General features: G+C 64.9%; 56 protein-coding genes and 3 pseudogenes. 32 read left to right on the top strand and 27 right to left on the bottom strand.

Annotated features, from left to right (window positions below; translation table 11 throughout):
- Positions 1–116: 116 nt before the first annotated feature.
- Positions 117–266: pseudogene (locus AC1AYR_RS09520) on the bottom strand (type II toxin-antitoxin system RelB/DinJ family antitoxin); the annotation flags it as partial.
- 300 nt (positions 267–566) lie between these two features.
- Between AC1AYR_RS09520 and AC1AYR_RS09515 the strand changes: the two are divergent.
- The 3 genes and pseudogenes from AC1AYR_RS09515 to AC1AYR_RS09505 all read left to right on the top strand — a co-directional run.
- Complete coding sequence (locus tag AC1AYR_RS09515) at positions 567–1,061, top strand: hypothetical protein (RefSeq protein WP_476512382.1); 495 nt, start codon at positions 567–569, stop codon at positions 1,059–1,061.
- 280 nt (positions 1,062–1,341) lie between these two features.
- Positions 1,342–1,917 (top strand): annotated as a pseudogene (locus AC1AYR_RS09510) (Abi family protein); the annotation flags it as partial.
- Between the two features lie 303 nt (positions 1,918–2,220).
- Positions 2,221–2,751 (top strand): annotated as a pseudogene (locus tag AC1AYR_RS09505) (Abi family protein); the annotation flags it as partial.
- Between the two features lie 126 nt (positions 2,752–2,877).
- Here the strand turns inward: AC1AYR_RS09505 and AC1AYR_RS09500 are convergent.
- The 7 genes from AC1AYR_RS09500 to ychF form a co-directional block, all read right to left on the bottom strand.
- Positions 2,878–2,955: a hypothetical protein gene (locus AC1AYR_RS09500; protein WP_476555168.1), complete on the bottom strand. Its 78-nt coding sequence runs from the start codon at positions 2,953–2,955 to the stop codon at positions 2,878–2,880.
- 28 nt (positions 2,956–2,983) lie between these two features.
- Positions 2,984–3,172 carry a DUF7724 family protein gene (locus AC1AYR_RS09495; RefSeq protein ID WP_476512383.1) on the bottom strand — a complete coding sequence of 63 codons (189 nt, stop codon included), beginning with the start codon at positions 3,170–3,172 and terminating at the stop codon, positions 2,984–2,986.
- 147 nt (positions 3,173–3,319) lie between these two features.
- On the bottom strand, positions 3,320–4,021 hold the full coding sequence (locus AC1AYR_RS09490; RefSeq protein WP_476512384.1) for a hypothetical protein: 702 nt from the start codon (positions 4,019–4,021) through the stop codon (positions 3,320–3,322).
- A 14-nt stretch (positions 4,022–4,035) separates the two neighbouring features.
- Positions 4,036–4,845 (bottom strand): hypothetical protein, encoded by an 810-nt coding sequence (locus tag AC1AYR_RS09485; protein WP_476512385.1) that lies wholly within the window; start codon positions 4,843–4,845, stop codon positions 4,036–4,038.
- Between the two features lie 5 nt (positions 4,846–4,850).
- The gene (locus tag AC1AYR_RS09480; protein WP_476555167.1) at positions 4,851–5,240 is read right to left on the bottom strand and encodes an ATP-binding cassette domain-containing protein; all 390 of its coding nucleotides are present in this window, start codon (positions 5,238–5,240) and stop codon (positions 4,851–4,853) included.
- Between the two features lie 109 nt (positions 5,241–5,349).
- Positions 5,350–6,600: a HipA family kinase gene (locus AC1AYR_RS09475; RefSeq protein WP_476555165.1), complete on the bottom strand. Its 1,251-nt coding sequence runs from the start codon at positions 6,598–6,600 to the stop codon at positions 5,350–5,352.
- A gap of 151 nt (positions 6,601–6,751) precedes the next feature.
- Entirely contained in the window at positions 6,752–7,846 is a 1,095-nt protein-coding gene (gene ychF / locus AC1AYR_RS09470; protein WP_476512387.1) for a redox-regulated ATPase YchF, read from the bottom strand.
- A 540-nt stretch (positions 7,847–8,386) separates the two neighbouring features.
- Here ychF and AC1AYR_RS09465 point away from each other — a divergent pair.
- The 7 genes from AC1AYR_RS09465 (at position 8,387) to AC1AYR_RS09435 (ending at position 13,195) form a co-directional block, all read left to right on the top strand.
- Complete coding sequence (locus AC1AYR_RS09465; protein WP_476512388.1) at positions 8,387–9,049, top strand: amino acid ABC transporter permease; 663 nt, start codon at positions 8,387–8,389, stop codon at positions 9,047–9,049.
- Positions 9,036–9,761: an amino acid ABC transporter permease gene (locus tag AC1AYR_RS09460; RefSeq protein WP_476512389.1), complete on the top strand. Its 726-nt coding sequence runs from the start codon at positions 9,036–9,038 to the stop codon at positions 9,759–9,761. The genes AC1AYR_RS09465 and AC1AYR_RS09460 overlap by 14 nt, the downstream gene beginning before the upstream one ends.
- Positions 9,754–10,548, top strand: coding sequence for an amino acid ABC transporter ATP-binding protein (locus AC1AYR_RS09455; protein WP_476512390.1), 795 nt, complete (start codon positions 9,754–9,756; stop codon positions 10,546–10,548). The genes AC1AYR_RS09460 and AC1AYR_RS09455 overlap by 8 nt, the downstream gene beginning before the upstream one ends.
- Before the next feature lie 64 nt (positions 10,549–10,612).
- Entirely contained in the window at positions 10,613–11,467 is an 855-nt protein-coding gene (locus AC1AYR_RS09450; protein WP_476512391.1) for a transporter substrate-binding domain-containing protein, read from the top strand.
- A 197-nt stretch (positions 11,468–11,664) separates the two neighbouring features.
- A complete protein-coding gene (dtd, locus tag AC1AYR_RS09445) occupies positions 11,665–12,150 on the top strand; it encodes a D-aminoacyl-tRNA deacylase (protein ID WP_476512392.1) in 486 nt (161 codons plus the stop codon).
- A gap of 58 nt (positions 12,151–12,208) precedes the next feature.
- Positions 12,209–12,511 carry a hypothetical protein gene (locus AC1AYR_RS09440; protein WP_476512393.1) on the top strand — a complete coding sequence of 101 codons (303 nt, stop codon included), beginning with the start codon at positions 12,209–12,211 and terminating at the stop codon, positions 12,509–12,511.
- Between the two features lie 120 nt (positions 12,512–12,631).
- A complete protein-coding gene (locus AC1AYR_RS09435) occupies positions 12,632–13,195 on the top strand; it encodes a helix-turn-helix transcriptional regulator (protein ID WP_476512394.1) in 564 nt (187 codons plus the stop codon).
- A gap of 36 nt (positions 13,196–13,231) precedes the next feature.
- Here the strand turns inward: AC1AYR_RS09435 and AC1AYR_RS09430 are convergent, their stop codons facing one another.
- From AC1AYR_RS09430 to AC1AYR_RS09420, 3 genes are all read right to left on the bottom strand, one after another.
- Positions 13,232–14,422, bottom strand: a complete 1,191-nt coding sequence (locus tag AC1AYR_RS09430; protein WP_476512395.1) for an SPFH domain-containing protein — start codon at positions 14,420–14,422, stop codon at positions 13,232–13,234.
- 124 nt (positions 14,423–14,546) lie between these two features.
- Positions 14,547–14,783 carry a hypothetical protein gene (locus AC1AYR_RS09425; protein WP_476512396.1) on the bottom strand — a complete coding sequence of 79 codons (237 nt, stop codon included), beginning with the start codon at positions 14,781–14,783 and terminating at the stop codon, positions 14,547–14,549.
- Positions 14,784–14,808: 25 nt separating this feature from the next.
- Entirely contained in the window at positions 14,809–16,320 is a 1,512-nt protein-coding gene (locus AC1AYR_RS09420; protein WP_476512397.1) for a DUF6591 domain-containing protein, read from the bottom strand.
- 308 nt (positions 16,321–16,628) lie between these two features.
- On the opposite strand from AC1AYR_RS09420, the gene AC1AYR_RS09415 reads away from it, so the two are divergent.
- From AC1AYR_RS09415 to AC1AYR_RS09385, 7 genes are all read left to right on the top strand, one after another.
- Positions 16,629–16,826 carry a hypothetical protein gene (locus tag AC1AYR_RS09415; RefSeq protein ID WP_476512398.1) on the top strand — a complete coding sequence of 66 codons (198 nt, stop codon included), beginning with the start codon at positions 16,629–16,631 and terminating at the stop codon, positions 16,824–16,826.
- 38 nt (positions 16,827–16,864) lie between these two features.
- Positions 16,865–17,308: a helix-turn-helix domain-containing protein gene (locus AC1AYR_RS09410; RefSeq protein WP_476512399.1), complete on the top strand. Its 444-nt coding sequence runs from the start codon at positions 16,865–16,867 to the stop codon at positions 17,306–17,308.
- Between the two features lie 22 nt (positions 17,309–17,330).
- Positions 17,331–18,989: a protein kinase domain-containing protein gene (locus AC1AYR_RS09405; RefSeq protein ID WP_476512400.1), complete on the top strand. Its 1,659-nt coding sequence runs from the start codon at positions 17,331–17,333 to the stop codon at positions 18,987–18,989.
- A 36-nt stretch (positions 18,990–19,025) separates the two neighbouring features.
- Positions 19,026–21,560, top strand: a complete 2,535-nt coding sequence (locus AC1AYR_RS09400) for an excinuclease ABC subunit UvrA (protein ID WP_476512433.1) — start codon at positions 19,026–19,028, stop codon at positions 21,558–21,560.
- Between the two features lie 142 nt (positions 21,561–21,702).
- Positions 21,703–22,761, top strand: coding sequence for an aldo/keto reductase (locus AC1AYR_RS09395; protein ID WP_476512401.1), 1,059 nt, complete (start codon positions 21,703–21,705; stop codon positions 22,759–22,761).
- Positions 22,762–22,828: 67 nt separating this feature from the next.
- Complete coding sequence (locus tag AC1AYR_RS09390) at positions 22,829–24,193, top strand: MATE family efflux transporter (protein ID WP_476512402.1); 1,365 nt, start codon at positions 22,829–22,831, stop codon at positions 24,191–24,193.
- A gap of 139 nt (positions 24,194–24,332) precedes the next feature.
- A complete protein-coding gene (locus tag AC1AYR_RS09385; protein WP_476512403.1) occupies positions 24,333–24,863 on the top strand; it encodes a PadR family transcriptional regulator in 531 nt (176 codons plus the stop codon).
- A gap of 124 nt (positions 24,864–24,987) precedes the next feature.
- Here the strand turns inward: AC1AYR_RS09385 and AC1AYR_RS09380 are convergent, their stop codons facing one another.
- The 3 genes from AC1AYR_RS09380 to AC1AYR_RS09370 all read right to left on the bottom strand — a co-directional run bounded on the left by AC1AYR_RS09380 (position 24,988) and on the right by AC1AYR_RS09370 (position 28,366).
- Positions 24,988–26,607 (bottom strand): PolC-type DNA polymerase III domain-containing protein, encoded by a 1,620-nt coding sequence (locus AC1AYR_RS09380; protein ID WP_476512404.1) that lies wholly within the window; start codon positions 26,605–26,607, stop codon positions 24,988–24,990.
- A gap of 161 nt (positions 26,608–26,768) precedes the next feature.
- Positions 26,769–27,569, bottom strand: a complete 801-nt coding sequence (locus tag AC1AYR_RS09375) for an ABC transporter permease (RefSeq protein WP_476512405.1) — start codon at positions 27,567–27,569, stop codon at positions 26,769–26,771.
- Positions 27,566–28,366: an ABC transporter ATP-binding protein gene (locus AC1AYR_RS09370; protein ID WP_476512406.1), complete on the bottom strand. Its 801-nt coding sequence runs from the start codon at positions 28,364–28,366 to the stop codon at positions 27,566–27,568. Before AC1AYR_RS09370 ends, AC1AYR_RS09375 begins: the two co-directional genes overlap by 4 nt.
- A 125-nt stretch (positions 28,367–28,491) precedes the next feature.
- Between AC1AYR_RS09370 and AC1AYR_RS09365 the strand changes: the two genes are divergently transcribed.
- Positions 28,492–29,259 carry a response regulator transcription factor gene (locus tag AC1AYR_RS09365; RefSeq protein WP_476512407.1) on the top strand — a complete coding sequence of 256 codons (768 nt, stop codon included), beginning with the start codon at positions 28,492–28,494 and terminating at the stop codon, positions 29,257–29,259.
- A 6-nt stretch (positions 29,260–29,265) separates the two neighbouring features.
- Positions 29,266–30,252, top strand: coding sequence for a sensor histidine kinase (locus AC1AYR_RS09360; RefSeq protein WP_476512408.1), 987 nt, complete (start codon positions 29,266–29,268; stop codon positions 30,250–30,252).
- A 202-nt stretch (positions 30,253–30,454) separates the two neighbouring features.
- On the opposite strand, the gene AC1AYR_RS09355 is transcribed toward AC1AYR_RS09360, so the two are convergent.
- Positions 30,455–31,384, bottom strand: a complete 930-nt coding sequence (locus AC1AYR_RS09355) for a LysR family transcriptional regulator (RefSeq protein ID WP_476512409.1) — start codon at positions 31,382–31,384, stop codon at positions 30,455–30,457.
- Positions 31,385–31,543: 159 nt separating this feature from the next.
- Here AC1AYR_RS09355 and AC1AYR_RS09350 point away from each other — a divergent pair, with 159 nt between their 5' ends.
- Complete coding sequence (locus AC1AYR_RS09350; RefSeq protein WP_476512410.1) at positions 31,544–32,923, top strand: MFS transporter; 1,380 nt, start codon at positions 31,544–31,546, stop codon at positions 32,921–32,923.
- 3 nt (positions 32,924–32,926) lie between these two features.
- Here AC1AYR_RS09350 and AC1AYR_RS09345 read toward each other — a convergent pair whose 3' ends face one another.
- Entirely contained in the window at positions 32,927–33,871 is a 945-nt protein-coding gene (locus AC1AYR_RS09345; protein ID WP_476512411.1) for a LysR family transcriptional regulator, read from the bottom strand.
- 184 nt (positions 33,872–34,055) lie between these two features.
- On the opposite strand from AC1AYR_RS09345, the gene AC1AYR_RS09340 reads away from it, so the two are divergent.
- The 6 genes from AC1AYR_RS09340 to AC1AYR_RS09315 all read left to right on the top strand — a co-directional run bounded on the left by AC1AYR_RS09340 (position 34,056) and on the right by AC1AYR_RS09315 (position 40,087).
- Positions 34,056–34,907, top strand: a complete 852-nt coding sequence (locus AC1AYR_RS09340; protein ID WP_476512412.1) for an SDR family oxidoreductase — start codon at positions 34,056–34,058, stop codon at positions 34,905–34,907.
- Positions 34,908–34,922: 15 nt separating this feature from the next.
- On the top strand, positions 34,923–35,468 hold the full coding sequence (locus AC1AYR_RS09335) for a flavodoxin (protein ID WP_476512413.1): 546 nt from the start codon (positions 34,923–34,925) through the stop codon (positions 35,466–35,468).
- Between the two features lie 88 nt (positions 35,469–35,556).
- The gene (locus AC1AYR_RS09330; RefSeq protein WP_476512434.1) at positions 35,557–36,612 is read left to right on the top strand and encodes a zinc-dependent alcohol dehydrogenase family protein; all 1,056 of its coding nucleotides are present in this window, start codon (positions 35,557–35,559) and stop codon (positions 36,610–36,612) included.
- A gap of 376 nt (positions 36,613–36,988) precedes the next feature.
- Positions 36,989–38,320 (top strand): MFS transporter, encoded by a 1,332-nt coding sequence (locus tag AC1AYR_RS09325; protein ID WP_476512435.1) that lies wholly within the window; start codon positions 36,989–36,991, stop codon positions 38,318–38,320.
- 33 nt (positions 38,321–38,353) lie between these two features.
- Positions 38,354–38,986, top strand: a complete 633-nt coding sequence (locus tag AC1AYR_RS09320; protein ID WP_476512414.1) for a GNAT family N-acetyltransferase — start codon at positions 38,354–38,356, stop codon at positions 38,984–38,986.
- A 135-nt stretch (positions 38,987–39,121) separates the two neighbouring features.
- Complete coding sequence (locus AC1AYR_RS09315) at positions 39,122–40,087, top strand: L-lactate dehydrogenase (protein WP_476512415.1); 966 nt, start codon at positions 39,122–39,124, stop codon at positions 40,085–40,087.
- A gap of 23 nt (positions 40,088–40,110) precedes the next feature.
- On the opposite strand, the gene AC1AYR_RS09310 is transcribed toward AC1AYR_RS09315, so the two are convergent.
- The 4 genes from AC1AYR_RS09310 to AC1AYR_RS09295 form a co-directional block, all read right to left on the bottom strand.
- Positions 40,111–40,290 carry a hypothetical protein gene (locus AC1AYR_RS09310; protein WP_476512416.1) on the bottom strand — a complete coding sequence of 60 codons (180 nt, stop codon included), beginning with the start codon at positions 40,288–40,290 and terminating at the stop codon, positions 40,111–40,113.
- Between the two features lie 63 nt (positions 40,291–40,353).
- On the bottom strand, positions 40,354–41,577 hold the full coding sequence (locus tag AC1AYR_RS09305; RefSeq protein ID WP_476512417.1) for a type II toxin-antitoxin system HipA family toxin: 1,224 nt from the start codon (positions 41,575–41,577) through the stop codon (positions 40,354–40,356).
- Positions 41,574–41,873, bottom strand: coding sequence for a helix-turn-helix domain-containing protein (locus AC1AYR_RS09300; protein ID WP_476512418.1), 300 nt, complete (start codon positions 41,871–41,873; stop codon positions 41,574–41,576). Before AC1AYR_RS09300 ends, AC1AYR_RS09305 begins: the two co-directional genes overlap by 4 nt.
- A 233-nt stretch (positions 41,874–42,106) precedes the next feature.
- Positions 42,107–42,631: an NAD(P)H-dependent oxidoreductase gene (locus AC1AYR_RS09295; protein ID WP_476512419.1), complete on the bottom strand. Its 525-nt coding sequence runs from the start codon at positions 42,629–42,631 to the stop codon at positions 42,107–42,109.
- Between the two features lie 283 nt (positions 42,632–42,914).
- Between AC1AYR_RS09295 and AC1AYR_RS09290 the strand changes: the two genes are divergently transcribed.
- Positions 42,915–44,243: an MFS transporter gene (locus AC1AYR_RS09290; RefSeq protein ID WP_476512436.1), complete on the top strand. Its 1,329-nt coding sequence runs from the start codon at positions 42,915–42,917 to the stop codon at positions 44,241–44,243.
- A 35-nt stretch (positions 44,244–44,278) separates the two neighbouring features.
- On the opposite strand, the gene AC1AYR_RS09285 is transcribed toward AC1AYR_RS09290, so the two are convergent.
- From AC1AYR_RS09285 to AC1AYR_RS09275, 3 genes are all read right to left on the bottom strand, one after another.
- Positions 44,279–44,857 carry a sugar O-acetyltransferase gene (locus AC1AYR_RS09285; RefSeq protein ID WP_476512420.1) on the bottom strand — a complete coding sequence of 193 codons (579 nt, stop codon included), beginning with the start codon at positions 44,855–44,857 and terminating at the stop codon, positions 44,279–44,281.
- A 157-nt stretch (positions 44,858–45,014) separates the two neighbouring features.
- Positions 45,015–45,542: an NAD(P)H-dependent oxidoreductase gene (locus AC1AYR_RS09280; protein ID WP_476512421.1), complete on the bottom strand. Its 528-nt coding sequence runs from the start codon at positions 45,540–45,542 to the stop codon at positions 45,015–45,017.
- Positions 45,543–45,974: 432 nt separating this feature from the next.
- Positions 45,975–46,856: a hypothetical protein gene (locus AC1AYR_RS09275; RefSeq protein ID WP_476512422.1), complete on the bottom strand. Its 882-nt coding sequence runs from the start codon at positions 46,854–46,856 to the stop codon at positions 45,975–45,977.
- Between the two features lie 82 nt (positions 46,857–46,938).
- Between AC1AYR_RS09275 and AC1AYR_RS09270 the strand changes: the two genes are divergently transcribed.
- Complete coding sequence (locus AC1AYR_RS09270) at positions 46,939–47,772, top strand: ion channel (RefSeq protein WP_476512423.1); 834 nt, start codon at positions 46,939–46,941, stop codon at positions 47,770–47,772.
- Here AC1AYR_RS09270 and AC1AYR_RS09265 read toward each other — a convergent pair.
- The gene (locus AC1AYR_RS09265; protein WP_476512424.1) at positions 47,692–48,594 is read right to left on the bottom strand and encodes a DUF3737 family protein; all 903 of its coding nucleotides are present in this window, start codon (positions 48,592–48,594) and stop codon (positions 47,692–47,694) included. The two genes, AC1AYR_RS09270 and AC1AYR_RS09265, sit on opposite strands and share 81 nt — an antisense overlap.
- A gap of 242 nt (positions 48,595–48,836) precedes the next feature.
- On the opposite strand from AC1AYR_RS09265, the gene AC1AYR_RS09260 reads away from it, so the two are divergent.
- Positions 48,837–49,880, top strand: a complete 1,044-nt coding sequence (locus tag AC1AYR_RS09260) for a zinc-dependent alcohol dehydrogenase family protein (protein WP_476512425.1) — start codon at positions 48,837–48,839, stop codon at positions 49,878–49,880.
- 154 nt (positions 49,881–50,034) lie between these two features.
- Here AC1AYR_RS09260 and AC1AYR_RS09255 read toward each other — a convergent pair whose 3' ends face one another.
- On the bottom strand, positions 50,035–50,622 hold the full coding sequence (locus AC1AYR_RS09255; protein ID WP_476512426.1) for a TetR/AcrR family transcriptional regulator: 588 nt from the start codon (positions 50,620–50,622) through the stop codon (positions 50,035–50,037).
- A 184-nt stretch (positions 50,623–50,806) separates the two neighbouring features.
- On the opposite strand from AC1AYR_RS09255, the gene AC1AYR_RS09250 reads away from it, so the two are divergent.
- On the top strand, positions 50,807–52,126 hold the full coding sequence (locus tag AC1AYR_RS09250; protein WP_476512427.1) for an ABC transporter permease: 1,320 nt from the start codon (positions 50,807–50,809) through the stop codon (positions 52,124–52,126).
- A 157-nt stretch (positions 52,127–52,283) separates the two neighbouring features.
- On the opposite strand, the gene AC1AYR_RS09245 is transcribed toward AC1AYR_RS09250, so the two are convergent.
- Complete coding sequence (locus AC1AYR_RS09245) at positions 52,284–52,418, bottom strand: hypothetical protein (RefSeq protein WP_476512428.1); 135 nt, start codon at positions 52,416–52,418, stop codon at positions 52,284–52,286.
- Between the two features lie 183 nt (positions 52,419–52,601).
- On the opposite strand from AC1AYR_RS09245, the gene AC1AYR_RS09240 reads away from it, so the two are divergent.
- Together AC1AYR_RS09240 and AC1AYR_RS09235 are read left to right on the top strand one after the other, a co-directional pair.
- Complete coding sequence (locus AC1AYR_RS09240) at positions 52,602–52,823, top strand: hypothetical protein (protein WP_476512429.1); 222 nt, start codon at positions 52,602–52,604, stop codon at positions 52,821–52,823.
- Positions 52,824–52,830: 7 nt separating this feature from the next.
- Entirely contained in the window at positions 52,831–52,974 is a 144-nt protein-coding gene (locus AC1AYR_RS09235; RefSeq protein ID WP_476555166.1) for a cyclophilin-like fold protein, read from the top strand.
- Here the strand turns inward: AC1AYR_RS09235 and AC1AYR_RS09230 are convergent.
- A partial coding sequence (locus AC1AYR_RS09230) for a transposase (RefSeq protein WP_476512430.1) occupies positions 52,954–53,176 on the bottom strand: 223 nt, incomplete at its 5' end. The two genes, AC1AYR_RS09235 and AC1AYR_RS09230, sit on opposite strands and share 21 nt — an antisense overlap.

Below are 53,176 nucleotides of genomic sequence, written 5' to 3'. Positions count from 1 at the left end.
CCTACGGCTTCCACCACGTGAACAACCTCATCGCCCTGATCATGCTCCGATGCGGAGGACTCGACATACACCTACCCCAACCAAGAACCTAACCCACGAAAACAGCAGAAGCCTCAAAGATTGAGCGGAATGCGCTTTTCCCGGACGATCTGCCTGTAGAACGCACGGGTGACCGCAGACAGGTCAAAACCAAAGTCTTCGGCGATGGTCGCGGCTTTCTGCTTGGTGTCCGCGTCCACGCGGACGGTGACCGATGCCATGTTCATCATAGCCCTCCAATCAATACGTTGTAAGACAATAGTATATAAATGTATGCTCATAGTCAACGGAAACGGAGTTGCTAGGTCATGCAATCGTGAAGATCATCAAGATCGGCTGGTTTGTCTTAAGCGTGCTCGGCGTGCGGCTTGAAGTCTTGCGCATTGCGCCCGACTCAACGGATCGTATGCTTAAAGGAAATCTGTCGTCTTTGGATGACAGCATGCTGTATTGTGCACGGTCACGGCTGAATCGTGACAAAATGAGAGAGACGACGTACGCGGGTCCGAGTTCAAGGAGGAACGATCATGGCCTTCGACTTCATGCGATTCCCCGAGAGCGGCGATGTGAGCGCGGGTGAAATGCGACTGCGTTTTTTCGCGGCTGCAGGCACCTTGGCGTTGTATTCCGTGGTGATTGCCGTCTGCAACCTCATCCGCTACGGATGGGATCTCGAACAGCTCTGGAACTTCGGGCCGCCGACGATACTGTATATACTGGGCGCCATTGTGCTCGTCGCGGGAGGATTCTCGTGTCATGACGCGACGCCCGAAGGTTCGGGGGAGAGCGTTCGCAGCGACCGTACGTCTGCGGATCGATCCGAATCCATTGCCGCTCAGGTCCTGTTCGTCGTCTGCGTCAATCTCTGGGCGAACATGTTCGTCATCGCTTCGGTGTTCGATTTCAAACCGTTGCGATATGTGGCATGCGGCCTGGCATTGGCCAGCTTGCTGCAGTTGGTGATTTCAGCCGCCGTCAAAGCCTGTCTCCGCAAACGGACGCAACGCGCACGTCCCGCATGAACCGCTTATGCTTACAGTCAACGAAACTGGATTTGAACTCGACCGCATCGTCAAGCGGCATGAGGGGAATGCTGGGAGCGATAAACGCTGAGTTTTCTCGCGTGCAATCGGTGCCAAGCGTTATGCTGTCTTCAACAGCAGCCTTCCACGCCTCCTTACAGTGCGCAACCCGGAGGGCTCTTTTCATTTTCCGGGAGGTGGCGGTGAAGCCGGCGAAGACCCTTGACGAGATGATCAGACTCATGGAGTCACGCGGACTAACCATACCGGATTATGCCGCAACGGCGGCGCATACTCGTATATGGACATCGATTCGTATGAGCCGGTCGTCAACCGCAGAGGCGTCGAACTAAGGTCATCGTTGGCGGCGAACATCCGCAAGTGGATGGACATGTCCAACGAGGTGTGCATCCGCCATTACCGCAGGACCGGCGAGCCGGTGCCGGTATGGGCGGCCGTGGAGACCATGCCGTTCGACACCGTGTCGCGCATGCTCGGCCTGCACAAGGACACGTCGGCGCTCAAGGAACTGTGCCGGTCGCTGGGAGTCCGCACCAATCTGCGCACCGCGTCCGAGATCATCCACGCGATGGTCTATCTGCGCAACCTGTGCTCCCACCACAGTCGCCTGTGGCATCGCGAGATGGTGATCGTGCCGCCCGTCACCCGCGACATGCGCCGACGATACCCGGACTTTGGCTACGAGCAGCGGTCGGTCGCGCAGGCATTGATCGCGTTGATGTATCTCGCGGATGAGATCAACGGCGACGACTCATACTCAAACGAACTCACCGGCTCCCTCTCCGAACACCACGAATACGCCGACGGCATACGCCATCCACTGCACTGGGAATAAACGCGGTTGCCAGCGCAATGTCCCATACCATTGCACAGCAGTGTCTGTATCGCAAAGGGCCTTGGAATCACTGGATTCCAAGGCCCTCGACACTACCCGACGATTACTTCTTAGATGTTGGGGAGAACTTGAATTCGACCGCATCATCAAACGGTATGAGCGAATACGGAGATGATCAACGACTGTTTCTCATCAAGAGGCGAGGTTCTCTGGGCTATCGTTTCACGAAAAGGAAAATCCCCGGGGTTTCATGATGTTTCACATGAGTGACGTTCCGGGGCATTCGTTAGTACTATAGCCACCATGAGCTTGGAAAGTCAACCCGTCGCGTTTGCCGATCTGCAACACTGGTTCTCGGAAGAACGTATGAGCACCTATGCGCGCTCGGCACGGCATACCGGCTGTGATGCAATCGACCTGTATGTATGGAATGGGCGGATCTCCAAGGCAATGCTCGAAGACATCGCACACGTGGAGGTGTTGCTGCGTAACTTCATGTCCATCCGTCTATCCAAGGACTGCGGCCATGACGACTGGTACAAGGACAATGCGAAGTTCCATTTCAGCTCATCCAAGACAAAACGCTTCGAAAACTCAGTAGTGGAGATCGAACGGCAAATACGATATGCCGGCAAGCCGGTGACACCCGGTCGCGTGATCGCCGATATGTCGCTCGGCTCATGGTGCTTCCTGCTCTCATCCAGACTGGAACAGACCGTATGGAAGGCATTGCGTGATCCGGCGAATGGCGGCATGCCGAATTATCCGTCTCGCAGGCGCGGCGTGTTCGAAACCCACGTCAAAATGATGCGTGACCTGCGCAACCGCCTGTCCCATCAAGAGCACATCGTGCTCGACGACCTCGCGGATGAGATTCATTATCTAGATGAGCAGTGCGCCAATCTCGACTGGATCGCCCGTGTCATCGATCCGAGGGCGGCTGATTGGATCCGTGGTCAATCACGGGTGCCCAAGTTGCGTGCCTTGCGCCCGATGTCCGTCATCGGTTCTGGTGAAAGCGTAGCCGTTCACGATCATTCCCGCGCCGCTGGCGATGGATGCGATATTAGGCATGAGCCACCTCGACCTTCCTGATCGGCCGGAGGAAACGGTCGGCGTCGATGTATCGTTCCAGCGAGTACGGCGCCCGGAAACGGATGCGGGCCTTCCCATACGCAAACACGGTAAAGCCGTTCTCCGCGCTCAGGTAGGCGGTCCCACCGGTCCGCCGCGAAGTGGCCTGTGTCGTTCCCAAACTCCGCTCCTTTCAGCTACGGTCACCGTTGCGTTCTGATTCGGTTATAGAAGGATGATGAGGCACCTCGATACGAGGGTGCCCAGACGCAACCGGATGAATGGGAGTGCATGCCGCGCCAAGTTAACGGGCCTGCGGAGCATTGCTTCAGCGAGTGGAGGCTGCGCCTGCGTTGGCCAATCGCAGTATCGTCGCGGTGTACCCCGTAAGCAGGAAAACGAATAGCCATCCGAATAGCACTAGCGGGCTTGGCAAGAACGTCATGCGACCGTCCGTCAATGCTTGGATCGCCGTCGAGTATGACAGCAAGTCAGCAATCGGGACGAGTGGAATGATGAATGGTTTGAGCAAGATGGGTGTCAGGAAATAGACGGATAGTCCGAGCAGCACGTTTCCGGCGATCAACGACAACGACAGTACGGCAATTCCATTCATTGCCGCCGATGCCGCGTATCGGAAGGTGAGGCCGGGACCGCCTCCGTTACCGTAAATGAGCATGTTCGCGGCTGTGTCCGTCACGGCCACAAACAGGACGACGGCGAGGATGATGATGGTCTTCGACGTCACGAGGGCGACTGCCATCCGGTGTCGGGAGCCGGCGATGATCGCCGCCATCGTGGATTCCCCCGAACCGAGTTCGATATTCGCCAGTACCGCGGCGACGATCACCGTCGCCTGCGAGGCGAACGTCATGCTGCTTGCGGCGTTCAATGGGTTGGTTCCTGAGACATCCAGACTGATCGGCATCACCGCGACCGTGTACACAAGAGCCACCCAGCATACGGCCAGTATGCACGCGGCCTGCAGGATGCGTGCCGTAACGTCCTTGTACAGCAGGGCGATGACCATGTGGGATTCCCTTCTCATGCTACCGGTTCCCGGAAGAGCCGAACACGTACAATCGCCGCACCGCACAGCGTCGCGACGAGCCAGCCTGCCATGACGATCACGGAAACGGACACGGGGATGTCTCCGGTCTCGGCAACACGTCCGAACGCGAAGCTCTTGCCGCCGATCATCGGCAGCAGCACGTCCGCGTGGACCACCTTCAGCACACCGGACAGCGAGGCGACGAGCAGCAGGAGTATGACGGCCAGCGCCGGCACGTCCCGTTTCGTGGCCATGGCCGCGATGTAGCCGACCAGTCCCATGACCACGGCGAACATCATGACCCTCAATGGGGTCGTGATGACGGTCGTGGTGAGGAACATGGGCCGCAGGGCGGGATGCAACGTCGCGACGAGTATCGCCGCGTTCAACAGTGACGACAGCAGCGAGACGCCGGCGCAGTAGATCACGGTCGCGCACACGTCCCCGATCGCGAACGGCCAGGGACGGTTGACCAGCAGTCGCAGTTGGCGTTCGTCGCCCGAGCGGAATCCGGCCGCGACGTCCAACGCCACGATGATCGGGATGAGGATGATCGATGTCTGGTAGGGCGATGCGAGCACGGCATCGGACACGATATGCGCCGGATCCGGGTCCAGGGAATCAGCCGATCGTATGACGCCGTCCGCGGTGACGGACACCGTCGAGGAGATCGTCTGCACGTCCAATACCGCGAACAACGCGGTGAGTGCCAGCACGGCGAACACCGACCAATGGAATTGCCGGTTCGCGCAGTACCGCACCAGCTGGCTGGATAGGTGGCGGGGCAAGGCGTTCGTTTTCATACCGGTCACTTCCGCACCACTTCGAAGTACGCCTGTTCCAGGCTGCCGTAGTCGTCGAGGAGCGTGTCGATGTTGTCGTCGAGGACCTTCCGTCCGTTCGACAGTCCCACGACGTGATCGGCCGCCAGTTCGAGCTCGGCCATGTAATGGCTGGACACGAGGACGGTCCTATGGCCAGAGGTGTAGTCCCTGATGAAGTCGCGCACCCATTTGATGCCTTCCGGGTCGAGGCCGTTCAACGGCTCGTCCAGAATGAGGTACGGGGCGTCGGTCAGTATCGCGGCGGCGATGCCCAGTCGTTGCCTCATCCCAAGCGAATAGGTCCTGTACATCCGGTTGCGTGCCTCGTACAGGCCCACGAGCCGCAGGCATTCATCGCACCGGGAGAACGGGATGCCGGCCCCCAGCGCGATCCAACGCAGGTGATTGAGTCCCGTCCGCGACGGATACGGCGCCAGTCCGTCGATGAACGAGCCGACGACCGTAAAACTTGAACCCGGTCAATCAGTCCGCTTTCAGTAGGTGTTCGTTGCGGATGACGGGTGCGTTTTCGACGGCGGGCCGTAGCGCGTCGAGCTGGTCGGCGAGCTTCGCCTCGTCGACCACGGGCAGGTCGAGCAATGCGCGGGCCGCGGTGTGCAGGTACGCGTTCAGCGCTTCGATGCGGCCGTCCTCAAGCGGATAGGTGGGATCGTTCTCCAAGGTGACGTCCAACGCACGGCGCAGCATCTCATGCTGATTGGCGCCCATGATGACCGCGCACTGGTCGAGGAACGTCATGCGCGAATTCGACGGCTGACGCTCGCGCAGCACCTTCGGCGTCCACGCGCCATGCTCCCAGTCGGCGCGCATGTCGTTCTTGAACAGCGACATGTTGTGATCGAACAACGGCGCCGGGCCGAGTATGCGGCCGGTACGGTTGTCGCGCAGGAACCCGTGGTTGTTCGCATGACGGTCCTGATTGACGATGAGCGCGTCGAACACGAGCATCGTACGCATCGCCTCGAACTCTTCAGCCGACACCATACGCGCGGCCGCGAGGATCTCCGGGAACGACGCCAGCTGGGTGGCCGCATAGAACGGCACGAACGACACGTCCTTCGAATTCATCGACGCGCACACCGAGGCCAGCTTGCCCTTCCACCGCGCGATACGGTAGTCGACCGCACGCACGCCCAGCTTGCGCGCCAATTGCGAGGCCAGATACTCGGAATACGGTTCCAGCCCGGCGTTCGCATACCCTTCCGAACCGGCCTTCCACAGTTCCAATCCATGTTCCGTATGCCGCCATGCCTTCGGGAACTGGCCGTCCGTCGTCCACTCGCTCGACAGGCCGATCGCATGCTTCTCACTCGAGGTATATCCGGTATAGGCGACGATGGCGAGCGTCTCGTCCAACGGATTGTCATACAGGTTGATGTCCGCGAACCTCAGATCTTCACCGTCCCGCTCCGCCCAGAACGAATCGTTGACCGACAGGCCCTTGCACAGGTCGATGATACCCAGCGTGTCCGCGACGTTCAGCCCGGCCTGCGCAAGGATCTGCGCGGCGAACTCGCGGTTCTTCGGAATCGTGCGCCGCTCCAGCCACGTCGTGAGCCTTGCATCATCCGGCTCCGGAGCCAACGGGAACGGCAGCAGCGTGCGCTTCGACTCATCGAACCAGCGGACATGCGCCTCGACCTTTCCGGCCAGCAACCCCTCGCCATACGCGGCATCGAACCCGAGCAGCGGCATGTCATAGAGACGCAACACATACCCCGTCATATCCGAACGCCTCCAATCACACCAAGCAAAAACAGATCACGCCACGCCATGACCCGTACAGCAGATATAAACTGTATCCAGTATAGAAGAGGGCCTCGGAATCACCGGATTCCAAGGCCCTCAACCCATCAACAGGTCACTACTTGCTCACATTAAATTTGAACTCGACGATGTCGCCGTCCTGCATGACGTAGTCGCGGCCTTCCTGGCGGAGCTTGCCCTCCTCCTTGATGGCGGTCATCGAGCCGTCGGCGGCGACGAAGTCGTCGTAGGAGACGATGTCGGCCTTGATGAAGCCCTTTTCGAAGTCGGTGTGGATCACGCCGGCGGCCTGCGGGGCGGTGAAGCCCTTGTGGATCTGCCAGGCGCGCACTTCCTTTTCACCCGCGGTCAGGAAGGTCTGCAGACCGAGCACGTCGAATCCGACGCGCGCCAGCTGGTCGAGACCGGATTCCTTGAGGCCAGCGTCCTCGAGCATCTCGCGGGCGTCCGCCTCGTCAAGCTCGGTCAGGTCGGCCTCGAACTGGGCGTTGAGGAACACGGCCGGCGCGGGGGACACGGAGGCGGCGAGCTTCGTCTTCAGCTCGTCGTTGGCGAGCTCGTTGTCGTCCACGTTGAACACGTAGATGAACGGCTTGGCGGTCATCAGGTGCAGGTCGTAGACGGAGTCCTTGTCGAAGCGGCCCTCGCGTGCCGCCTTGTCGAGCGTCTCGCCGGCTTCGAGAATCTGCTTCGCCTGCTTGACGGCCTCCATATATTCGGGCTCGATCTTCCTGCCCCTGAGGTCCTTCTCCAGTTTCGGCAGCGCGTTCTCGATGGTCTGCAGGTCGGCGAGGATCAGCTCGGTGTTGATGGTGTCGATGTCGTCGGCCGGGTCCACCTTGCCGTTGACGTGCACGATGTCGTCGTCCTCGAAGGCGCGCACGACCTCGCAGATCGCGTCCGCCTCGCGGATGTTCGCGAGGAACTTGTTGCCCAGGCCCTCGCCTTCGGAGGCGCCCTTGACGATGCCGGCGATGTCGACGAACGTCACGGTGGCGGGCACGATCTTCTCGGTGTGCACCAGCTTGGCGAGCACCGGCAGACGGTCGTCCGGCAGCGGCACGACGCCCGTGTTCGGCTCGATGGTGGCGAACGGGTAGTTCTCGGCGAGCACGTTGTTGCGGGTCAGTGCGTTGAACATGGTGGACTTGCCGACGTTCGGCAGTCCGACGATTCCGATAGTTAGAGACATGCCCTCCAGTCTAAGGGCGAAAGCGACAACGCGGGTGCAGGGACGCGCATTGTTCGGCGTCGTGTCGCCGTGGGGGCGAGGACTCGGGAAACGCCGTCCGGCATCCTGTGTCCAGAACCGAGTTCGGAGTATCTGATAGCGGGGTATAAGCAATCTTCATAGCGGTGCTTGACGGTATTGCGTGCCATGCCGACAGAAATGGATGATGGTGCAACTGAAAACCGTTGAAAACACTAGTTTTCTTTGGGTTGTGCTATTTTTCCATGATTGTTCCGGCTTCAAGCAGCGCGCAAGCGCTTGTGAGAATTTGGGCATAAATGTTATGTATTTGGTAGAAACGGCTTGTCTGCTCTCCATTATTCTTATGGGTAGCAAACGGATTCGCCCCCGACCGGGCGGACTCCGATCCGGTTCCGCGAGATGCGTCGAGCCCGCCGGAGACGAGAAGAGAAGAAACGAACCGCAAGAGAGAATCGCACACCGCGAACCACACATGACCATGACATCCATGCAAACCACAATCAGGGAAGGAGGGCGGCAGTGAGCTGGGAAGTCATCCAACAGGCGCTCCCATTGTTCGAGAAGGCGTTCGTCCTGACGCTCAGGCTCTCCGCCGTCAGCGTCGTGCTCGCCACGCTGCTCGGACTCGCGCTCGCCCTGCTGCGCGAATACCGCGTACCCGTCCTCGCCCAGATCAGCACCGTGTTCCAGGAGCTGTTCCGCAACACCCCGCTGCTCATCCAGCTGTTCTTCCTGTACTACGGGCTGCCGTCCATCGGCGTGAAATGGAGCGCCGAGACCTGCGCGGTCGTCGGCATGTCCATCCTGGGCGCCGCCTACATGTGCGGCGCGTTCGAAGGCGGCTTCACCGGCATCCCGCGCGTGCAGAACGAATCCGCCCGCGCACTCGGCCTGTCGCCGCTGCAGATGATTCGCCACGTCACCCTCCCGCAGGGACTGACGCGCAGCGTGCCCGCCGTCGCCGCGAACGTGATCTTCATGGTCAAGGAGACGTCCGTGTTCACGGTGATCGCCGTGCCGGAGCTTACCAACACAGCCCGCGACCTCATCGGCATGTACTACCGCAGCGACGAATACCTGTTCATGCTGGTCGTCGCCTACGCGATCATCCTGATCCCGTTGTCCGTCATCCTCACGCTCATCGAAAGGAGGGTCCGCCGTGGAACCTTTGGCGATAACTGACGCCGCGGGCGCCGCGTACGTCACCGCGGCCTCCGGTGCGAGCGTCATCTTCACGGGCGACAACTTCGTCCGGCTGCTCTCGGGCCTCGGTACCTCGGTGACCGTGGCGGGCCTCGCGCTCGTCGTCGGCATCCCGCTGGGCATCGTGCTCGGCGCGCTACGCATCCTGCGCAACCCGGTCCTGCGCGCCGTCCTGCGCCTCTACCTCGAGTTCTTCCGCATCGTGCCCACGCTGGTCATCCTGTTCCTGTCCTACTACATCCTGCCGCGCGAACTCGGCGTGCAGGTGGACGGCGTGACCGTCGCCGTCGTCGCCTTCGGCCTGTGGGTGGCGGCGGAGATCAGCGACATCGTGCGCGGCGCCCTCATCTCCGTGTCCGACCATCAGGTCGACGCGGGCAAGGCGCTCGGCATGAACGGGCTGCAGATTCTGTGGTACGTGCGCATCCCGCAATCCATCAACCTCATGGTTCCCGCCACCATCAACCTGGCCGCCCGCGTCATCATGACCACATCGCTGCTGCTGCTCATCAGCGTCATCGACGTAATCACCGTCGGCCAGCAGATCATGGAGGCCAACCGCATGACCCACCCGGACGCCGCCTTCTGGGTGTACGGATTCATCTTCTTCCTGTATTTCATCATCTGCTGGCCGTTGGCGATGATCGCCAAGGCCTTGGAGAAGCGAGCCAAGGAGCGTAACAATGGCTGAAACGCAACCCCTCACCAACAAGACCGCCGCGGGGGAGAACGAGCCGCTGCTCTCCGTGCGCCACCTGCGCAAATCCTACGGCGACCACGAGGTGCTCAAGGACGTGAGCTTCGACGTCAAGCGCGGCCAGGTGCTCGTCCTGCTCGGACCGTCCGGCTCCGGCAAGTCCACGCTCATCCGCTGTCTCAACGGTCTGGAGACCATTCAGGGCGGCGAGATCCGGTTCAAGGGCGAGGTCGTGCCGAACAACAGCGAGAAGGCGTGGCGTCGACTGCGCAACGAGATCGGCATGGTGTTCCAGAGCTACGACCTCTTCCCGAACCTCACGGTCGCGAAGAACATCGAGCTCGGCCCCACCAAGGTGCAGAAGCGTCCGAAGGCCGAGGTCGACGCGCAGATGGACAAGCTCCTCGCCGACGTGCAGCTTTCCGAATACAGGAACGCGTACCCGCGCGAGCTGTCCGGCGGCCAGAAGCAGCGCATCGCCATCGTGCGCGCGCTCGCCATGAACCCGGAGCTCATGCTGTTCGACGAGGTCACCGCCTCGCTCGACCCGGAGATGGTGCGCGAGGTTCTCGAACTCATGCTGCGTCTCGCCAAACAGCACATGACGATGATCGTCGTCACGCACGAGATGGAGTTCGCACGCCGCGTGGCCGACACGGTCATGTTCCTCGAGAACGGCGTGATTCTCGAACGCCAGTCCGGCTCCGACTTCTTCGCGAACCCCGAGACCGACCGTGCGAGGAACTTCCTCGACAGCATGTCCCCGGTCGGCGACGAGTGAACCGTCTGCCGCACCCATCAGGATTTACCGATTCCACCAACCAATTAAGAGAGAGGAACCCATCATGTTCAATCTGAAGAGGATCGCCGCCGGCGTGCTCGCCGCGGCCACGCTGATCTCCGTCGCCGCCTGCGGCAACGGCCCCGACCCGGCCGCCGGCGGCTCCTCCGCGTCCGGCCAGCAGGGCCAGACCGTCGAGCAGATCAAGAAGGCGGGCACCATCCGCATCGCCACGTTCGGCGACCTGCCGCCTTACGGCTACGTGAAGAACGACGGCACCCGCGCCGGCTACGACGTGGCCCTCGGCAACCAGATCGGCAAGGATCTGGGCGTGAAGGTCGAATGGGTGCAGGTCAACGCGGACGGCCGCGTCGACTCGCTGAAGTCCGACAAGGTCGACCTGGTGCTCGCCAACTTCACCGTCACCGACGAGCGCAAGCAGGTCGTCGACTTCGCCAGCCCGTACATGAAGGTGTCCATCGGCGTCGTCTCCCCGGACAAGGCGAAGATCACCAGCGCCGACGACCTCAAGGGCAAGGATCTGGCCGTGACCAAGGGCACGACCGCCGAGACCTACTTCACCCAGAACTACCCGGATGTGAACCTGCAGAAGTTCGACTCCAAGACCCAGCAGTTCCAGGCGTTCAAGGACGGCCGAGTCGCCGCCCTCGCCGACGACAACACCTACCTGTACGCGTGGGCCAAGGACAACCCGGGCTACACCGTCGGCATCAAGACCCTGGGCGACGAGTCCACGATCGCGCCGGCCGTGAAGAAGGGCAACAAGAGCCTGCTTGACTGGGTCAACAAGGAGATCAAGACCCTGAGCGACGACGGCTTCTTCGAGAAGGCGTACGAGAGCGAGCTCGCCCCGAGCTTCACCTCCGACATCAAGCCCGAGGACGTCATCATCGAGTGACGCCAAAGGCCGCATGACGGCATGACGGCATGACGACAAGGCGGCGGGAGACCAGTGGAAACCGGTCTCCCGCCGCCTTTTTCGCGTCATATTCTCTTCCGCATCCCGCGGGTGCCGTCAGGTCTGGCGTCTCCTTCGGCTTCGGCTCCCAGCCGACGGCAAGGTTCCGTCGGTGCGGCCGTGGCATAATCGTGGGCATGCGAATCGTCATCCAGAAAGTGTCCCAGGCGAGCGTCGACGTCGTCAACGAGCTCGGCACCATCGACCCCACGTTCGAGTCACAGCAGATCGGCCACGGCTACATGATTCTCGTCGGCGTATCCGACGCGGACGGCGACGCCGAAATCGCCTGGCTCGCCCACAAGGTGCTGAACCTGCGCGTCTTCGAGGACGAGCACGGCAAGATGAACCGCTCCATCCAGGACGTCGGCGGCGAGATCCTCTCCATCTCCCAATTCACGCTCTACGCGGACGTGCACAAGGGCAACCGGCCCAGCTTCATCAAAGCCGGGAAGCCGGAGCACGCCGACCTCATGTGGATTCGCTTCAACGAGGCGCTCCGGTCGGGCGGCATCCCGGTGCGCGAAGGCCGTTTCGGCGCGCACATGCGCGTCGGTCTCGTCAACGACGGGCCGGTCACCATCGTCATCGACACGGCGACCGACATGCCCCATAAGGCGTGAACCGCGGCGACGGTGATCGCGATTCTCCGTCGCCAGATTCTTCGAAAGGAAAAACTCTATGATTCCAGTCATCGACATGACGGACATCGACCTGTCCGGACTCGACCTGTCCGTCTTCGACCGCATCGCACTGTGGTACGGGAGCCTTCCGTCCGAGGTGCGGACGTGTCTGAGCGTCGCCATCGGAGCGGCCATCGCCTACGTGGTGTTCAGAATCGTCGTCAGGCTCATCAAGGGCATCATCGCCTCGGTCATCGCCGCCGTGCTCGCCTTCCTGCTGACCACCGTGCCGGGCAACATGCTGCTCTCCCAGGCGTACGACCGTGTCGAACAACAGGTGACGACCACCCTCAAGCAGTAAGAGGAAGGTCCATCCCGGCCCATTCCTCCGCACCCATCCTACGGGGTGCTTGGTGCCTCATGCGGTCCGGTGCGCGGCCATTGCGTATGATGGGGTGACAGCGCGGAAGGAGAACACGTCATGGCGGTGCCCGAAATCGAACGCCGGTGGATCGGCAAGTTCCAGGAGAACCTGTCGATCATACGCAAGGTCGCCGGATGGACCACGCAGGAGCTCGCCGACGAACTCGGCGTGGCCCGCCAGACGGTCTCCAACCTCGAGACCGGCAAGACGCCGATGAGCAAACTCCAATATCTGGCCCTGCGCACCGTGTTCAACGCGGAAATCGCCGAACACGACAATCGCGACCTCGCCCGTGTCATCACGACGCTCGTCGACGAGCCGCTGCATGGTGACGACCCGACGGACACGACGGATACGGCGTCAGGAAGCGTAGCCGCCGGTGACGGAGGGGAAGTCGGCACCGATACGGCCGTCGGTCTCCGTGCGTCCGCCGCGACCGCGCAAACGCGACCCCATTACGGGGCAGGCAGCGGCGTCGCAGACGAAGCCGCTGCCTCGCGCATGTCGCCCGGAGCCGCCATGCGCATTCTCACCGTCATCACCGGCGCACTGGCCAGCGGCGCGGCCGCGGGCGCGCTCGCGTTCCTCATGTTCCCCGACGGCGGCCTCGGCAAACGCTGATCCGGGCGTTGAGGCCGGTGGAACCAAGCCACGCGTCTATAGTCCGAGAATCTCCTTCTTCTTCGCCTCGAACTCCGCCTGCGAGAGGATGCCGGCGTCCAGCAGCTCCTTGAGTTTCTTCAACGCGTCCAGCTGTTCGTCCAACGACAACGCCGGAGTCGGAGTAGGGGAGTGCGATGCGGGCGCCGTGGGTGCCGTCGACGGGGCGGCGGTCGGCGTAGGCGGCACGGGTTGCGTGACAGGGGCGGCGTTCATCGGATTGATGGCCTGCGCCATGTTCATGCCGAGCAGCATGCCGCCGTCGCCGAACCCGTGTTCGCCGATGCCGGCCGCGATGCGCTGCTGCGCGGCCATATTCCCCGCCTGTGCGGATACGCCCTCGTAGGCGGTCACGTCCATCCGGTTCGACGAGAAGCGCTTCACCAGTTCACGTGACTCGTCCGTGAATTCGATGCTCTCGATGCCGACATTGGTCACTTCGAATCCGAAGCGCTTTCCCCATGTGCCTGCGTTCGCGGGGTCGGCGCGCACCGTGCGTGCGATCGCGTTCGACTGGGAGGGCAGCTGGGAGATGCGGTATTCGTCGGACAGCGAGTTGACGGCGACGCTGAACGACTGGATGAATTCGGATAGGATCTGCCGTCGGGCGCCCGGATCGTCGAACGAGTACGAGGTCACGTTCGCCGGTACGAAATTGCGCACGAAACGCACCGGGTCAGTGACCTTGAGCGACAGGGCGCCGCGGGCGCGAATCTCCAGATCGGTGTCGTAGAAGCGATCGTGGTAGACGAGTGGCGACGGCGTGCCGAACTTCACGCCGCGGATTTCACGCAGGTTGATGAACGCCACGTATTTGGTGACGCCTGGCTGGCCGCCGAACGTGAACCGTTCGGCCACCTGGTCGACGAGCGAGCCGAATCCGTCGCCTGCGAGGATGCTCTTCTCCCCGTTGCGGTATTCGTAGCCGCCGGGCTCGCGGATCACGTTTTCAATGCCTGACTGGCTGAAGATGAACGCCGCCGTGTTCTCGGGCACGTAGATACGCGAACCGTTGGTGATCACGCCTTCCGAACCGGAATCGTTCGACCCGCGTCCGTTGTTCGTGCCGCGGGGAACGCCGGGGGAGACGACCGTGTGCTCGGCGAACGGTCCGGCGGTGATGATGTCCTTCCACAGATCCGCGAACGTGCCTCCGAGGGCACCGGAGAACGCTCTGATGATTGCCATGTTCGATGGTTCCTTCCGTCTGGTGATATACGGGAAGTTCCCGTGGCGGTCGGTGCTCCGTCACGGGAACTTCAGGATTGGGGTTGCTTGGTCGATCGAGCCGATCCGGTTGAACGGCGCTCTGTCACCTGAGGCGGGTCTGGCGATCGCAGTACGGGCACTGCACGGTCTCGCGACGTGCCCCGGACAGCGGTGCTCCGCACCCCTCGCATACGCCCGTCGACTTCGATTCGGGGACTCCGAGACCGTCGCGGAACGCGCCGAACGTGTCCTTCAGCGTGCCGGCGAGTTGCTCGGTGCCGGGAATCGCCCGCGAAAATTCGGGTTTGCGTTCGCTTTTGATGATGTCGATCAGTCCCATATCCGCTCCTTGGCTGGTTCCGGACTCACTGCAATGTGGCGAGTTTCTGATTGATGCGGGTCTGCACTTCGATGAAGTACTGCTGGTCCTCCGGGCTGAGCGTCGACTCGTCGATCTGGTCGAGCTTCTGCGCGGTATCCGTGTACTGCTGCAGCCACTTGGTGTAGTCGACGAGCATCGAGGCTGGTCGGCCTTCCGAATCGTACTTGTTCATGAAGTCGACGTACCCGTTCATGGTCTGCTCGTAGCTGTCCATCGCCGTCTTGAAGTCGGAGGAGGGGGACGCGCCGGACTGGTCGCCGGACTGGTCGGAGGAGTCCGTGCCGGAGTCGGTTCCCGCGGACGTGTCCGACGGGTCGGAGTTCGAGGCGGCGTCGTCCGAGGAATCGTCCGGCGGGTAGATCGTGATGTCCATGACGTTCTTGTTGTATTCGTTCACCGCGATATGCACGCTGTAGCCGTCGCTGTTCTTGCCGTTGAACGCTGTTTCCGTCTTGGTGTAGTCCACGGTGAAGCCCTTCTCCTGCGCGGAGGCGACATAGGCGGAGTATTGCGAGGCGTTGGTGTCGCACACGGACACGGAGAACACGCTGGAGCTCTCGCTGTCAATCGCTCCGCTTGTGGATTCCGGCTTGGGCAGCTGGGTGGCGAGTCCGGTCGTCGGCCATGTGAGTTCCTTGCATGTGACCTGCTGGGACTTCCTGAACGATTCCTCCGAAGCGGCACGGTCGGCTTTCTCCTGGAAGCCCGCGACCAGGACGTGCACGCCGCCGCAGACGAAGGCGGCCACGGTGAGCCCGACCGCGATCCATGCGAGGAGTCTGCCCTGGACCTTGCCTCCCTTGCGCGTGACGTATACGGAGAACCCGGACAATAGCCCGCTGAATACGGCGAAGGCCAGAAGATCGGACCATTCCTTGAGGCTCGTGAATGCTCCCATGAGGAACAGGGCACCGATGACGATGGCGGTTATCGCCAGCTTGGACGTCTTCTTCGTCGGCTTCGCGGCGCCGACGCCGCTTCCCGTGGCGGGAATGACGGGAATCGCCGGTCCTTGTCCCGACGACGAGGCGGCATCGTGGCCGGCGGCTTCTCCCGGCGTCGGAGCCGGCAGCGCTGATGCGGCCGTGTCAAGCGACGCATAGAATTCGCTGGCGCGCTTGCCGGCGCCGTCGCCTTCCGCGGTCAGTAACGCCGCGGTGCCGCCTTGGGCGGTCGGCGTCAGCCGTAGCGTGAAGCGTGCGTCCTCGTAGTCGTGGAAGGCGATGGTTCCGGTCGACGCATCCTCCGAATCCAAGGTGAACGTCGCGCCGGTGGACAGCTGGTCGTGCGCGGCTTGGAAGACCTGCTGCGGTGCCGCCTGATAGATGCGGTCGGCGGTTGGCGTCTGAGGCATGGGCGTCGTCGTTGTCGCGTCGCCGCCGTCATCTGCGACGGTGGGGGTGGCGACGGATTGCAACGGTTGCGTCTCCGGTTCCTGCGGCGATGCGGGAGATGAAGCTGTTGGTTGGATCTGCGGGTCGTTCGGATCGGTCATGGTTATCCCTTCTTTCTCAGCAGCAGCATGGTGATGGTCGATGCGGCGAGGCCGGCGAAGGTCACTGTCAAACCGACCGCGATGGCGGTTCTCCAACGTTCGCTCATGGTTCCCTTCCTTCCCGTGCACAACATGCCGTCATACGACTCTCTCAATGTAATCCAATGTGAAAACGTAATCAAATTAGCAATATGTCACTAAACTGGCACCATATGGATTGAGATCGTTGCGACGATTGGCCGGACGGCAGCCGTGCCTCCATCATCGTGGGCGGTGCGTGGCGCGCCTCAGTCGCTGACTGAAATGCTGTGGAAAAAGGAGCGGAACGGTATCGCGCCGACTCGCGACCGACCAATCCGGCCGATAAGATGGAGACCCACGGCCTCGACGGCGCCGATCCGTTCAACTCCCGTCTGAGGCAGCGTGCCGTCGATGACTACAACCACGCGGTGGAACGCTATGAGAAGGCCGCGGAGGAGCTGTGCTGCAGTGGAATCGTGCACTAGCATCGTGAAGGAGACATGATCGTGAAGGAGACAAGGCGATGAACGACAAGGGCGGCGAACGGCATCTCACCGAGGAGCTGCTGGAGCGGTTGCTTGCCAGCGACAGCATCGACGCGTATCTCGACGAGGAACGACCTCGCGATCACGAGCTCGTCGACTACCTGCGGTTCCTGCTGGACCGGCACGGATTGAAACGTGCCGACGTGGCGCGCGGCTCCGGCATCAATCCCACCGTCGTCTACGACGTGTTCTCCGGCAAGAGTCGTCCCGGGCGCGATCACGCGATCCGTCTCGCGTTCGGCCTCGGCTGCGACTTGCGCGAGACGCAGCGGCTGCTGCGGCTGGCGGGTGTATCCGAACTGTGGTGTCGCCAGCGAAGCGACGCGATCGTCATCTGGTGCGTGAGGCAGGGACTCGATCTCACTGCCACGGACGACGAACTCTATCGTCTCGGCGAGCCGACGCTCACGCCGCAGGACTGAGACGGGAGACGGGGACGGCCGTATGGATGACATGCAGACCCTGCACGCCATGGGACTGGACGATGCCTACCATGTCGAGCGCACGCTCGCCGACGGGCCGTCCGGCATCACCGAACTCGTGACGTTGGATGGTGCCGGCCCGTTCGTGCGCAAGAAGATTCCCCTGCGCCTCGCGCGTCGGCGTCTCTGGTCGACGCTCGCCGATTGCGTCTCGACGCGTCTGCCCCGTGTCGAGGCGACGTACGAGCTTCCCGACCGGTTCGTGGTCGTCTACGATTACGTGCCCGGCGTCACGCTCGACCGATACATGTCCGAGCACGGACGGCCGGACACGGCCGAAGCGGTCCGCATTGTCCTCCAACTCGCCGAGGCCGTCGACGAACTGCACGCGCACGGCATCATCCACCGTGACGTGACGCCCGCGAACATCGTCGTCGCCAATGACGGAGCCCATCTCATCGACTTCGGCATCGCCCGCGAGCGCGGCGGGAGCGCGGGTGATGAGGGCGCGCGCACCCGTGACACGACCACGCTTGGCACATGGGGGTATGCGGCGCCCGAACAGTACGGGTTCGCGCCTACCGACGCCCGTACCGACATATACGCGATCGGGCGTGTGCTCGGGTTCATGCTCACCGGCGTGCAGCCGACGGATGACGCCGCGACGGAACGGTATGGGCGTCTGCTCGGCGATCCGTCGGTGACGCCGCCGGCGTTGCGTGCTGTCGTCGACAAGGCGTGTGCGTTCGAGCCGAGCGCGCGTATGCGGACCGTGCGCGAACTGCGCGACGAGCTGGAACGAGCGGCGGCAGTCGCATCCGCCTCCACCGTCTCCGCTGCCGCGTCTTTTGCCGCTCCGGTCGTCACGGAGCGGCGCGCGACGGTTCCACGCCGTGTCGTCGCGTGGATCGCCGCCGGTCTCGTCGCGCTGCTGCTCGCCGCCGGCGTCGGTTATGCGGCGATGCGCCTTCATGCCGGTGACGGGGCGTCATCGTCATCGTCGTCACGTCAGTCGGCCGGCGGTGGAGCGTCCGGCGGCGGCGCGGCCACGGGCGGCGGCACCGGTTCGGACGATTCGACCGGCGGCACGACCGCCGTGGAGCGCAATCCGCTCGAACTCGTCGAATCCGGCTGGTCGGCGGAAAACGGATACGTGGAATACGCGCTCGCGCTGCGCAATACGGATACCGCGCACGCCGTGCGATTCCCCAAGGTCACGGTCACCGGCCGCGCCAGGGACGGCTCCGTCATGTTCGCCGACACTCCCGTCTTCCCGATCGTCTTCGCCGGTGAGACCGCGTACTTCAGCGGGCAGAGCGGCGACGGCGAGAAACCCGCGGACGTCGAATTCACGGTCGAATCGCCGTCATCCGACGACATCGTCGACGCGGGAGGCTCCGAAACGTACAGCGTGCACGACGTGAAGGAGAGAACGGTCGATTACGGCGGCGTCACGTTCGGCGGTGAAGTCACCACCGACCGCGACGATGACGACGGCGACGACATCTACACGGACGGTATCGTCGTGACGCTCGTGCTCAGGGACAAGACGGGACGCATCGTGTTCGGACGCAGTGAATACGTCGCGAAACCCGCGGTGGGGAAGACCCGCGCATTCTCCATCGAGGCCTACGGGCTGCCCGCCTACGCGTCCTACGAGATCCACGCACACACCGCGTGAACGGGCATGCGGCATACAATGGGCCGCATGACGGACATGGATACGGAGGAACGGACGGACGCGCGGGAACGCCGTGCGCCGACGGCCATCGAAGTGCGCGGCGCACGCGTGCATAATCTCAAGGGCATCGACGTGGACGTGCCGCTGAACGCGCTCACCGGTGTGGCCGGCGTCTCCGGATCGGGCAAAAGCTCGCTCGCGCTGGGCGTGCTCTACGCGGAAGGCTCGCGCAGATACCTGGAGGCGCTGTCCACATACACGCGCCGGCGCCTCACCCAGGCGACGCGCGCGCAGGTCGACGACGTGCGCCACGTGCCCGCCGCGCTCGCCCTCCACCAGCGTCCCGCCGTGCCCGGCGTGCGCTCCACGTTCGGCACGATGAGCGAACTGCTCAACAGCCTGCGTCTCCTGTTCTCCCGCTGCGGCTCGCACGTGTGCCCGCACTGCGGCGCACGCCACGAGCCCACGTTCGACGTGGCCGCCGAACTGCCCATCCGCTGCGGGGCGTGCGGCGGGACGTTCCACGGCCCTGGCGCCGAATCCCTCGCCTTCAACTCGGCCGGCGCATGCCCCACATGTTCGGGCACCGGCGTCATGCGCGAGGTGAACCTCGCCTCGCTCGTCCCCGACGAGTCGAAGACCATCGACGAAGGCGCCGTCGCCCCATGGGGCTCGCTCATGTGGGCTCTCATGGTTGACGTGTGTCGCGCGATGGGCGTGCGCACCGACGTGCCGTTCCGCGACCTCACCGACAAGGAACGCGACATCGTGTATCACGGTCCCGCCGTCAAGAAGCACATCCTCTACCGGTCGAAGAAGAGCGACGACTTCGCCGAACTCGACTTCACCTACTACAACGCCGTGTACACCGTCGAGAACGCGCTCGCCAAGGCCAAGGACGAGAAGGGGCTGAAGCGCGTCGCCCGCTTCCTCGAGGAGAAGCCGTGCCGCGACTGCCATGGCACGCGTCTGAGCGAAGCTGCGAGAGGCCCCGAAGTGCGCGGCCTGAATCTCGCCGAGGCGAGCGCCATGACCTTGGACGAGGCGGTCGCGTGGGTGCGCGGCGTGCCCGGCGCGCTGACCGAGGTGATGCGCCCGATGGCGACGAACATCGCCGAATCGTTCCTCGACGTGGCGAGGTGCCTGTTGGAGCTCGGACTCGGCTATCTCGCGCTCGACCGCGCCGGTGCGACCCTCTCCACCGGCGAGCGGCAACGCGTCCAATTGGCGCGCGCCGTGCGCAACCGGACCACGGGCGTGTTGTACGTGCTCGACGAGCCCTCGATCGGCCTGCATCCGGCGAACGTGGACGGATTGATCGGCGTGATGCGCGATCTCGTGGCGGACGGCAACACGGTGGTCGTCGTCGACCACGACGTGCGCGTGCTCGAGGCGTGCGACCATCTCATCGAGATGGGGCCGGTCGCGGGCGCGGAAGGCGGCCATGTGATCGCGCAGGGCACAGTCGCCGACGTGGCGGCCGCGGGGGAGCGGGGGAGCCGCATCGCGCCGTTCCTCGCCGAATCGGGGCCGGAACGGGTGCGTGCACGCGTCGCCTCGGCCCGCATGTTCGACCTCGGACGCATTCACATGGAGACCGGGCCGCTGCACACGGTCAAACCCCTGTCCGTGGACGTGCCGCGCGGCCGTCTCGCCGTGGTGACGGGCGTGTCCGGTTCCGGCAAGACCACGATGGTGCTGGAGTCGCTGATTCCCGCGTTGCGGGCGAACGCCGCGGACGGCGGCGTCGCGATGCCCGCGCACGTGCGCGCGGTCGAGGCGGAAGGCATCCGGCGCGCGAACCTCATCGACGCGACGCCGATCGGCGCGAACGTGCGCTCCACCGTCGCCACCTACGCGGGCATCCACGACGATCTTCGCCGCGCGTTCGCCCGCACCGACGAGGCGAAACGAGGCGGCTGGAAAGCCGGCGACTTCTCGTACAACACCGGGCGGCTGCGCTGCCCCACATGCGACGGTACGGGGTCGATCTCGCTCGACGTGCAGTTCCTGCCCGACGTGAGCATCGACTGCCCCGACTGCCGTGGCTCGCGCTATGCGCCCGCCGCCGCGACCGTGCACCGCGTGGGGCGGGACGGGCGCGCGCTCACCCTGCCGCAGCTGATGGCGATGAGCGTCGACGAGGCGCTGGACGCGACCGGCGACATGCGCAAAGTCCATGCACGATTGGAGACCCTGCACGATCTGGGACTCGGCTATCTCACGCTGGGCGAGCCGACGCCCGCCCTGTCCGGCGGGGAGGCGCAGCGGCTCAAGCTCGCCGGCGAGATGGGACGCGCCCAGTCGGACGCCGTGTTCGTGTTCGACGAGCCGACCATCGGCCTGCACCCGTTGGACGTGCGCGTGCTGCTCGGTGTGTTCGACCGGCTCGTCAAAGGCGGGGCGACCGTCGTCGTCATCGAGCACGATCTCGACATGATCGCCAATGCCGACTGGATCATCGACATGGGTCCCGGCGGAGGCGCCTCCGGCGGGCGCATCGTCGCCACGGGGACGCCGGACGGGATCGCCGCCGATTCGGCAAGCGTGACCGGCCGGTACCTGCGGTGACGATCCCTCGACCCGCGCTTGTCCGCGGAATCGTCCGCCATGCCTGATGCGCATGCCCGGTGATGGGCCGCGGGCATTGGCGGAACGGACGGAACCGCGGTTCAATGGGCTCGCGTATCAGGACAGACGAAAGGACGGAATCATGGACGGTTCGGAACACGTCGATATGCCGACGCGTACGCTCGGCACGGGGGCGGCGGCGCTGGAGGTCTCCGCGATCGGTTTGGGCTGCATGGGGTTCACGATGAGCTGGCCGCCGTTCCTGCCGCACGACGAGTCCATCCGCGTGATCCGCAAGGCGTACGAGATGGGGGAGCGGTTCTTCGACACGGCCGAGGTGTACGGGCCGTTCGCCAACGAGGAACTGGTCGGTGAGGCGTTGGAGCCGTTCCGCGACGACGTGGTCATCGCCACGAAGTTCGGTTTCGCCCTGCACGGCGGATTCGGCGAGAGTGAAGGCGAGGCGTCATTGGACGCTTCGGGACGCGTGCAGCAGACCGACTCGCGACCCGAGGCCATCCGCAAGGCCGTCGAAGGCTCGCTGAAGCGTCTGCGCACCGACCACATCGACCTCTACTATCAGCACCGCGTGGACACGAAGGTGCCAATCGAGGACGTGGCCGGCGTGATGCGCGAACTCATGGACGAAGGCAAGATCCTCCACTGGGGCCTGTCCGAGGCGGCGCCCGCCACCGTGCGCCGCGCCCACGCGGTGACCCCGGTCACCGCCGTGCAGAACGAGTATTCGATGTGGTGGCGCAAACCCGAGGAGGAGCTCATTCCCACGTTGGAGGAGCTCGGCATCGGCCTCGTGCCGTTCAGCCCGCTCGGCAAGGCGATGCTCGCCGGCCGGTTCGACGCGTCCACCCGATTCGCCGACGACGACTACCGCAGCAAGATCCCGCGTTTCGCTCCAGAACATATGGCGCACAACGTGGCGATGAGCGAATACGTGGAGTCCCTGGCCCGCGCCAAAGGCGTGGCCCCGGCGCAGATCGCGCTCGGATGGCTGCTCGCCCAGAAACCGTGGATCGCGCCGATCCCCGGCACCAAGCATGTGGATCGTCTGAGGCAGAACATGGGCGGCGCGTCCGTCACGTTCACGGCCGACGAGCTCGCCGGCATCCGTGAGACCCTCGACGCCATCCGCATCGAAGGCGCTCGCTACGCGCCCGTGCAGGAGGCGCTCACCAACCGGTGATGCCCGGCCCGGACGTCGGTGAAAGGGATTCGCCGAGGGTGCAGCGAAGCGAGTACAGTAGCGTTTCGTGATCCAGAAGCATGCAGGAATCGGACGGGCCTCGGCCGACGCGAAATACCGGCAGATGACGCAGAGCCCCGTCAAACCGCTGATTCTGCGGTTGTGCATCCCGGCGGTCGTGTCGAACCTGGTGACCACCGCGTACAATCTCACTGATACGTTCTTCATCGGCCAGCTCGGCACCTCGCAGTCGGGCGCGATCGGCATCGCGTTCTCCATCATGACCATCCTGCAGGCGCTCGGCTTCTTCTTCGGCAACGGCGCGGGCAATTCGATGAGCCGCGAACTTGGCAAGCGCAACGACGAGCGCGCCTCCAAGTTGCTTGCCATCGGCTTCGCGGGAGCCGTGCTCTCCGGCCTCGTCGTGACCATCATCTGCCTCGCCACGCTGCGACCGCTGGTCGTGGCGTTGGGGTCGACCGAGACCATCGCCCCGTACGCGGTCATCTACTTGACGCCCATCCTCGCCGCCGCGCCGTGCGTGTGCGGCTCGTTCGCACTCAACGGCCTGCTGCGCTACCAGGGCCAGTCCGCGTTCGGTATGATCGGCCTCGTCACCGGCGCGCTGCTCAACTTCCTGCTCGCCCCGCTGTTCATCTTCGTGCTCCATATGGGCATATTCGGCGCGGGACTGGCCACCGGCATCTGCCAGACGGTGAGCTTCGTCATCCTCACCGTGATGAGCGCGCGCTTCGGCGTGCTCAAGCTGTCGCTGCGCAACTGCCGTCCGGATCCGCTGCTCCTGCGTGAGATCGCGGGCGGCGGCCTTCCTTCACTCGTGAGGCAGGGGGCCGGCTCGATCGCCACCACATGCGTGAACATCGCCGCCAACCCGTTCGGCGACGCGGCCATCGCCGGCATGGCCATCGTCATGCGCATCATGCTCGGCGCGAACTCCGTCATCATCGGACTCGGCCAGGGCTTCCAGCCCGTGTGCGGCTACAACTACGGGGCCGGCAAGTTCGCCCGCGTGCGCGAGGCCTACTGGTTCTGCGTGAAGCTCGCCACCGGCGTGCTCCTCGTGCTCGCTGTGGCCATCTGGACGATCGCCCCCCAGCTGGTCGAGATCTTCCGCTCCGATCCTGCCGTGGTCGCGGTGGGTGTCGCCGCCCTGCACTTCCAATGCGTGACAGTCGTGTTGAACGGCGTCAACATGATGGGCAACATGATCTCCCAGACGTTGGGCAAGACCGGCATCGCATCGTTCCTCGCCGTGTGCCGCACCGGCCTTTATCTCGCGCCGATCGTGCTCATCCTGCCGCATTTCCTCGGTGTGACCGGCGTGGAGGCCGCCCAGTCGCTGGCGGACATCCTCACCTTCGTCACCACCATCCCGTTCATGCGGCACATTCTCGGCAAGGTGCTGCGCTGAACCACACCATATCGGGGCGACGTCGGGCGCGGTGGTGGTCATGGTCCGTCGCTCCGCCGCGGGCGGAACACAGGCGGCGGCATCCTTGCCGGCCGGTATGATGGCGTGACGTGTGTCGAAACGAGGTAAGCTAACCGTTATGAGCCTGATCGAGATGATGATCCTCGGATTCCTGTCCGAGAAGACCATGTGCGGCTACGAGCTGCGCAAGAAGATGGAGCAGTTACAGGGGGACATGCGCAAGTTCAGCGACGGCGCGGTCTATCCGGCGACCGGCCGTCTCGCCAAGGCGGGGCTCATCTCCGAGCAGACGGATGTGCGCGACGGCCGCCAGCGCCACCTGTTCACGTTGGAGCCGGCCGGACGTGAGGCGCTCATCGAGGCGTTGAAGAACGCGGACGGATTCATCCTCACCGACTTCAATCGTTGGCGCGTCGTGCTCACCTTCCTGTCCGTCGTGCCGGACAAGGCCGACCGCGACGCCGTGCTGCGCCGCCGTTACGACCTGCTGTCGCGCGGCGACGTGCACTTCTTCTACTGCGACGCCGGCAATCCGCTGTCCATCGACCATATCGACGATCCCTACCGCAGGGGCCTCATCACCGTGCATGACGCCTCGGTCGCCGCGGAGCTCGAATGGCTGCGCTCGATGCTCGGCATTGCTGGCTGAGAATCCTGAGAATCACCGGGAGCTGATATAAATCGGACATCGTGTCGTCTGTTCCGAAACGCAAGAACAGACAACACGGTGTCCATTTAGTCTTTCACGGCATCTTGGGATGCAATGGGACCGCTCAGCGCCTCCAGCGGCGGCGGTGGCTGATGATGCGCTTGCCGCCGACGCCCGCCTTGCCGTTCGGACCCCACGGGCCCCGCGCCTCGGCCTGGAGCTGCTTGAGATGGTGCTTCATGGCGAGCAGCATGATGTGCGTGTCCTCGAGGCCGAGGTGGCGTTCGGCGTCGTCCTCGCGCAGTGCGCCCTGGCGCTTCGCGTACGCGTCGAGGCGGTTGTCGCCGTCGGGGTGCTCCTCGCTGGGGATGGAGCCCTCGTCCCACAGGCGGCTCATCGGCAGCGTGTCGATGATGGTCACGTGGCCGTTGCGGTACGCCTCCGCGTAGCCCTTCACGTTGAGCATGAAGAAGCTGTGCTCGAACGTGGCCATGTGCGCGACGAACGGCTGCGCGGTCAGACGCCTGAGCAGGTCGGCCTGCGCCTCGGCGTCCTCGTCGAACATCGGGTATGCGGCGCCTACACGCTGCTTGATGTCGATGCCGGTCAGCTGGATGATGAACGGGTTGCCGTGGCGCGCCGCCTCGTCGGTCACGCCGAACGAGAACCGGTGCTGGTCGTACGCGTCGCCGCCCTCGTAGTAGTCCTTGTCGTACTCGTAGCCGGTGGGCGCGTCCGCCGGACGGGGCGAGCGCATGTTCATGTATTCGAAGCCCACGTCGATGATGTACGTACGGTACGGTTCGGTGCCGTTGGTCTCCAGATCGATGCCCATCACCTTGTCCACGTCGCGGCCGGGCAGGAACACCTCGCGCCAGTAGTCCTTCGGGCGGTCCGCCTCGCGCGCCGCCACATGCTCGGCGGCCGCGTGGCGGGACTTCTCGAAGCGCGCCTCGGGCACGGCGGTCTCGTCGCGGTTCACCTGTTCGATGGACGGCACGGCGGGATTGTCGTCGTTGATGACCGGCTGGCCCTCGATGAGATAGTCGGTGCTGCCTTGGTCGGAACTCGATTCGATCGGCGCGGACTCGTCCGGACCCGCCTCGACGGAGCCGTTCCTCACCTCGTCCGCCTCGAACAGCGCGTGCTCGCGGTGCAGCCGCGCCGCCTCGCGCCTGGCGCGGTCGGCCTTGCGGCGTTCGGCGCGCGCGTTGACGATCTCCGCGGTACGGTCCTGGATGTCGTCGACGACCACGCCCTCCTTCGCGGGCGTGAGCACCGGCACGGTGACGCGCTGGCGGTCCTCGTCCTCGACGGTCCACAGGCCTTCGGCGATGCCGCGGTCGCGCAGCAGCGCGATCTGGTCGTTGAGGCGGCGGTCCGCATAGGCGAGCGCGCGCGGCAGGTCATAGCTTCTGATCCTGCGGTCGAAGTCGCGCATGAACGTCATGCTCATCTTCGCGATGATCGCCTCGAGCCGGTCGCGGATCGCGAGATCGGCCTTGAGCAGGTCGTGCGCGCTGGACGCGGAGCCCGCCTCGAAATCACCGGGGCCGGCCACGCCGATGCCGTGCTCCAGGTCGAGCGAACGCACCCACTCCCAGTCGATGTCGTTGTCGTCCGCGTCCTTCAACATGATGTACGACCACTGGCCGATGCTTTCCTTCGCCTCGTTCAGCCACGAGCGGTCGATCGTATTCCCACTGTTTTCCATGGTGTCTCTGCTGTTTTCTTCGCTACTCATACTCATCAGTCATATCCGCGGGGGACCATGCCCCGCCATCTCCATGGTAGCGCTCACGGCGGGCCTGAGGCGCAAATCGCCGGAAACAACAGGGAAACGGCGGGTGGCGGGACGACTCCGTTCCCTCGCCGCCCGCCGTTTCCGCCCGGGGCGTCCCTTGTTCAGCGCACGCCGCGCATGTCCTGCGGGCGGAACTGGTCGTCCGCGGTGAAGCAGGTGCGGTACGTCATCGCCATGATGAGGCCGTCGGCGACGAGCGTCAGCGCGGCGATCGCGGCGAATACGACGAACTGGTATTTCGCGGCCTCCAACGGATCCCCGCCCGCGATGACCTGACCGGCCATCATGCCCGGGATCGTGACGATGCCGCAGGAGGCGAGCGTCGCCATCGTCGGCAGCAGACCGAGCCGGATCGACGAGACGATGGACGGGCGGGCCGCCTCCCATGCCGTCGCGCCCAACGCGAGCAGCGTGTCGATCTCATCGCGACGCTCGTCCATGCTCTCGTAGAAACGGCTCAACCCCACGGCGAGCGCGGACACCGTATTGCCGAGCAGCATGCCGGTCAGCGGCACCACGAGCTGGGGCGCATACCAGGGATGGGGGCGCACGACGAGTTCGGTGACGATCGTGATCATGAGCAGCATCGTGATCGTCAGGCTCAGCAGCACCGGCCCCGCCAGACCCTTCGGCACGCCTTTGGCGCGCGACAGCACGATCTGCACGGCGGCGACGAGCATCACGCCGATCGTCGCGAACACAAGCCACGGATCGTCCGCGCGGATCACGAACCCGATGACGAAACCCATCGCGCACAGCTGGAGGAGCGCGCGGCAGGCCGACCACAGGAGCGACCGGCCGATGCCCATGCGCATGAGCCCGCTCACGCCGGCGGCGGCCGCCACCATCGCCATTGCCACGGCGAGTCCCCACACATCGATGTCGTACGCGTTGCCGCTCATGCCATCTCCCTTCCGTCCGCATCTTCATCCGCGTGCCCGTCCGATCCGGTCGGGAGCGTCCATTCCAGCGCGCCGTCGGCCAGCGTGGCGATGCGTGACGCGCGGCCGTCCGGCGGCCGGTGGCGTATGCGCACGATCGCCATGCCGCGACCCGCGGCGTATGCCATGATCGATGCGACCTTGTCCGCGTTGTCGTCGTCCAGACCGGCGTCCACCTCGTCGGCGAGCAGCACCTTCGGCTCGGTCAGCAGCGTCCGCGCCAGCGACACGCGCGCCGCCTGCCCGCCGGACAAGTCGTGCGGATGTCTCTCCAGGTCGATGTCGTCGCAGCCCATCGCGTCCAGCGTCCCGCGGATGCGTGCGTCGGACAGGCTGTCGCGCGCCTGCGCGGCGCCGTCGCGGAACAGGCGCGCGAAACGGGCGGCCAGGCCACGCCCGCCGTCCGCGGCTCCGGCGCGGGCCGCCAGCGTGAACGGAAGACGAATCGCGTCCGCCACCGTGTCGCCGGGCAGGACCGGCTTCTGCGGCAGGTACGCCACCTCGCGGCGCCAATGTTGCGGCGTGAACGCCGAGGAATCGCGGCCGGACAGAGAGAACACGCCCGAGGCATGCGGGTTGAGGCGGGCGAACGCGGTCAGTAGACTGCTCTTGCCCGAACCGGATGGGCCCATCAGATCGACGATCTCGCCCCGTCCGATCGAGAACGCGAGACCGGAGAACACCGTCTTCTCGCCGTCGGGGGAGGGGACGACGCACGACACCCGATCGGCGGTGAAAAGGGAAGCATCGTTTCGCATACCGCGCACGATAGCGCCGCGACCCCCGCAAGGACAACACGCACGCGTTTCTTAGCGGCTCCTAAGCCTGTGCGAGCTCTGATATAACCGTAAGAGGAACCACCGATATCACGAGGTGAACACGTATGGCAATCCCCGTATCCACGACCATCCCCCACGAAGGCGGCCCGTCGCGGAGCACACACGCCGCAGTGGCCGCGCACACCGCGCCCACTGCTCCGGAACGCCTGCTCCTTCCCGCCGTGCTCCTCATCGAGGACGACCCGAACCTCGGCGCCATGACCGCCGAGATGCTCTCCGCCGACTACCGCGCCGACTGGGCGCAGTCGACGGAGGAGGCGACCCGGCTCATGGCCGCGACACGCTACGACGTGCTCGTCGTCGACCGGCGTCTGCCCGACGGCGACGGCCTCGACCTCATCCGCATGCTGCGCGGCACCGGCGTCACCACGCCCGCGCTCATCCTCACTGCGCTCGCCGAAGTCGACGACATCGTCGAAGGCCTCGACGCCGGCGCCAACGACTACCTGACCAAGCCGTTCCACTTCGTCGAGCTCGAAGCACGCCTGCGCGCCCTCCTGCGCGGCTTCCACGCGCAGGCCAACGGCGTGATGGTCGGCGACTGGCTGCTCAAACCCGACGCCAACGTCATCGAGGATCCGGACGGAAAGGCCGTGCCGCTCACCGACGTCGAAACGAAGCTCCTCGCCGCGCTCGCCACTTCGCCCGACCACGTCTTCACCCGCGAGGAGCTGCTCGCCGGCGCGTTCTCGCCCGGAAGCGACCTCGGCGCCGTCGACGTGTACGTCTCCTACGTGCGCGGCAAGACCACGCGCCGCATCATCGACACCGTACGCGGCCGCGGCTACCGCATCGGAACCCCGGAAGGATGATCCCTCATGGCAACAAACAACGGGCGCGCGCGGCTCATCAGCCTGCGCATGACCATCGCGATGGCCGTCATCACCGTCATCGGCGGCGTGGTCTTCATCCTCGGCGTGCTGCTCGGCTCACGCCACGAATTCACCGAACGCGGTCTCGACCCCAACGCCATGAGCGTCACCGAACAGTTCGGCTCCGGCATGATGGTCATCGACACGAAGAAGGCCGTGGCCTTCACCCTCCTGTTCGTCGTCGGCGTGATCGCCGCGGTCGCCGTCGTCGGCCGATACTACGCGCGCAAGGAGGTCGAACCGCTCGAACGCGCCTTCGAACTGCAGAAGGACTTCGTCGCCGACGCCAGCCACGAGCTCAAGACGCCGCTCGCCGTGATCGCCACGCGCATCGACCTCATCGACTTCCGCCGCGCCCACGGCGGCGACATCGACGCCCCGCTCGCCGCGCTGCGCGGCGACGTCGACCGCATGACCGCCATCATCACCGACCTGCTCGTCGCCGCGCGCGGCGCCGTCAACGCCGAACCCGTCGCCCTCGCCGACGTGGCCGACCAATCCGTCGAGGAGGTGCGGCCTCTCGCCGAGACGCACGACGTCCACCTCGACGTGCGCGTCGACGGGGAACGCGGGCGCCTCGTCGTGCGCGGCAACGCGATCGGGCTTTCCCGGTGCCTCGTCGCCGTGCTCGACAATGCCATCGCCCACTCGCCCCGCGGGGCGAAGGTCGTCGTCTCGGTGGGCTACCTGCACGGCGGAAGGGCCGTGGTGCGCGTCACCGACCATGGCGGCGGCATCGGCGACGACCCCGAACGCCTGTTCCGCCGGTTCGCCCGAGACGACGACGGCACCGCGCACCAGGGCTACGGGCTCGGCCTCGCGCTCGCCCGCGACGTGGCGACGCGGTACGGCGGCGAACTCGACGTGGAATCCACGTCGGCGCAGGGCACCACGATGCGTCTCACCCTGCCGCTCATGGACGGTGAGGAGTAGCGTCCGACGTCGCCACCGCCTCCGTCTGCCCCGTGGACACGGGAGGCGTGATCGGCGCGATGACCGGCTGGCTCGTCGTCGTCAAGGTGCGTTCGCGCTTGGTCGCCACCCGCGCATGACGGACGAGGAGATTCATGGCCGTGGGGCCGGCACGTCGCCGATGGCGTGCCGGCCCCACGCGTTTTGCCGGTGATGTGCGCCGTCATCCTTCGGCCGGTGTGGTCGCCGTCGGACTCGCGCAATCCACGCCGGCGAGTTCGGCGATGCGGCGCACGAACGCGGCGACGGCGGGGGAGGGCTCGCGCGGATAGAGCAGTCCATAGGACAGTCCCACCGGTTCGGGCCATGCGACGGGCACGTTGACGAGCAGCGGATGCACGCCGTCCCACATCGGTTTGGAGACGAGCAGGTCGCCGGCGTCGGCCGCGTCGTTGAACGTATCGAGATCATAGTGGTCGATGTCCGTCAGCGTGACGCCGGGGATGGCGGACAGCAGTTCGCGGGCCGTGTCGTCGCCGCCACGCCGGCGTATGAGGATGCGGATGCGGGCGCCGGTGAGATCGTCGAACGTGATGACCGGGCGACGCGACAGCGCGTGGCCGCGCGGCACGGCGAGACAGAACGGTTCGAAGTCGAGCGCGAGCGTGCCGCAGGCGTGTCCCCAATAGTCGGCGTCGAACGCGGTGGAGATCATGTCCACCGTCTCGCCCAGGTGGGTGACGATCTCACCGATCGTCTGCTTGTCGTCGGGCAGCGACACGAGTTCGAGCCGGATCTGCGGATGCCGTCCCGCGTCGCGCTGCCACAGGTCGAGGATGCTCCGGCCCGGGCGCAGCATCGAGACGCCGAGCCGTACCGGCGTCGTGTCGGTGTCGCCGCGCCGCCGGGCGCGGTCCAGAATCTCCCCGCATCGGCGCATGACCGTGCGCGCGTCGCCGACGAACTCCTCGCCGGCTGGGGTCAACGTCACGCCGCTGCGCGACCGGTCGAACAGGACGATGCCGTACTCGCGTTCGAACGTGGTGACCTGCTTGGCGATCGCCGGAGTCGAGACGTGCAGGCGCCTGCCCGCCTTCGCGAAGCTGCCGGTCTGCGCGGCGGCGACCACCGCATCCAGTCTCCTGTCGTACATGACGTCTCCCTTCCCCGTGCCCGTCGTTCGGATTCGTCCTCTCCGGCATGAACGGCACTACGCTGAAAACCCGTATGAACCACAGGTTCATGCACAGTGAACCATAATCATATACGAGCCGGCGTATTCCAATGATTCGTCGCCCTACCATATACGACGATGAAACGAAACGTATACGACAATGAAGAACCCGCGAACCCTGCGGCACGGCGTTCGCCCATACCGGCCACCGCGGCGGCGTCCATCGCCTCGTTCCTCGCCGGCATGGACGTGCTCATCGTCAACGTGGCGCTGCCCACCATCGCGACGGACCTCGGTGGCGACATGGCCGTGCAGCAGTGGGTCGTCGACGGCTACACGCTCCTGTTCGCCGCCCTGCTCCTGTTCGCCGGTAGCCTCGCCGACCGGTTCGGCGCCAGACGCGTGTTCCTCGCCGGCGCGGCGTTGTTCGGCGCGGCCTCCCTGTTCTGCTCGCTCGCATGGTCGATGGCGGCCCTCGTGGCTGGGCGATGCCTGCTCGGCGTGGCATCGGCGCTGATCCTGCCCGCCTCCATGTCCCTGATCAACGAGGCGAACCCGGATCCGCGCAGACGCGCGTGGGCGCTCGCCCTATGGGGTGCCGGCGGCGCGTCCGCGTCCGCCGTCGGCCCGCTGCTCGGCGGCCTGCTCACGCCGATCCACTGGAGTCTCGTGTTCGCAATCAACGTGCCGTTCTGCATCGCGATCCTCGCCCTGGGCGCGCGCATCGCCCCCTCTCCGGCGCGCGCCATCCGCTTCGATCGGATCGGTCAGCTGCTGGCGCTGCTCGGCCTGACCACGCTGGTCGCCGGCATCATCGAAGTCGGCTCCGCAGGCCTCTCCGCGCCGAGAACGCTCATGCTGCTGGGCGTGGGCGTGGCCGCGTCCGCCGCGTTCGTGTTCTCCCAGACCAAGGTGCGCGCCCCGATGATGCCCCTCGAACTGTTCCGCGTGCGCGGCATGCAGGTCGCGTTGCAGATCGGCTTCATCATGATCTTCAACTGGTACGGCATGGTGTTCATCTGCACGATGTTCCTGCAGAATGAGCTCGGCATGGGCGCGTTCGCCGCGGGGCTCGTATTCGTGCCGAGCGCGTTCGTCACCATCGCCGGCAACCTGTTCGGAGGACGCCTCATCGCCGCCCATGGCGCTCGGTTCTCCATCACGCTGGGGCTGTCCGTCATGATCGCCGGGTTCGTCTTCGAGTTCCTATGCCCGCAGCCCATCCCCGTGTGGGCGGTCGCCACCGGCCTGAGCGTCGTTGGATTCGGCGCCGCCATCACCACGCCCGCCGCGGCCGGCGTGGTCCTCAGAAGCGTGGATTCCGCGCAGGCCGGCATCGCGTCCGCCATGTTCAACACATTCCGCCAGGTCGGAGGCGCCATCGGGGTGGCCGTGTTCGGTGTCGCCGCCACGTTCCTGCCCTCCCTCACCGTCTCCCTGCGGACAGTGTTCGCCGCCTCGGCGCTGCTGCTCGCCTACGTGCTCACCTTCGAACTGCTGCGCTGGCGCGAGAACTGACCGTCATCCGAAACCCGCAGACGTGCGCGGCGATGGCGGCGTGCCGTCGGCTCCGTCGTGTCCGATGCTCTGGATGACCTGCCGCAGCTCGGCGAGGAACGCGTCGGCCTGCGGGGTCAATGGCCGGCTCTTCTTCCATGCGATCGCCAGTCGGGTCCGCATGGGAGGGTCGAGCGGGCGGAACGCAAGCCCCGACTCCCATGACGTGTCCACGAGGCCCCGCGGGCAGATGGCGCAGCCGTAGCCCTCCTGGACGAAGCAGCTGGCGTTGTACAACAGGTTCATCGTGCCGACGATGTCGAGCTCCTTGTTGTCCGACCGATACCATCCGGAAAGGTCGCGGCGGTTGAGCACGCCTTGGGGGACGATGACCGGCACGTCGGCGAGGTCCCCGGCGCGGATGGATTCGTGCGCGGCAAGCGGGTGATCGTATCTCATGAGCAGCCCCATCGGGTCGCCGACGGGAAGCGGCAGGAAGTCATAGCGGCTCATGTCGGTGGGCTGCACGAGCACGCCGAAGTCGGCCAGGCCGTTGTCGAGCCGTTCGACGATGTTCTGTCCGTAGTCGTCGTGCAGCCGCACGCGGATTCGCGGACGCCGTTCGCGCAATCGCGTCGCGGCCCTCGCCACGACGCGCATCGCCGCGCTTTGCGCCGCCGCGATGTGGATGTCGCCTGCGATGTCCGCATCGGCGGTCATCTCGGCCCGCGTACGGTCGGCGAGCTCCACGATCTCCTGCGCCCGGCGGTACATGAGACGGCCCTTGTCGGTCAGTTCGAGCGAACGGGACCGGTTGCCTCGGACGAACAACGTCGCGCCGACCTCATCCTCAAGTTCCCTGATCTGCCGGGAGAGCGCCGGCTGGCTGATGCGCAGCACGTCCGCCGCGGCGCTCACTCCTTCTTCCTCGACCACGGCGAGGAAATTCCTCAGAATGCGCAGTTCCATGAGCGCCTCCTTGCCGTCACGAATCTTGTTTATATCCGATTATTGCATGTATTCTCAATCCAATGCTGCATTTGTAATGCAATTTCGTTGTTTTTACCATCGAGGGCAACAGTATGCAGGCGGCGGACTGTAATCGCCCCACGGTCCGTCCCGAGCCAACGCTTTCCAGGAAAGGACAACGGCAATGACCGCGAAACGCAATGTGATGCTGCTCATGGGCGCCGGACAGATCGGCATGGCCATAGCGCGCCGCATGGGACATGGCATGACCATCCTCATCGGCGACAGGAACCCGGACAACGCCCGGCAGGTCGCGAAGACCATGACCGATGCCGGATTCGACGCCCATGCCGTCGTCGCCGACCTCGGTTCGCGTGATTCCATCGACGGCTTCATCGCACAAGCACGCGGTTATGGCGACATCACGATGCTGGTCAACGCGGCCGGCGTATCGCCGAGCCAGGCGTCCATTGAAACGATTCTTGACGTGGACCTGTACGGCACCGCAATGCTGCTTGAGGAGGTCGGCAAGGTCATCGCGCCGGGCGGCGCGGGCGTGACCATCTCCAGCCAGTCGGGCCACCGCATGAGGCAGCTGACCGCTGAGGAGGACCGTCTGCTTGCCACCACGCCCGTCGACGAACTGCTCGGACTCGACCTGTTGCAGCCGGAGCGCATCGAAAATACGCTGCACGCCTACCAGCTCGCCAAACGCTGCAACGAGAAGCGCGTCATGGCCGAAGCGGTCAAGTGGGGCGAACGCGGGGCGCGCATCAACTCCATTTCGCCGGGCATCATCGTCACGCCGCTGGCCATCGACGAATTCAACGGTCCGCGCGGCGACTTCTACAGGAACATGTTCGCCAAATGCCCGGCCGGCCGCCCCGGCACCGCCGACGAAATCGCGAACGTGGCCGAACTGCTCATGTCCGACCGGGGCGCGTTCATCACCGGCGCCGACTTCCTTGTCGACGGTGGTGCGACCGCCAGTTATTTCTACGGTCCGTTGCAGCCGCAGGCGAATGTCAGGCGTTGACATAAGGAGGCAATAATGTCCAGTAATAATGCGGTGATCGTGTATTTCTCGCGCACCGGCGAGAACTATTCGGTCGGTGAGATCGAAGTCGGCAATACGGCCAAGGTGGCGCAGGCGATCGCCGAACGGACAGGAGCCTCGACCGTCGAGATCACGCCGGGCGAAGCCTATCCGAACGTATACGACGAAGCCGTGGCGCAGGCCACGCGCGAACGTTCCAGCCATGCCAGGCCGGCGTTCGCATTGGTGACGGGCGCAGGCGACGAATCGGATGATCCGGCGACGATGCTCGACTCGGCCGACACCATCTACCTCGGTTATCCGATCTGGTGGTCGGATATGCCGATGCCCGTCTACACGTTCCTCGAAAGCCGTGACTGGCATGGCAAAACCATCGCCCCGTTCTGCACGCACGAGGGCAGTGGTCTGGCCGATACGGTCACGTCGATCCGACGGACGGCGGCCGGATCGACCGTGCTTGACGGCATGGAGCTGCGTGGTTCGGCCGCGCAGAACGATGCCGATGTCACCGCGCAGACCGTCGCGGACTGGCTTGGATAGAGACGGGTGAGGATTGCCGTCGACTACGTCGACATGTCCCGGCAACAACGAAGCGTATGACAACAATGCAAAGGAGAACGACATGGCAGTGGGAAACATGATGAGGGCGGCGGTGTTCGTCGGACCGGGGCACATGGAGGTGCGTGAGGTGCCCCGTCCGGTGATCGAGAAGCCGGACGACGTGATCGTGCGCGTGGTCAGGGCATGCGTGTGCGGTTCGGACCTGTGGTGGTTCCGCGGCGTCTCGCAACGCCCGCACGGTTCGCTGACCGGCCATGAGGCCATCGGCGTGATCGAGGAGATTGGCTCCGATGTGCGGGGCCTCAAGCCTGGGGATCTGGTGGTCGTGCCATTCACGCACGGGTGCGGGCGCTGCGCGGCCTGCCAGGCAGGGTTCGAGGCGAACTGCATGAACGCCGAACCGGGCGGCAACGCCGGATACCAGGCCGAGTACATGCGTACGGCCAAGGCCGACACCGCGCTGGTCAAGGTGCCCGGCCATCCGAAATCATACGACGACGCGACATTGGATTCGCTGCTCACTCTGGCGGACGTGATGGCCACCGGCTACCACGCGGCCGTCTCGGCCGAGGTGCGCCCCGGCTCCACGGCCGTGGTGTTCGGCGACGGCGCGGTGGGCCTGTGCGGCGTATTGTCGGCGCGGATGCGCGGCGCCTCGCGCATCATCGCGATGAGCCGCCACGAGGACCGGGCCGCGATCGCCCGCGAATTCGGCGCGACCGACGTCGTGCCCGAACGCGGCGAGGAGGCCGTGGCGCGCGTGATGGAGCTGACCGACGGCGATGGCGCGGACGCGGTGCTCGAATGCGTCGGCTCGGCCCAATCCGTCGAGACCGCCGTGCGCGTGGGACGCCCGGGTTCGGTCGTGGGCCGCGTGGGCGTGCCGCATGATGCGGCCGTCGACCCGACCGTGCTGTTCTGGCGCAACATCGGGTTGAAGGGCGGGCCCGCGTCGGTCGCCACCTACGACCGAGAGGTGCTGCTGCCCGCCGTGCTCTCCGGCATGATCGACCCCGGTCGCGTGTTCACCGCCCGGTTCGACCTCGACCACATCCAGGACGCCTACGAGGCAATGGACGAACGCCGCGCCATCAAATCACTCATCGACATCAGCGAGATCTGAGGCGATCCGCGCAGTCGCCGCATCGCCTGGCTGACCCAGAACTCGGCGACGCGTGGTCGTTCGCGGTCCTGCCACAATCCGGACGGAACCGTGAACGCCAGCCATAACCGTCTATACGCGTGTCTTCCGCCCCGGCTAACGTCGGCGGCATGTGTTCCCTTCGTTGCGCCTCGTCACCGGACAACAACGCCCCGGTGTACGCGCCCGGCTTCATCTGACCGTGCGTGCCGGCATGTCCGCCACGTTCTCCCATTGAGGTGAGAACGTCCCACGTGCCGGCCATCGCAGTCGAAGTATGCCCGTTGTCGCACGGGGTCGCCCGTGCGACGTCAACGAAAGACCAGGAACATACATGTCCCATACCATCGAACCGGCCATGCCCGCCACGCCGCAGGCCGACCACCGCGAGAACGGCTGGAGGCGCCGAGTCTCCCTGCTGCTCGTCGGACAGGCGTTCTCCCTGCTGGGATCCAACATCGTGCAATACGCGCTGTGGTGGTGGATCGTCCTGCAGGAGAAGAGCGGCTGGTCCATGCTGCTCGCCACCCTGTTCGGCGTCGTGCCGCAATCCGTCGTATCGATCTTCGGCGGGTCGATGGCCGACCGCTACCGCCGCAAACCGCTCATCATGCTGCCCGACCTCATCATCGCGGCCGTCACCGTCGTCCTTTCGTTCGCCTTCGCGCACGGATGGGCGAACCTCGCCATACTGTTCGTCGTATTGTTCATCCGCTCGGCCGGCGGCGGCGTGCAGACACCCGCCATCCAGTCGTTCATCCCGGACATCACGCCCGTCGGCCGGCTGCTGCGCGTCAACTCCATCTACGGCATGATCAACTCGGCGAACATGCTCGTCGCGCCCGCCGTCGCCGCCGTGCTCATCAACGTGATGCCGTTATGGTCGATCCTGCTCATCGACGTGACCACCGCGGTCATCGGCGTCGGCTTCGTCGCGCTCATCCGCGTGCCCGCGCGTCCGCGCAAACAGGAAACGGGGAACGGTGCCGCGACGCCCGCGGAGGAACGTCCCAAGACCGGCGCTGCGGGCAATCCGCTCATGGCCGGAATCCGCCGCGCCTTCGCCGACCTCAAGGCCGGCCTCGCCTACGTGATGGGACGGCCGCGCCTCAAAGGCGTCGTGTTCGGTGACGCGCTCGCCAGCTTCGTCGTCGGCGCGCCGATGAACCTCACGCTCCTGCTCATGACCCGCGAATACGAGGGCATTGACCTGAACCTCGGGTTCGTGAACCTCGTCACCGCATCGGACAAGCTTGCCGCCAACGAGCTGAGCTGGAGCGGAGGCATGCTGCTCGGAGGCATGCTCATGTCCACGGTCGGTGTGCGGGTCGTGCGCGACAACGTGCGTGTGGTCGCGTTCGGCATCGGCGCGGTGGGCGTCACGATCGTCGGCCTCGGCGTCGCGCCCGGACTGCTTGCCTATCTCGTCATCAACATCCTGTGCGGCATGGCGTGGGGCATGTGCGTAGGGCCCCTGCGCACCGTCATCCAGACCGAATCCGACACGACGATGGTCGGCCGCGCGTTCGGTCTCGACACCACGCTCGCCACGTTCGCCATGCCGCTCGGCATGCTCGTGTTCGCGCCGCTCGCCGACATGATCCCCATCATCTGGGTGTTCGTCTCCAGCGGCCTGCTCGCCCTGCCGGTCGCCTGGTACGTGTTCGCGTCGACCCGCGACGGCCGATGAGCGGCGGTCCGATACGGTGCGACAATGGAGACCATGAGCGATTCCGTGATGCTGCGGCCCCTGCGCCGCGACGATTATCCCGCGCTCGTCGCGATGCTGCGGCGCATGTGGTACGCCGATCCCGCGATGGTCGACGACTGCGCGTCGAGGCTCGCCACGATCGACCTCCATCACTGTCTGTCCTGTTCGACCATCGCGACGGTCGCGGCGATGGACGGCGAGGCGGTCGGCGTGATTCTGGCCCGCGTCGACGCGGCCGCCCGGCGCGGGCGATTCACGCCGCTCAACCCGCATGTCCGCCGTGTGGTCCGGGAATCGTTGCCGTTGCCGTTCTTCGCCGACGGGCGACGCGGCATCCGTGACGCGCTCGGGCTCGTCGCCGTCGACCGTCGCCTCATGCGCGGTCTCGGATCGCGCTACGACGCCGAGGTGGTGTTGTTCCTCGTCGATGAACGGTTCCGCGGCAGGGGAGTGGGGCGCATGCTGTTCGACCATGCGATGGACCGGTTCCGCGCCGCCGGCGTTCGCCGGTACTTCCTGTTCACCGACACCACCTGCGACGTCGGCTTCTACGACCGTCGGGGACTCGTCATGCGCCGCGCCGAACGCGTGGACCGTCGCGACGGCACCGCGGACACGTACTACCTGTACGAGGGCGAGGCGTAGGCGCGCCGGTGCGAATCGTGGGACGCGGCGGGGCACGTCGTGACGCGGGAGCATATCCTTATGCGCGACATGCGCCTCCCCGTCCCGCGCATCCGCCGCGGATCCGATGGAGGCGATACGACAAGGAGAGAAATCATGGTCACCGCGAACAGAAGCCGCGTCGTCATCGTCGGCACGGGAAACGTCGGATCGGCAGTGGCGAGCGCCATCGTCCAGCAGGGCCTGTGCAACGAGCTCGTGCTCGTCAACCACAATCCCGACAAGGCGGAGGGGCTGGCGATGGACCTGGCTGACGGCATCGAGTTCCTCGGCCGGTTCGTGACGATCCGTTCCGGCGACTGGGAGGACTGCCGCCGCGCCGACGTGGTGATCGTCACCGCCGGCCCCAAGCCCAAGCCCGGCGAGACGCGCATGCAGGAGCTCGGCGCCGCCATCGACATCGTCGACCCGATCCTGCGCCATATCAAGGAATCCGGGTTCGATGGGATCCTCATCATGGTGTCGAACCCGGTCGACGTGCTCAGCTGGTTCGCATGGAAGCGCACCGGCCTGCCCCGCGCCCAGGTGTTCGGCTCGGGCGCGGCGCTCGACACGTCGCGTATGAAGACGATCATCGGCGAGACGACGCGTCTCGACCCGCGGCTCGTATCCGGCTACGTGGTCGGCGAGCACGGCGACTCCCAGTTCGTGCCCTGGTCCACGGTCTCGTTCATCGGCAAATCGTTCGCGCAGTACCTCGAGGACAACCGGTCGCGCTATCCCGGCGTCACCCTAGCGGGCATCGAGGAGGAGACGCGCCGCCGCGGACTCGACATCAAGGGGCTGCGCGGCGGCACCAGCTACGGCATCGCCGCCACCGTCGCCGGGCTCGTGCGCATGATCCTGTGGAACGAGCGCGGCGTCGTGTCCGTGTCGACGCTGATCGACGGCGAATACGAATACGACGAGCACGACGTGTTCCTCTCCCTGCCGGTCGCGCTCGACGGCGACGGCGTGGGCGACTTCGTCGACCTGCATCTGGACGCCGGCGAGCTCGCGCGGTTCCACGCGTCCGCCGCCGTGGTGCGCGGGCATTGCGCGCTCATCGCCGATCGCCTGTAGCCGTGTCGCCCTGGCGATGCCGGTCAGCGGGCCGCGTCGCGGGCAGCGATGCGCTCGGTGAAACCGGTTTTGTCGGCCTCGGTGATGGGACGGAGCACGCGGGCCGGGTTGCCGACCGCGACCACGCCGGCCACCATCCGGTCCCATTCGACGCGCTCCTCGGGCGTGAGATCGGCGGTGACATCGTATCCGTTCACGGTCATGGCGTGCTCCTTCGCATGTCGCTTGTGCCGGGCGCCTTCGTCGCGGCCCGTTCTCGCCGCCCATCATACCAAGCGTAGTGTACGAGCGTACACATCACGACCGGTGTCGGTACGGTGCCGCATCCGATGCCAATCATGTACGGCGAACCCGGCGGCGGCGATGCGTTCCCTCATGTCCTTGGCGATGGACAGGCATCGTGCGCGCGAGATGCCCGCCCTGACGCCGATGCCGGCCATATCGCGTATGGAGATGCCCCGCCCCTTGCCGCCGACCGCCGTGGTGTGCTCGCCGTTGATGCCCGGATTCTCGGTCAGGTCGTAGGCGGGCGCGAGGCTCCAATGGCCGCATGCCCGGTCGAAGAGGTACGAGAAGTTCTTCGCATGGTCATCACGGTTGCCGATGAACACGTTGAAGCACATGAGACGGTACAGTCGCTCGCAATCCTCGGCGCTGTCGGTCATGCGCATGGTGAGCCTCATCAGCAGACCGTAATCCAGATTGGCGATGCGGTGTGACGTCTCCAGCAGCCCTCCCGCGGATGCCATATGGATTTTGCCTACGGATCCGTCAGCATGCCGTACGCGGTCGAAACGCCTGACGCCGAAATACCCCGCGCATCGTCGGGACGGGAACAGCCGTGTCTCGGGCATGTCGAGGCCGCATTCCCGTGCGAGACGGGAGATGCGGTATTCCGTCTCGCCGATGTCGGGCGGGTCGATCGATGACGGGAATTTGATGATCCATTCCTCTCCGTTGATGATGGTGAGGATTTTCGGGCGCGCGCCGCCGGATGACCCACCGAGTGCGAAGAGACGGTCAAGATCGTCCGAGAAATCGGTGTTCAGCAGTCGGAGACATTCCAAGGCGATCGCATCAAGGTCCGGTGATGCATGAGTCTCCTCGCCGATGGGGGAGACGGGGCGGTATTCCAATGCGCCCATGCCCCCGGCCCCCACAATCGACAGGCGTGCCAACGGTCCGATCGCATATGGGTCGATGCCGCGTCGGCGCAGCAGCCTGTCGGTGAGCAGCCGCCCCCACCCGTCCGGCATGCTGTCGTCGAACACGCCGAACATGCCGTTCAGCGGATCGCGTTTCGCGATGAATACGCCCTCTCTGAGAGGCAGGCTCAATGGGCTGATGGAGAACCCGCCGTTCAACCACGCATGGTCGTAGGCGAACGCCAACGTACGGTCCGGGGAGACGGCAAGCGTGCCCACCGTCTCGCCCGAGAGCAGTACCCGGACCTGGTCGATGCGGGAAAGCGTCGAGGTCGTGACCGTCATGAACGTTTCTCCTGACGACGTGTGGCGGCGGTGACATCATCGATGGTCGCATAGAACGGCTGTGCGAACAACGCGTCGAAATCATGTTCGCATCCCAGGGCGAAGGCGATGTTCACCAGCGAGCCGAATGAGATTTCGTGCAGCTGCTCGAATCTCCTTATCGAACCGAGGCTGACCCCGCTCCTATCCGCCAAGTCGGCTTGTGTCATTCCATGTTCCTTGCGTCGGGAGGCCATTCGTCGCGCCACGGCGGCCGCCACGTCACCGGGCAGCATGTCGTCCAGCAAATCAAACATGCTAATATTATAGCAATAAATAACTTTATATCTAGATATTGCTAATATATTAACAATATTATGGCTTTGTGATGATCTGGACTATCGGGCCCAAGGGTGGTTGGTCTTGCCGGGGAGACAGAAGCGGAACGCAGTTTCCTGTGACGGAGCATGTATGCGAACGGCTCCCCCGCGAATCGCGGGGGAGCCGTGGAAGGGGTGGCAGGACGAATGCCTTGGTATGCCTCAGCCCGTCACTCGGACAGGAACGCCTTGTATCCGGCGGCGGCCTCGGCGAGCGCCTCGTCGGAGATGCCGAAGGAGGCGAAGGTCACGAACGGCCTGACCCACGTGGCGTTGATGTGGTTGGCCGTGCCCTCGAACGGGACGAGCACCTGGTCGATGGTGAACTTGTTGTCGCCATCCGGCTGGTACTTCGACTCGGGGGAGCCGGTGGAGACGGCGACGGCGAACTCCTTGCCTTCGAACGCGTGGCCTTCGGAACCGTACGCCCAGCCGTGCTCGAGCACCTCGTCCTCCCACTCCTTGAGCAGGGCGGGGGAGGAGAACCAGTAGAGCGGGAACTGGAACACGACACGGTCGGCGGCCTCGACCGCCGCCTGCTCGGCCTTCACGTCGATGCGGCCATCCGGGTAGAGCGCGTACTCGTCGCGCACGGTCACGTTCCCCAGCTCGCCGGCGGTCTCGGCGAGCGCCTTGTTGACATGGGACTGCCCGTTCAGGGACGGATGGAACACGAGGACCAGGGTCTTCTTCATTGCGATGTCTCCTTACCGGTTCGTCTCGTTCCGGAATGTCTCGAAACGAGCGGTTCTTTTATCGTCTCCACTATCGCAGAAAACGCGCCGTCGCACCGCCGAATACGTCGTGGGCGAACGGGAGGGAAACGCGCGACGACGGGCGGACCATGCGTGACAAGCGGATTGTCCGCTCAGACCGGTATCACATAGGACCGTCATGTCTCATAATTCCTCGGAACACCAGACCCGCCGCGTCGCGGACCCCGCAACCGCAACCGCAACCGACCCGGCATGCGAGCCGATGCCCGATCCATCCGAACACGGCTGGATACGCCGCGCCGCGCTGCTGCTTGCCGGTCAATCGTTCTCGCTGCTCGGCTCCAGCATCGTCCAGTTCGCCATCTGGTGGTGGATCGTCCTGCAGACCCGCACCGGATCGGCCATGCTGCTGGCCACCCTGTTCGGCGTCGTGCCGCAGGCCATCGTCTCCGTCTTCGGCGGTCCGATGGCCGACCGCTACAACCGCAGGGCGCTGATCATCCTGCCCGACCTCGTCATCGCGGCCGTCACCGCACTGCTGTCCGTGGCGTTCGCGACCGGCTGGGCGAACCTGTCGCTGATCTTCGTGGCGCTGCTCATCCGCTCGGCCGGGGCCGGCATCCAGGAACCCGCCGTACAGTCGTTCATTCCGGACATCGTCCCGGAGAAGGGTCTCCTGCGCGTCAACTCGATATTCGGCGTCATCAACTCGGCGAACCGCATCGCGGCGCCGGCGCTCGCCGCCGTGCTCGTCAACGTGGCGCCGCTGTGGTCGATCCTGCTGATCGACGTGGCGACCGCGGTCATCGGCGTCGGCTTCGTCGCGCTCATCCGCGTGCCGGCGAAACCCGGGGCCGCTGAGGCCGAGGCCGGGACGGCGGCCGCCGAAGTCCCGGCCCGCGGGCAGGCGGAGCCGTTGCCGATCGCCGTGCTGCGCCGCACGTTCGTCGACCTCAAAGCCGGTTTCGCGTACACGATGCGCCACCCGTACCTCAGGGGCGCGGTTCTGGGCGACGCGCTCACCTGCCTCATGTCGGTCGCGCCGATGAACCTGACCCTGCTGCTCATGACCCGCGAATACGACGGGCTGGACCTGAACCTCGGTTTCGTGAACCTCACGACCGCGTCCGACAAGCTCGCCGCGAACGAGCTGGGACTGAGCGTCGGCCTGCTGCTCGGCGGCGCGCTCATGTCCGTGATCGGTCCGGGGCTGCTGCGCGACGGCCGGGCTCGGATGCGCGCGATCGCCGCCGGCATCGCCATGGTCGGCATCACCGTCGTCGGCCTCGGTCTCGCGCCGAATCTGCTCGTCTACCTGATCGTCGACGTCTTGAACGGCGTCGCGTCGGCCGTCTGCGTCGGGCCGATGCGTACGGTTATGCAATCCGAATCCGACGAGTCGATGACCGGCCGCGTCTTCGGTCTCGACACCACGCTTTCCACGCTCGGCATGCCGTTGGGCATGCTCGTGTTCGCGCCGCTCGCCGACCTGATCCCGATCGTATGGGTGTTCGTGGCCGGTGGCCTGCTCACCCTGCCCGTCGCCGGATACGTGCTCATGCTGTCCCGCCGGCGGGTGCGCCGTGCGTGAGGCCGTGCGTGACGTGTGGCCGTGCGTGACGTCCGTCAGACGCGGCCGATGACCTTGGCCGGCACTCCCGCGACGATTGCCCCGGCGGGCACGTCGTGCGTGACGACCGCTCCGGCGCCGATGATCGCATCGTCGCCCACCGTCACATCCGGCAGCACGGTCGCGCCCGCGCCGATCCACACGCGTTCGCCGATCCGGATCGGCTTCGAGACCGTCGTGGCCCGCTGCTCGGGGTCATGCAGGTGGTTGATGGTGATGAGCTGCACGTTGGGGCCGAGGAACGAGCCGTCGCCGATGGTGATGCCGCCGCGGTCCATGAGCGTGCACCCCCAGTTGACGAACACGTCGCGGCCCACTTCGATGTTGCGGCCGTAATCCGTGTAGAACGGCGGGTTGAGCCGGAACGACGCATCCACGGGGTGACCGACGATGCGTTCGAACATCGCATGCGTCTCGGCCGGCTCATGGTATCCGGCGTTGAGTTCGGCGCACAGGCGCTGCGTCGTGGCGATGACGGCGCCGATCGTGGCGGGATACTCGGGTTCATGGGGTGAGACGGGTTCTCCGGCCCGGTCCCGGGCGAAGATGTCGTCGGTGCCGTCGATATCGGTCATGGTGTGCTCCTTTCCGAAGTCGCTCCCATTGAACCGCTCTCCTCGCGCCACCGCCAATAGCGTCATCCGATGACCGCCCATGCCCGGCGGCTATGGTTCGGGACGTTATGCCATTGCCATGAATCCGCTGTCGACGTGTGTTGGGAAGACCGGGCGTTCAGTCGGCGAGGAGGAACCGCTGGTAGGCCCTGCCGGCTTCGGTCAGCGCCTTGTCGGACAGGTCCATGGATTCGAAGACGACGAACGGCCTTCGCCATACGGCGTGCGTGTAGCGGGCCATCATCCGGTAGGGGGAGAGCACCTCGTCCATCGTGGCTCCACCGCCGTCCGTCACGTATTCGGATTCCGGACCGCCCGCCGTGGTGGCGACCGCGATCCGCCTGCCTTCGAGGGCCTTGCCGCCCGGACCGTAGGCCCAGCCGAACGCCAGCACCTGATCCTCCCATTCCTTGGGCAGGGCGGGCGCGGAATACCAGTACATCGGGAACTGCAGCACGATGCGGTCGTGCGCCTCGATCAGACGCTGCTCGACTGCCACATCGATCGCGCCGTCGGAATAGATCGCACCCATGTCGCGTACGGTCACTGCATCGTCCGGCAATTCGCCGGCCGCCCGGGCCAGCGCCTTGTTGACGCGTGATGCTCCCTGCAGATCGGGATGGAACACCAGAACCAGCGTTTTCATGAAAACCTCCTTGCGGCATGGACATTGGAACGTATGCCGACACTGCGCATGATACCCGTGCGAAGCACCACGATTTCGCTGCAGGCGACGGATGTGCACGATCCGGAGGCGAATGTGTAGGGTTTCATGCCGGATGTGTAGATTGCGGACCGCAACCTGCACCACGATGACGCGTACCTGCAGGGCGGGTCGCCGAAGACGGTAACCGGCCGGAGGAGCCGACGTCGCCAAAGCCTTGGAATGACGCCGCACCCTGTTCCCCCGGACTCATATGAGACAAGGTTCTTTCACCCTCACACTCCACAACACCGTTTCCATTTCCTACAGGTTCGTTCCGTACCCATGCACATTCGCCTCCGAACCATGCACATCACATGCAGAACCATGCACATGCTCACGAATTGGGGGAACGCTGATGACCGGCCGCGCACGTCACGCGACGAAGCGCAGATACGTGCGGTCGTCGAAGGATTCCAGGCCGGCCGTGAACCCCTTGGTGGTGCGGTATTCGCCGATCAGCTGGGGATCCTCGCGGCGCAGACGGTCCAGTTCCGCCTCCGACTGGGCCAACGTGGGACGCAGCAGCGGATAGCCGTCCGAGGCGAGCACCACCTCGTCGCCCGGCTCCACCGGCACGACCCGGACCGGCCACGTCGGATCGGTGAACCCGTCGAACACGAAATACCCGTATTCGCCGCGCCGGTTCGCGAACTCCGACTGCAGGCGCAGGAACGGCATGATCATGTCACGGGCCGGATCGGCGGAACCGGCCCGAGACGCATCCGGCGCCGGCGCGTCCGACCGAACACCAGCGCGCGGGCCCTCCGACTCCGGCCGCAGCCGCAACGCCTGCGCGGCGAACGAACGCAAGTCGCCCAGCAACTCATCCACACGCTTCAATGTCGGCATCCGCACGCCGTTCACCATGATCTGGCAGTCGCCGAACAGCCACGCCTCACGCCGGCACTCGCTATAGACCACCGCATTGGCCTGAAGACGCTCCCACGGCTCCGTCTCGAACACGCGTGCAGCCGCACCGCCATGAACCAGTCCGCACCGCGCATACTCGTCACGCAACCGACCGTCCAGCATCCTCTGCGCCTCGCGCATCGTCACGTCCCGCGGCAACCCAGCGACCTCGTCCAACAGCAGATCCTTCGCGACCACACCGCCGCTCGGCCGCCACAACCGCCGCACGCTCTTGCCCGTCACCCCATCCACCACGGCTGCGAACGCGTCCGTGACGACAAGACCATCCTCGTTCAACGACCGGTCGGCATGCTTGCCCCGGCAGAACCGTTCGACGATACGCATGACACCCACCATACGCCCGCGAAACCCCATGCGCCGACACCGACGACGCGGCGACCCGACCCGCGCCCAGTACAATCGACATATGGACCTCAAGGCATGGAAGCATTGGACGGACTGGCCGCTGATGGCATCGTCCGTCGTGTTCCTCGTCGCCTACTCGTGGGAGATACTCGCCGGCACGCACATCCTCCTCTGCGAGACCGTCATCAACATGATCTGGGCCGCGTTCGTCATCGACTACATCGTCTCCCTATGGCTCACCGACGACCGCATGCAATGGTTCGTCCACAACCTGTTCGCCCTCGCGACCATCGCCCTGCCCATGCTCAGGCCATTGCGGCTCCTGCGCCTCCTCACCGTCCTGCACGTACTCAACCGCACCTCCGGCATGGCCGTGCGCGGACGCATCACCGTATACGCGTTCGGTGCCGTCGGCATGCTCATGTACGTCGGCGCGCTCGCCGTCTACTCGGTGGAGCGTGGGGTGCCGGGCACCACGATCGACGGGTTCGGCACGGCGCTGTGGTGGGCGTTCGTCACCGTCACCACCGTCGGCTACGGCGACGTCGCCCCCGTCACGTCCGCCGGCAAGCTCATCGCGGTCGCGCTCATGTTCGCCGGCATCGCGCTCATCGGCATCGTCACCGCCACGCTCGCCTCCTGGATCGTCGACCAGGTCAACCTCGAGGCCGACCGGCGCGAGGATTCCCTCGACGCGAGACGCGAGAAGGAACGTAAGGGTGCGGAACGTCGCGAGCTCGCCGAACTCGACGTGCTGCGCGGCGAGGTGCGCGAGCTCGCAGCCACCGTCGCCGCGTTGCGCGACGAGCTCGCCTCACGCGAACGGCGGAGCGACGGTGGTGGCGGCGATGCCGCTCATCACAAGCCCCTCCCTCGTGTCGATGACGGTGCGTGACGGGTCGATCCTGTCGGGGTCGAGCGTCAGCTCGCCGATATGGTCGGCGCGGATGACGCCCGACAGTGGGTTGGTCACGCCGTCGATGCCGCCCTGGACGGTGGCGTCCACCGTGGAGTATTCGAACGCTAGCGTGGTGTTGACGAGATGGCAGCCGCGCAACGTGAGGCCCTCGACGTAGCACAGGCCCTGCAGGCTTTCGATCGTGCAGTTCTCGAAGGTGAGGTTCCTGGAGTTCCATCCCAGATGCTCGCCGGAGACGTAGGAGTCGCGCACGACGACGTTCTCCGAATTCCAGAAGGCGTCCTTGCTGATGAGCCGCGAATTCGTGACGGTGACGTTGCACGCGCCGTCGAACGGGTAGTTGCCCACGAGGCGCAGACGGTCGGCGGTGACGCAGCAGCAGTCCATCGCCAGATAGTCGCCGCGGGCCACCACGTTGTCCAACGTCACGTTCGAGCAATGCCACAGCGTCTCGTCCGCGTGCGTCAGATCGGTGTCGCGCAGTGTCACGCGGTCGCAGCGGCGGAAGTTCTTGGGCGCCTCGATGGTGCAGTCCACGACGTCGATGTCGTTCGTGTACCACACGCCGGCGCGCCCCATTTCGAACCAGGTGCAGCCGCGGGCGGTGACGTCCTTGGCGTACCACAACGGGTACTTCCACTGGAACGCGCAATCGACCAGCTCGACGTTTCGCGCGTGCTTCAACGGCGATTCGCCGTCCGCGAAGATCGTGTCGACGTAGACGGTGTCATGCGCGAAGAATTCGGCTCGCTCTCCCGTCAACCGTGCCTGTCGTACCTCTTCGGGTGTATCCGCCATCGTGACGTCCTTTCCTGTGGGTGTCGCTTCGCCGCCCGCCGCGCGAACCGAAGCGGGCGGACGACATCATTCAACAGCGAAGACGCGCGGACATCCAATAGCGCGACGCCATGGGCCGCCATAGCGGACGGTTATGGCACGGCATGACCGGTGCCTATTTGATATCCGCGCGCCTCCGGGCTGTAATGACAGACATGACGACCGGGCATCCGCGCCCGGCGCAACGCATGAAGGAGTACAACATGAGCGAGACCATGAAGGCCGCGATCTTCGTGGAACCGGGACGCATGGAGGTGCGCGAGGTGCCGAAGGCGACGCTTCAGCAGGACGGCGACATCGTCATTCGCGTGGTGCGCGCCTGCGTGTGCGGATCCGACCTGTGGTTCTTCCGCGGTCTGACCCCGCAGGCCCCGCACAGCCAGGTGGGCCACGAGTCCATCGGCGTGGTCGAGGAGGTCGGCGCGGCCGTCACGAGCGTCAAGCCCGGCGACTTCGTGGTGGTGCCGTTCCCGTTCAGCTGCGGCAAGTGCCCGGTGTGCGAGGCCGGGTTCGAATCCGTGTGCCCGCACGGCGGCTACTTCTCCGCCTGCCAGGCCGAATACCTGCGCGTGCCCGAAGCCGACGGCACGGTCGTCAAGGTGCCGGGCTTGCCGGAGGATTACGACGACGCGACGCTCGCCTCGCTGCTGACCATCTCCGACGTGATGTCCACCGGCTACCATGCGGCCGTCGCCGCCGAGGTCGAGCCCGGCGACACCGCCGTGGTGATGGGCGACGGCGCGGTCGGTCTGTGCGGCGTGATCGCCGCCAGGATGCGTGGGGCCAAGCGCATCATCTCGATGAGCCGCCACGAGGACCGTGCGGCGCTCGCCCGCGAATTCGGCGCCACGGACATCGTGCCGGAGCGCGATCAGGCCGCCGTTGACAAGGTGCTGGAGATGACCGGCGGCTATGGTGCGGACGCGGTGCTCGAATGCGTCGGCTCCAAGCAGTCGTTCGACACGGCGATGGGTCTGATCCGCCGCGGCGGCGTGATCGGCCGCGTGGGACTGCCGCATGGCGTGGACGTGAGCGCCGAGGGCACGTTCTACGGCAACATCGGCATCAAGGGCGGTCCGGCCCCGGTGCGCCACTACGATCTGGACGGAGGCCTGCTCGACGCGGTGCTGAACCACGAGATCAACCCCGGCCGCGTGTTCACCGCCGAGTACGATCTCGACCACATCCAGGACGCCTACGAGGCGATGGACCAGCGCAAGGTCATCAAGGCGCTGATCCGCTTCTAGCCGGATCGTCGCATCCCGCGCGAACGTGCGGTGCGACAGTCCGCGAAGACGAATGATGTGCCGTCATGGCTCCCTTCCGATCATGGATGCGGAAGGGAGCCATGACGGCATTGTCTGTCGTGTGCCGATCGTGGCGTTGATCGACGGGAATCCGCTATTCCGTGGTGACGTCGGGCATGAAGGTGTTGATGATGCATTCGACGAGGTGGTCGAGCGGCATCGGGTCGGGGTCGGCGAGCCATAGGCGGATCATGGAGATCATGCCGCCCAGATAGAACTCCGACAGGTATTCGCTCTCCTTGGCATGGGAGTTGTTTTTCTGCGTCGTTCCAAGGATGTTGCTGAACATGGCCTTGGATATCGGCGAGGTGATGCCGCGCACCTTGTCGAGGAATCGCCGGTCGCCGTGCGGCCCGAGCAATATGGCCAGATAGGGGGCGTCCCTGCGGGTCTGTTCGAGGAACGCGGTGAGGTTGACGCGCACGTCGTCGGGGCCGTGCACGTTGACCACATCGCTGTCCATGGCTTCCTGGCGTCGGGCGATGAGCGCATCCTCCTCCTGGTCGAGGAGGTCGCGCACGCCGCCGTAATACAGATAGAACGTTGCGCGATTGTATCCGGCGAGCTCCGCCACCTGTTTGACGGTGATTTTTTCCAGAGGCTGCCGGGAGTAGATGTGCCAGAATGCGCGGCATAGGCGCTGTCTGGTGCGTTCCGTGACCTCCGGTTGTTTCATGACCATGATGCGCTCCGTTTCGATGCCGTTCCATCATCATTTGACACTGTGTCGCATGATGTGTATTGATGATTGTTTCGATGTGCCTTACTGTAGTCCATCGATAACGCGTTGTCTAATGATGAAGACTGAAATAACAAGGATTATCAGACGACTCAATGTCGTATTTAGTGTGTTTGGAAGGATGTGTATGTCTATGTCACAGGGCACTTCGAAATCCCGTTCGTTCAATGTCAAATGGCTTGCTCCGTTGGGTGTGCTGTGCGCGTTCCTCGCGCTGTGGAGCTTCATGATGTACCCCATGCTCAACGGCACGCCGGAAAACGTGCCGTACGCCATCATCAACCTCGATGAAGGGGCAAGCAATGCGGGTGTCGACGTCAACGCGGGGGAGCAGATCGTCGATAAGCTCACCGATGCATCCGCAGCAACGTCGGATACCCAATCCCCGATCGCATGGGCCGAATTCAAATCCAAAGCCGAACTCGACAAGGCCATGGACGGCAACGACTACTATGGTGCGCTCGTGATCCCGAAGGATTTCACGGCCAAGCAGATCGCCGCCAGGCAGGCCACGATGCAGTCGGCGCTTCAGCAGGCCCAGGCCCAGCAGGCGTTGCAGCAGAAACTCCAGCAGGCAAAGGCCCAAGGTGCCACCGACGAGCAGATTCGGCAGATGCAGGCCGAGGCCGTCAGCAAGGCCCAGAAGGCCCGATCATCCGCGCGGAATGCCGCGGCGGACGCCGAGAACGCCGCCAAGCCGAGCGTCGAGATCATCGCCAACAGCGCGAAGAACGCCTCCGTTTCCCAGCAGCTCGTCTCCTCGATGACCAGCAGGCTCGGCGAAGCCGGCGTGAACGTTACGACCTCCACCGTGCACGGCTATGACGTCGGCACCACGTCCGGCGCCTCGATGCTCGGCCAGCTGTCCGCTGCTCCGGTCGTCGCCATGTCGGCTTCCTGCACGATGATCATGTTCATGATGACCCGCGTCGAAGCCGATGCGAACCGTGCCAAGCGCGCCAAGCGCTTCGGCATCCAGCTGGCCTATGCCGCCGGGCTCTCCCTGTGCGTGGCGGGTCTTGCCTGCTTCCTCATGGGCGTGATCGGCGGCATGACCCTGCCCTGGATCACGGTGCTGCCGTTCCTGTGGCTGTGCAGCTTCGGCATCATGGCGATGCTGCTGGGATTGATGACGCTGCTCTTCCCCTTGGGAACGGTAGGCATGTTCGTGCTCATGTCCACGATGAGCGTGGGGTACATCGCGCCCGAGATGCTGCCCGCCCTCTGGCACGATTGGGTGCTGCCCTGGGCACCCGCCCACTTCGTGGTCGATGGCGTGCGCTCCATTGTCTTCCTCGGCGACGGCGTGTTCAACGCCAACGCCCTGTGGGTGGCCGGCTGCGTCGCGATCGGTGTGATCGTGGCCGCCGTGGGCATCGCCTTGCCGGCCCGGAAGAAGGCGGGCGACGACAAGGTCGCGCAAGGTGCTGCGGTAGCGATCGCATAGCGTACGGCGCTTTGTCCGTGTGGTGAGAAGTTGCGGTGTAATGCGTCGACGTTCGTGACGTTCGTGACGCAATAGCGGCGAAAGGTCCCGATCCGGATCGAACCGGGATCGGGGCCTTTCGCGTGATGGAGAGAGGCTAATGGATCGACGTCTATCGTCAGTCCTTGAGGCCCATGCACAGCGGGATGGGCATGGGCAGCAGCACGATGCCGACCAGGCCGACGGCGATGCCGAGCACCATGCTGCCCCACAGCATCGTCAGGCACATGCCTCGCTGGGGCGTGGTCGGCATTGCGTTCGCCCGGCTGGCGTTCTTTGTACGCGTGTCACGGAATTGGACGAATGCAATCGGCTGGTCCCATGCCTGCGAATTATCACTGACGATAGGTCATGACTATTGGACAATGCGGTTCCGGTGTTCTGTAATGACGATAACGGTATCAATACGCCGTCGCACTTCAACGGGAGCGTCATCATGAAACGAACCATAGCGGGAATCTCGGCACTGCTGCTGACCCTGTCCCTGTCGTCATGCGCGGACGGCGGCGCCGCACGGCGGCAGGCATCGGTCGGCGCGGCCGATTCCAGTCAGACCGGGCAACGGGAAACGGACGGTCGGACCAATCAGGACGGTCAGAACGATCAGAACAAGGAGCAAAGCATGAGCGGGAAGGACCGTCACCGCAACGTTCGATGATGCGACCATCACGGTCGAACTGCTGGACAATCCCGCTGCGGACGACCTGCTGTCGAAACTGCCGATGGACCTGACCTTCGAGGATTACGGCGATACCGAGAAAATCGGAGGCTTCTGCTGTTTTCGTGGGTTAGGTTCTTGGTTGGGGTAGGTGTATGTCGAGTCCTCCGCATCGGAGCATGATCAGGGCGATGAGGTTGTTCACGTGGTGGAAGCCGTAGGTCATGCGGATGGTGACTTTGATCCTGTTGTTGAAGGCCTCGAGCCTTGCGTTCGAATAGCCCAACTCGATCGTTCTGAGGATGTCGGGCCGGCGTCGCCGGATCTTCCGGGCGAGTTCGACGATCTCGGGG

The organism is Bifidobacterium sp. LH_417 (genome assembly GCF_056357035.1).
This window is presented reverse-complemented; position numbering and strand designations above follow the sequence as displayed.

What these genes read in the sequence shown, in the direction of transcription:
- AC1AYR_RS09250 (WP_476512427.1), top strand. Translation starts at nt 50,807, where the DNA reads ATGTCTATGTCACAGGGCACTTCGAAATCCCGTTCGTTCAATGTCAAA.
- AC1AYR_RS09315 (WP_476512415.1), top strand. Translation starts at nt 39,122, where the DNA reads ATGGTCACCGCGAACAGAAGCCGCGTCGTCATCGTCGGCACGGGAAAC.
- AC1AYR_RS09365 (WP_476512407.1), top strand. Translation starts at nt 28,492, where the DNA reads ATGGCAATCCCCGTATCCACGACCATCCCCCACGAAGGCGGCCCGTCG.
- AC1AYR_RS09455 (WP_476512390.1), top strand. Translation starts at nt 9,754, where the DNA reads ATGGCTGAAACGCAACCCCTCACCAACAAGACCGCCGCGGGGGAGAAC.
- AC1AYR_RS09275 (WP_476512422.1), bottom strand. Translation starts at nt 46,856, where the DNA reads ATGCGTATCGTCGAACGGTTCTGCCGGGGCAAGCATGCCGACCGGTCG.
- AC1AYR_RS09360 (WP_476512408.1), top strand. Translation starts at nt 29,266, where the DNA reads ATGGCAACAAACAACGGGCGCGCGCGGCTCATCAGCCTGCGCATGACC.
- ychF (WP_476512387.1), bottom strand. Translation starts at nt 7,846, where the DNA reads ATGTCTCTAACTATCGGAATCGTCGGACTGCCGAACGTCGGCAAGTCC.
- AC1AYR_RS09340 (WP_476512412.1), top strand. Translation starts at nt 34,056, where the DNA reads ATGACCGCGAAACGCAATGTGATGCTGCTCATGGGCGCCGGACAGATC.
- AC1AYR_RS09345 (WP_476512411.1), bottom strand. Translation starts at nt 33,871, where the DNA reads ATGGAACTGCGCATTCTGAGGAATTTCCTCGCCGTGGTCGAGGAAGAA.
- AC1AYR_RS09430 (WP_476512395.1), bottom strand. Translation starts at nt 14,422, where the DNA reads ATGGCAATCATCAGAGCGTTCTCCGGTGCCCTCGGAGGCACGTTCGCG.
- AC1AYR_RS09375 (WP_476512405.1), bottom strand. Translation starts at nt 27,569, where the DNA reads ATGAGCGGCAACGCGTACGACATCGATGTGTGGGGACTCGCCGTGGCA.
- AC1AYR_RS09500 (WP_476555168.1), bottom strand. Translation starts at nt 2,955, where the DNA reads ATGATCGTGAACGGCTACGCTTTCACCAGAACCGATGACGGACATCGG.
- AC1AYR_RS09245 (WP_476512428.1), bottom strand. Translation starts at nt 52,418, where the DNA reads ATGCCGACCACGCCCCAGCGAGGCATGTGCCTGACGATGCTGTGGGGC.
- AC1AYR_RS09305 (WP_476512417.1), bottom strand. Translation starts at nt 41,577, where the DNA reads ATGACGGTCACGACCTCGACGCTTTCCCGCATCGACCAGGTCCGGGTA.
- AC1AYR_RS09280 (WP_476512421.1), bottom strand. Translation starts at nt 45,542, where the DNA reads ATGAAAACGCTGGTTCTGGTGTTCCATCCCGATCTGCAGGGAGCATCA.
- AC1AYR_RS09270 (WP_476512423.1), top strand. Translation starts at nt 46,939, where the DNA reads ATGGACCTCAAGGCATGGAAGCATTGGACGGACTGGCCGCTGATGGCA.
- AC1AYR_RS09355 (WP_476512409.1), bottom strand. Translation starts at nt 31,384, where the DNA reads ATGTACGACAGGAGACTGGATGCGGTGGTCGCCGCCGCGCAGACCGGC.
- AC1AYR_RS09425 (WP_476512396.1), bottom strand. Translation starts at nt 14,783, where the DNA reads ATGGGACTGATCGACATCATCAAAAGCGAACGCAAACCCGAATTTTCG.
- AC1AYR_RS09265 (WP_476512424.1), bottom strand. Translation starts at nt 48,594, where the DNA reads ATGGCGGATACACCCGAAGAGGTACGACAGGCACGGTTGACGGGAGAG.
- AC1AYR_RS09405 (WP_476512400.1), top strand. Translation starts at nt 17,331, where the DNA reads ATGGATGACATGCAGACCCTGCACGCCATGGGACTGGACGATGCCTAC.
- AC1AYR_RS09515 (WP_476512382.1), top strand. Translation starts at nt 567, where the DNA reads ATGGCCTTCGACTTCATGCGATTCCCCGAGAGCGGCGATGTGAGCGCG.
- AC1AYR_RS09370 (WP_476512406.1), bottom strand. Translation starts at nt 28,366, where the DNA reads ATGCGAAACGATGCTTCCCTTTTCACCGCCGATCGGGTGTCGTGCGTC.
- AC1AYR_RS09420 (WP_476512397.1), bottom strand. Translation starts at nt 16,320, where the DNA reads ATGACCGATCCGAACGACCCGCAGATCCAACCAACAGCTTCATCTCCC.
- AC1AYR_RS09440 (WP_476512393.1), top strand. Translation starts at nt 12,209, where the DNA reads ATGATTCCAGTCATCGACATGACGGACATCGACCTGTCCGGACTCGAC.
- AC1AYR_RS09400 (WP_476512433.1), top strand. Translation starts at nt 19,026, where the DNA reads ATGGATACGGAGGAACGGACGGACGCGCGGGAACGCCGTGCGCCGACG.
- AC1AYR_RS09255 (WP_476512426.1), bottom strand. Translation starts at nt 50,622, where the DNA reads ATGGTCATGAAACAACCGGAGGTCACGGAACGCACCAGACAGCGCCTA.
- AC1AYR_RS09240 (WP_476512429.1), top strand. Translation starts at nt 52,602, where the DNA reads ATGAAACGAACCATAGCGGGAATCTCGGCACTGCTGCTGACCCTGTCC.
- AC1AYR_RS09310 (WP_476512416.1), bottom strand. Translation starts at nt 40,290, where the DNA reads ATGACCGTGAACGGATACGATGTCACCGCCGATCTCACGCCCGAGGAG.
- AC1AYR_RS09295 (WP_476512419.1), bottom strand. Translation starts at nt 42,631, where the DNA reads ATGAAGAAGACCCTGGTCCTCGTGTTCCATCCGTCCCTGAACGGGCAG.
- AC1AYR_RS09335 (WP_476512413.1), top strand. Translation starts at nt 34,923, where the DNA reads ATGTCCAGTAATAATGCGGTGATCGTGTATTTCTCGCGCACCGGCGAG.
- AC1AYR_RS09350 (WP_476512410.1), top strand. Translation starts at nt 31,544, where the DNA reads ATGAAACGAAACGTATACGACAATGAAGAACCCGCGAACCCTGCGGCA.
- AC1AYR_RS09385 (WP_476512403.1), top strand. Translation starts at nt 24,333, where the DNA reads ATGAGCCTGATCGAGATGATGATCCTCGGATTCCTGTCCGAGAAGACC.
- AC1AYR_RS09285 (WP_476512420.1), bottom strand. Translation starts at nt 44,857, where the DNA reads ATGACCGATATCGACGGCACCGACGACATCTTCGCCCGGGACCGGGCC.
- AC1AYR_RS09260 (WP_476512425.1), top strand. Translation starts at nt 48,837, where the DNA reads ATGAGCGAGACCATGAAGGCCGCGATCTTCGTGGAACCGGGACGCATG.
- AC1AYR_RS09395 (WP_476512401.1), top strand. Translation starts at nt 21,703, where the DNA reads ATGGACGGTTCGGAACACGTCGATATGCCGACGCGTACGCTCGGCACG.
- AC1AYR_RS09380 (WP_476512404.1), bottom strand. Translation starts at nt 26,607, where the DNA reads ATGAGTAGCGAAGAAAACAGCAGAGACACCATGGAAAACAGTGGGAAT.
- AC1AYR_RS09300 (WP_476512418.1), bottom strand. Translation starts at nt 41,873, where the DNA reads ATGTTTGATTTGCTGGACGACATGCTGCCCGGTGACGTGGCGGCCGCC.
- AC1AYR_RS09290 (WP_476512436.1), top strand. Translation starts at nt 42,915, where the DNA reads ATGCCCGATCCATCCGAACACGGCTGGATACGCCGCGCCGCGCTGCTG.
- AC1AYR_RS09435 (WP_476512394.1), top strand. Translation starts at nt 12,632, where the DNA reads ATGGCGGTGCCCGAAATCGAACGCCGGTGGATCGGCAAGTTCCAGGAG.
- AC1AYR_RS09320 (WP_476512414.1), top strand. Translation starts at nt 38,354, where the DNA reads ATGAGCGATTCCGTGATGCTGCGGCCCCTGCGCCGCGACGATTATCCC.
- AC1AYR_RS09410 (WP_476512399.1), top strand. Translation starts at nt 16,865, where the DNA reads ATGAACGACAAGGGCGGCGAACGGCATCTCACCGAGGAGCTGCTGGAG.
- AC1AYR_RS09485 (WP_476512385.1), bottom strand. Translation starts at nt 4,845, where the DNA reads ATGAAAACGAACGCCTTGCCCCGCCACCTATCCAGCCAGCTGGTGCGG.
- AC1AYR_RS09450 (WP_476512391.1), top strand. Translation starts at nt 10,613, where the DNA reads ATGTTCAATCTGAAGAGGATCGCCGCCGGCGTGCTCGCCGCGGCCACG.
- AC1AYR_RS09490 (WP_476512384.1), bottom strand. Translation starts at nt 4,021, where the DNA reads ATGGTCATCGCCCTGCTGTACAAGGACGTTACGGCACGCATCCTGCAG.
- AC1AYR_RS09325 (WP_476512435.1), top strand. Translation starts at nt 36,989, where the DNA reads ATGCCCGCCACGCCGCAGGCCGACCACCGCGAGAACGGCTGGAGGCGC.
- dtd (WP_476512392.1), top strand. Translation starts at nt 11,665, where the DNA reads ATGCGAATCGTCATCCAGAAAGTGTCCCAGGCGAGCGTCGACGTCGTC.